Below are 55874 nucleotides of genomic sequence, written 5' to 3' on the forward strand. Positions count from 1 at the left end.
AGCGCATGCGGATCGTGGCCGGGCGCGGCCAATACCTGCCAGCGCAGGCCGCCCAGCCACAATACGTCGCCCGGCGCCAGCACGCCGTCGAAGCCGAAACGCGGACATTGCTGGCCGGTGGCGCGAAAGCTCAGCGCTGCTTCGTCCCAGCGCGCGACCTTGTCGGCATCGAGTGCGGGAATCGCCGTGTGACAGCCGTAGGCGGCCTGGAGGGCGGCATTGCCGCCGCAGTGGTCGGAGTGCAGGTGGGTGTTGAGCAGGCGGTCTAGCGGACGATCGCGCAGCAGGTGACGCACCAGTGCCAGCGTCTGCGTTGCGTGGGTGACGTAGCCGCTGTCGATCAGGGCCGTGTCGTCAGGCCCGATCAAGAGGACATTATTCGACGACAGCCAGTTGCGCTCGAGCACATGAACCGACGACGGCAAATGCAGGTCCATGGCGCGCCCTCAGTCGCCGAACAGCGTGGCTTCGCGGCGCCGGATCTCGCCCCAGATCGCGCGCTTCTCGTCCTCGCTGGCATTGCGCCAGGCCCGGATCTCGTCGATCGTGCGCATGCAGCCCTGGCACAGGCCGGTTTCCGGGACCATCTTGCAGATATTGATGCAGGGAGAAGGGACGGGAGTTTGCAGTTCTGGAGCCATTGCCTGGAGCCTGACGTCGATGTGTCGGAGGCGGCATTATCGCGCGTCCGGCAGTCCAGCGCCGTTTTTGCTTGTGAGTCACTATACTCGTCAATACGCACTGTCCCTGGAACAGTGCCGCATCGATTAACCTGCTGCATGAGGTAAGCCATGAACATTCGTTTCATCGTCCTGACCGCCCTGCTGGGCGTTTCCGCCACGGCATCGAGCCAGGTGCTGTCGCCCGATGGCTACGGCAAGATCCAGTTCGGCCAGCGGCTCGACCAGGTCGAACGCAAGCTGGGCCAGCGCGCCACGCCGCGGCCGCTGGATCCATCCTGCCCCATCGTCCGCTTCAAGCGTTATCCACAGGTGAGCTTCATGGTCGAGAACGGCGTGATCGTGCGCGCCGATGCCAAAACGGTGGTGCGCAACAGCGCCGGCATCACGGCGCGCATGTCGGCAACGGACGCCCTGCGCCACCAGCCCGCGCTGCGCAGCGAACGCCACAAATACGACGAGCAAGGCCAGGTCCTGGTCCTGCCCAAAGGCGAGACCAAAGCGTTGATCTTCGAAGCCAGCAAGGGAAAACTGACGACCATGCGCGCCGGCATCAAGCCGGCGGTCGACTATGTGGAAGGGTGTGGGTAATCCGTCGCATAAATACTGCAGCAACAGCCGTTCGGCAACGTTTGACTGGTTGGTGTAAGCTCATGGCCTGAAATTGTGCACTGCACAAAAGGAATGTCATGAAACTCAACCGACTACTGCTGGCGCAAATGCGCGCCGCTACCCGCTCGCTATGGCGCACGGGACCGGCGGCGCCTGCCGCTGCGATGCAGCAAGCCCTCAAGAATGCGGCGGCCATGCAGCGCGTCGCCCAGCGCCAGATGCGCGACTTCGCCGTGCCCGCCGCCGCGCCGTCGACGGCGGTGCAGCCGCCGCGCGAACACCGGCCCGGCATCTTCGTCGACGGCCATCATGTGAACGCCGCCGGCCGCCGCGACTACAAACTGTATGTGCCTGGCAGTTATACCGGCACGGCAGCGCCGCTGCTGGTGATGCTGCACGGCTGCACCCAGGATCCGGACGACTTCGCCACCGGCACCCGGATGAACGTGCTGGCCGAAGAGATCGGCTGCCTGGTGCTGTATCCGGCGCAGAGCAAGGGCGCGAACCCCTCGCGCTGCTGGAACTGGTTCAATGCGGTCGACCAGCGCCGCGACGAAGGCGAACCCTCGATCATCGCCGGCATGACGCGCGCGATCATGGAAACCCATGCGGTCGATCCGGATCAGGTGTATGTCGCCGGCCTGTCGGCCGGCGGCGCGATGGCGACCATCATGGGCACCTTGTATCCGGACCTGTATGCGGCGGTGGGCGTGCACTCCGGCCTGCCCTTTGCCTCGGCCAACGACCTGTCGTCGGCGCTGGCGGCGATGAAGGGCGATTTCCGCCGCAGCACAACGAGCGGGCAGCCCTTGCCGATCATCGTCTTCCACGGCGACCGCGACACCACCGTGCATCCGGCCAATGGCGAGGAACTGGTCGCCCAAGGCGCGCGCCACCTGGCCAGTCCCGGCATGGCCGAACCCGGCCACGTGCCGGACGGCCATGCCTACACGCGCACCCTGTATCCGGACGACGACGGCACGGTGCAGGCGGAACACTGGGTGGTGCATGGCGCCGGCCATGCCTGGTTCGGCGGCAATGCGCGCGGCAGCTATACGGACGGCAAGGGCCCGGATGCCAGCCGCGAGATGATGCGCTTCTTTCGCACGCGGCGCTGAGGTGTCAGCCGGCCTTTGGCGCTGTCGGCACGGGCTGCGCGGCAATATGCGCGCGCAGGCAATCCGGACACCAGCACCCGAGCGCCTCTTGCGGCACGGCCACCGCTGGCGGCAGGGCCGTGCACCAGCACGGTTCCTGTGCGCCATCCGTCATCGCGCATCCAAATTCGGCGCCGCAGCGCGTACAAATACTCATACCTGATAAAGTAACGATTGCTGCCATAAAATACAACAGGACGCCGCCCTTTCCCCGCAAGGTTTACGCTGCCTTTACGACATTGGCTGTAAAATCTCGCGACATTTATTTCGGACCCTCCATGAACGCTCAAGTGACCAGCCTGAACACCGACGACCAACCTGACGACTTGACCGCCGTTTCGACGGCGCTGAAAGCACAGATCCTGGCCGAAGCGCTTCCCTACATCCGCAACTTCCACGGCAAGACCATCGTTATCAAATACGGCGGCAATGCCATGACCGAAGAACGCCTGAAACACGGCTTCGCGCGCGACGTCATCCTGCTCAAGCTGGTGGGCATGAACCCGGTCGTGGTCCACGGCGGCGGCCCGCAGATTGACAATGCGCTGAAGAAAATCGGCAAGCAGGGCACCTTCGTGCAAGGCATGCGCATCACCGACGAAGAAACCATGGAAGTGGTGGAGTGGGTGCTGGGCGGCGAAGTTCAGCAAGACATCGTGATGCTGATCAACCACTACGGTGGCCAGGCAGTCGGCCTGACCGGCAAGGATGGCGGCCTGATCCGCGCACGCCGCATGGCGATGCCCGACAAGGAAAAGCCGGGCGAGTTCCTCGACATCGGTTTCGTCGGCGATATCGAGGCCATCAACCCGGCCGTCGTGAAAGCGCTGCAAGACGACGCCTTCATCCCGATCATCTCGCCGATCGGTTTCGGCCAGGACGGCCAGGCCTACAACATCAATGCCGACGTCGTCGCCGGCAAGATCGCAGAAATCCTGAAAGCCGAAAAGTTGATCATGATGACCAACATCGCCGGCGTGCAAGATAAAGCGGGCAATCTGGTGACCGACCTGTCGGCGCGTGAGATCGACGAGATGTTCGCGGACGGCACGATCTCGGGCGGCATGCTGCCGAAAATCTCGTCGGCGCTGGACGCCGCGAAATCGGGCGTGAACACCGTGCACATCATCGACGGCCGCATCGAGCACTCATTGTTGCTCGAAGTCTTGACCGAACAGGCTTTTGGCACTATGATCCGGTCTCACTAAATTTTTTGTGGCAGAAACAAGCCACGAAAAGTCTTAGTCACGGCGGGCCCTGCTCGCCGCGAATCTACCAGCCCTTGTAGCTCAGTGGTAGAGCACTCCCTTGGTAAGGGAGAGGCCACGTGTTCAATCCACGTCAAGGGCACCATCTCCCCTCCCCTGTTTTATCCCGCTCCATGACGTCGTCATGCGCCACTGGCATAATCGCGTGTTGCATCCTTTGCGAGCCGATTACCCGTGTCCACTTCTTCCCTCCAAGCTCCGGTCTGGCTGTTCGATCTCGATAACACCCTGCACGACGCTTCGCACGCGATCTTCCCGGCGATCAGCGCCAATATGAACACGTATATCGCGCGCGTGCTGAGCATCGATGGCGTAGCGGCCACGCAAGAGATGATCGACGCCGCGCGCCTGGGCTACTGGAAGCGCTACGGCGCCACCCTGCTCGGCATGATGCGCCACCACCAGGTGTGCGCAAAAGATTTCCTGCACCAGACCCACGACATCGGCCCGCTCGAGGCCCTACTGCGCGCCGAGCGCGGCCTGGCGCGCCTGCTGCGCCGCCTGCCGGGCCGCAAGATCTTGCTGACCAATGCGCCGAACAGCTATTCGACCGAGATCGTGCGCCGCCTGAAGCTGCACAACCATTTTTCGAATCACGTGGCGATCGAGCACATGCACGTGCATGGGCAGTTGCGGCCGAAACCGTCGAAGCTGATGCTGCGCCGCCTGTTGCGCAAACACGGCATCGCGGCCCAGCGTTGCATCCTGGTCGAAGACACGCTGGCCAACCTGCGCACCGCGCGCCAGCTGGGCTTGCGTACCGTCTGGGTCACACAATACCTCCGGATGAGCGATCCGATTGGAAAAGCACCCCTGCCAAGGACCTTGAAATGCCCCGGTTACGTCAATGTCAAAGTAAAATCCGTGCGGCAACTTCCGACGCGGCTCTCCGGGCTGCGCCGCTCCAATAACAATTCCTAGGGATCCCATGGCAAGCACGAAGCCAGGCCAGCGCAAGCTGCAAATCCTCCAGGCCCTGGCCTCGATGCTCGAGCAGCCCAAGGGCGAGAAAATCACGACCGCCGCGCTCGCGGCGCGCCTGTCGGTGTCCGAAGCGGCGCTGTACCGCCACTTCGCCAGCAAGGCGCAGATGTACGAGGGACTGATCGAGTTCATCGAGTCGTCGGTATTCGGCGTCATCAACCAGATCACCGAGAAAGAAGAAAGCGGCCTGTCGCAGGCGCACGCGATGCTGCAGATGCTGCTCGGCTTCGCGGCCAACAACCCCGGCATGACGCGCGTGCTGATCGGCGATGCGCTGGTCAATGAAGACGAACGCCTGCAGCACCGCATGAATCAGTTCTACGACAAGGTCGAACTGGCCTTCAAGGGAGCGCTGCGCCTGGCCGTCACGCAGGGACACGGCCAGGAAGCCGACGTCGCCGCGCGCGCCAGCCTGCTGGTGAACTACGTCACCGGCCGCTGGCACCGCTTCGCAAAGACAGGCTTCAAGCTCAATCCAATGGAAGGCACCTCGCTCCAGCTGTCCCTGCTGCTGGCAGCGTAAAATCCGAAGGATGGATACCGGCGAAGTCTTCGCGCTGCTGGACGATGCCCGCGCCACGCAGGAGGCACGCTCGCGCCTGTACAGCGGCCATGCGGGCACGCTGAGGTGCGAGGACGCGGCCGCATGGCCGCAGCTGGTGGCGGCGCTGTCGCAGGCGCTGCAGGACGGCCTGCATGCCGTGCCGCTGCTGAGCTATGAACTGGGTGCGCACCTGGAGGGCTTGCCGGCCCGGCCGCTCGCCGGCCCGCTGGCGCAGGTGCTGCTGTTCAGCCACTGCGAGCCCATGACGGGCGAGCAGGTGGCGTCGTGGCTGGCAACGCGCAGCATGGACGCAGAACAGGCCGGCGTCGCCGGCATGTCCGCGAATGTCGATGAAGCGCGGTTCACCGAGGCGATCGGCCGCATCCGCGACTACATCGCGGCCGGCGACACCTACCAGGTCAACTACACCTGGCGCCTGCGCTTCGACGCCTTCGGTTCGCTGCTCGCCCTGTACACGCGCCTGCGTGCGCGCCAGCCGGTGCCGTATGGCGCGCTGGTGACGCTACCTGGCGGCGGCGCCGTGCTGTCGTTCTCGCCCGAGCTGTTCGTGCGCCATGAAGCGGGCATGCTGGTGGCGCGGCCGATGAAGGGTACGGCGCCGGCCAGCGGCGACCCTGACGTTGACGCCGTGCGCGCGCAGGCCCTCGCGCAAGACACCAAGAACCGCGCCGAAAATCTGATGATCGTCGACCTGCTGCGCAACGACCTGGGTCGCGTGGCGCAGACCGGCAGTGTCGAAGTGCCGGCCCTGTTCGAGGTGCAGCGCTATGGCGCCGTGCTGCAGATGACGTCGACCGTGCAGGCGCGCCTGCGCTTTGACGCGGGCCTGGAAGAGATCTTCAAGGCCTTGTACCCATGCGGCTCGATTACCGGCGCGCCGAAGCGACGCACGATGGAGATCATCCACGAACTCGAACCCGATGCGCGCGGCATCTATACCGGCGCGATCGGCTGGTTCGATCCGGCGCCACCGGGCCGCGCCTATGGCGACTTCTGCCTGTCGGTGCCGATCCGCACGTTGGCGCTCGGAGCATCGGCGGACGGTATCCGGCGTGGAGAACTGGGCGTCGGCGCCGGCATCGTGTACGACAGCGATGCGCAGTCCGAATACGCCGAGTGCCAGCTGAAGGCGCGCTTTCTCACGGGCCTGCACAACGAGTTCACCATCTTCGAGACCATCCGCGCCTCGCGCGAGCATGGCTGCCGGCATCTGGAGCAGCATCTCGACCGCCTCGGCGCATCGTGCGCCTATTTCGGTTTCGCCTTCGACCGCGGCGCAGCGCAGGTGGCGCTGCTGGAAGCCAGCCAGGCCCTGTCCTCCGATGCGCTGCACCGCCTGCGCCTGGCGGTGGACCATGCCGGCGCGCTGACGCTCACGTCGGGTGAGCTGGCGCCCTTGCACGAGCCGGTGAGCTTGCTGCTGGCCCAGGAGCCGACGCATAGCGGCGACGTCTTCCTGCGCCACAAGACGAGCATCCGCAGCCGCTACGACGCGGCCTGGAAGGCGGCCGAGGCGCAAGACGCCTTCGATATGCTGTTCTTCAACGAGCGTGACGAATTGACGGAAGGAGGACGCAGCAGCGTGTTCCTGCGCTTCGGCGAAGAGTGGCTCACGCCGCCGCTGTCGGCCGGCGTGCTGCCGGGTGTGATGCGCGGCGTGATGCTGGCCGCGCCCGCGTGGCATGCGCGCGAAGCCGTGATCACGCGCGCGATGCTGGCGCAGGCTGACGACATCGTCGTCTGCAACGCGCTACGCGGGCCGCTGCGCGCCGTGCTCGCAGCGTAACGCAGCACATTCGGCCGCGCTGAATATAAGGCGTGGGTCGCGCCCCGCCCGATCCCATGTTCGATACTTTTGCTGGAAGCTCGCCCATGGAAGACGGGCAGGACGCGATCACGCGCAAGAGGTGGAGAGGCTCATACTGCTTGACGGCATTTGCATGGTCCTCTCCGCGCCGGCCCGCGTGACGCGGACCGGCGTGAGCTGAAGCTTAGAAGCGGTAACCGACACCGAGGCCGAACAGCACTGGATCGACCTTCAGGTGGCTGGCCTTGGCGCCGCCCACGTACACGTCGCTGCGCAGGTTGACCTTCTTGACGTCGGCATTGATCGACCAGTGTTCGTTCAGGCGGAAGTCGACGCCGGCCTGCAGCGACAGGCCCCAGCTATCGTTTTCCAGGTCGCCGGCGCCATCGAGCAGCTTGACGCTCGACATGCGGGTGTAGTTCACACCGGCGCCGATATAGGGGCTGATGGCCGCGCCTGGGGTGAAGTGGTATTGCAGGTTGAGGGTCGGCGGCAGGTGCTTGAAGGTGCCGATCTCGGCGCCGTCCAGGCGGGCCTTGTGCTTCTGTGGATAAGTCAGGATCAGTTCGGCCGCGATGTGCGGGGTGAAGAAATAGCTGATGTCCAGTTCGGGAATGGTCTTGCTGCTCACCTCGAGGCGGTCCGCCGCGCCGACGCCGCCGACGGGCGTCGATTTGTTGTCCGGGTCGACGTGCACGGCGCGGGCGCGCACCAGCCATGGGGATTCCTGGGCCATCGCTTGCGAAGCGGTCACGGCAATCAGGGCCACCAGCACGGTTTTCATCGTCGTTTTCATCTTTTTCTTACCTTTCTTCGTTTTATGTCATCTGCGACGAAGGTAAGCTTATTGATGTAGGGAAAAACAAACTATGATGTACATCAAAATGACCATGCTATTAGTGTGGTTTATAAAACACCTATCTCCTAGGTTATATCTCTGAGACGAAAGAATTATTCGGAAAGGAACCACCATGCGAAGCATCACCATCGCCGCGAACGCCGATCTCCCGCGCTTGTTCGACATCTGGGAAGCGTCCGTGCAGGCGACCCACGACTTCCTGCATCCGGACGATTTCCTGCTGCTGGTGCCGATCGTGGAGCGCACCTTGCGCGAGTTCACGCCACTGCACTGCGTGCGCGACGAGGCTGGCCAGCCCTGCGCCTTCATCGGCGTAAGCGAAGGCATGATCGAGATGCTGTTCGTGGATCCGCGCCACCGCGGCCAGGGCGCCGGACGGGCCCTGATGGAATTTGCGATCGCGCAGCTGGGCGCTACGCTGGTGGACGTCTATGAGCAGAACCGGCAGGCGCTCGGCTTCTACGAGCGCCTGGGCTTCGCGGTGGCAGGACGGTCCGAGCAGGACCCATTCGGCAAGCCCTACCCCATCCTGCACTTGGAACTTACAGCGCCGCTTCGATCTTCCCGGTCAGCTGCGGATCTTCCGGCGTGACCTTGCTCGGGAAGTAGTCGAGCACCTTGCCGTCACGACCGATCAGGTATTTGGTGAAGTTCCACTTCGGTTCCTGGCCGGTGGCCTTGATCAGCTGCGCATGCAGCGGATTGGCTTGCGGGCCCTTCACCGAGCTCTTGGCGAACATCGGGAACTTGACGCCATAGGTGTTGAAGCACAGGTCGGCGATTTCCTTGGCGCTGCCCGGTTCCTGCTGGCCGAAGTCGTTCGACGGGAAGCCCAGGATCACGAGGCCGCGGCCGCCATACTTGGCGTAGATTTTTTCCAGGCCTTCGTACTGCTTGGTGAAGCCGCAGTAGCTGGCCGTGTTCACCACCAGTACCACCTTGCCGGCGTACTGGCAAAGGTCTTGCGGCGCTTCGTCCTGCAGGCGCTTGAAGCTGTGCTTGAGCACGGCCGGGCAGGCGGCCGGGCTCTTGGTCAGGGCGGCGACCGGCGCGGCCTGGGCGCGTGCCGGCTGGGTGACACTGACAGCGGCCGTGGCGGCGAGCAGCAGGACGATGGTCTTGATCATGGCGTGGTATTGACGGGGTTGAGGTGCGTCGATTGTAGCGCAAGCCAAGCCACCGTAGACCGCGCCGTTCACCCTTCCAGGCCGCGGTGCTCGATCTTGATGCAGTGGTTCATGACCACGTCGAGCCCGGCGGCGCGCGCCAGGTCGGCGGCGGCCTGGTTCTCGATATCGAGCTGCATCCACAGGCAACCGGCACGCACGGCGATCGCGTCGCGTGCGATCGGCCCGATGTCCTCGGATTTGCGGAAGCAATCGACGATGTCGATGCGCTGGCCGCTGCTGGCCAGGGCGTCGGCGGCCTCTTGCAAAGTGGCGTAGACGGTCTCGCCGTGGATGGTCTGGCCGGCGTAGCTCGGATTGACGGGCAGGATGCGGTAGCCATTGTGCTGCAAGTAGGCGCCCACTTCGTTGCTGGCGCGGTCTTCTTTATTCGACATGCCGACGATGGCGATGGTCTTGCTGTCGCGGAGGATCTGGGCGATAGTTCTCATGCTGTCTCAGGACGTTGTTATCATTGGGATCAGCTTATCAGGTTTGTATGCTCTGGCGTTGCACGGTCAAACGTGGAAAGATGGCGGCTCATCCATCCTGAATATGTGCCCATGAACCTCGGACCTGTTTCGCGTCTCGGCGCCTTGCTTGCGCTGGCCCTCTCGATAGGCAGTGCACACGGCGCCGAATCCCTGCCGGACGTCGAACGCGCCATCGTGCCGGTCGCCAGCTGGGGCGGCACGCCGTCCATTGATGCGAAGGCGCGCCGCCACCGCATCACCCACATCACCTTGCACCACCAGGGCGAGCCGTTCAAGCCGGGGACCGATCCGCAAGCCTACCTGCGCCGGCTGCAGTCCTGGTCGCGCGCCGAGAAGGGCTGGCTCGACATCCCCTACCACTACGTGATCGACCTGGATGGCCGTATCTACGGCGCGCGCGACATCGCGTATGCCGGCGACACCAATACCGAATACGATCCGAAGGGACATGCGCTGATCGAGGTGGTCGGCAATTTCGAGGAAGTGGAGCCGAACCAGCAGCAGCTCGATGCGGTGGTGAGCTTGATGGCCATGCTGGCCGCGAAGCACCAGGTCTCGCTCGACGACATCCAGAGCCACCGCGATTATTCGGACAAGACCGTGTGCCCGGGCGAGAACCTGTACCGCTATGTGAAGGACGATTATTTCAGGCACAAGGTGGCCTTGCGCCTCGCGCAGGAGCAGGCCGCGAAATAAGCCGCGGCCTGCTCAGTTAGTGCTTACTGCAGCCGCGTGCCGGGCGTGGCCTGGCCGTTCTGGTGCAATACGACCACCGGCGCGCCATCGGCGGCTTTCTCGAAGCGGAGTTCGGCATTCACGTCGCGCGAGAAGAACACGTCCGCGCTGGCCGGAAAGATCTCGATCTTCCGCTGCCCGGTCGCCTGCGCGTAATAGCGCTCGCCCTCGCGGCTGACCGTGATCGTGAACTGCGGCGCAAGCTGGTAGGCGCCGGCGCGCGCATCGAAGCCGGCGTTGTCGATCTTGACCGCTTCCCGTTCGGCCGGCGCATCGCCAACGCGTTCGTTGCGCGTCCGCTCGCCCGCGTTGTCGACCGTGACGTGGCTGACCTTGCCCTGCGCATCGCGCCCGAACTCGAAGCGTGCCAGCGTCCCCGGGAAGAAGAAGCCGTCCTTCGAATAGGGAGTCAGGGCGGCCGGCGAGCGGTCGCCGCGCGCCATCATGAGCTTGCCGTCGCGGCTGGTGAAGGCGCGCTGTTCCTTGCCGTCGATGTCGTAAACACCCGTGAATGCATCGAGGGCCTTGGCATCGAGCTTGAATTCCTTCAGTTCCATGAACGGCTTGCCGATTGCCAGCGCCGCCGCCTTCTTGGCCAGCACTTCGGGATTGGCATTGCCGCTGTCGGCATTGCTCAGCACCGCCACGAACACCTTCTGCTCCGGCAAGCGCAGCGCATGGGTGCGGAAGCCATTGATGCCGCCACCGTGGTCGACCACCGGCACGCCTTGCAGGGTGCCCACGCCCCAGCCGTAACCGTAGCCGGTCGACTTCTCCGGGTTCAACTTGTAGGGCGTGAAGGCCATCTTCCAGCTGGCCGGCTTGAGCAGCTTGCCGGACGAGATGGCGGCATCCCACTTCGCCAGGTCGTCCACGGTCGACACCAGTGCACCGGCCGCATACGGCTGGCTCATGGACAGGGGCTGCGCAGGCGCGAAGCCCTTCTCCTGCGCGCTGTAGCCAACCGCGCGCGGCGCGCTCGAACGCTCGACGCCTTCATATGCGGTGTCCTTCATGCCCAGCGGCGTAAAGATGCGCTGCTCGAGGAAGCTGGCGTAGCTCGTGCCCGACACCCGCTCGATGATCGCGCCAAGCAGGAAGTAGCCGCTATTGTTGTAGCGGAACTGGGTGCCAGGTTCGAATTCGAGCGGATCGTTCCTGAAGCCGTCGATCATCTGGGCGACAGTCAGGTCTTTCGCCATCGTTGACACATAGCCCGACTTGCCGGTGTAGCTGACGATGCCCGAGGTATGGGTCAGCAGGTGCTCGACGGTGATGACCTTGCCCTGGGTCGGATAATCGGGGAAGAAACGCGTGATCGGATCGTTCAGGGCCAGCTTGCCCTCCTCGGCCAGCATCAGGATCGCCACCGCGGTGAACTGCTTGGTGATCGAACCGAGGCGCAGCACGGTGCCGGGTGTCAGCGGCGTCTTCGCGGCCACGTCGGCAGCGCCATAAGCCTTCCTGAACACCGTCTTGCCGTTTTTGACCACGATGACCGTGGCGCCGGGATCGTCCGCCTTGTACTGGGGCTTGAACAGCGCGTCGAGCCTGGCGGCCAGGGGCTGCGCCGCGGAAGCCTTGGTGGCCGGTTGCTGCGCTTGCGCGAGCATGGGATTCGACAGCAGGATGACAGCAACAGCGACGGCGGAGAGTTTCAGCATGATCGACTACCCTTCTTGGCGAGTTGTGTTCTTGATACTGTAACTCTGCCTTATGGGTAGCGGTGAAAAATCCGACGAACTGTAATTCGGTCCCGATGAATCGCTAAAAAATCGGGATATAAAAAAAGGCAGCCTGCAGGCTGCCCCCTTTCGATGCCGAGCTTATTCAGCTCAACGGCCTTTCGACCGCAGCTTCTGGATCGCCGCCAGCTGCGCGACCGCCGCGGCCATTTCGGCCTGGGCTTTCGCGTAGTCGATGTTCGAATCCTTGTTCAGCATCAGCTCTTCAGCCTGTTTCTTGGCTGCGGTTGCTTTCGCTTCGTCCAGGTCGCCACCGCGGATCGCGGTGTCGGCCAGCACGGTCACGCCGTTCGGCTGCACTTCGAGGATACCGCCGGCTACGAAGACGAACTCTTCGCCGCCGCCGGCCACCTGGATGCGCACGGCGCCCGGGCGGATGCGCGTGATCAGCGGGGTGTGCTTGGGGTAGATACCCAGCTCACCCGCTTCACCCGGCAACGCGACGAATTCGGCCTGGCCGGAGAAGATCTGCTCTTCGGCCGAGACTACGTCAACGAGAAATGTGTTTGCCATGTGTGTCCTTCAGTTAGACGAAGAAGCCGACTTAGGCAGCCAGTTTCTTGGCTTTCTCGATAGCCTCTTCGATCGTGCCGACCATGTAGAACGCTTGCTCCGGCAGGTGATCCAGTTCGCCCGATGCGATCATCTTGAAGCCCTTGATCGTGTCTTTCAGCGAAACGTATTTGCCTGGTGCGCCGGTGAAGACTTCAGCGACGTGGAACGGCTGCGACAGGAAACGCTGCATCTTACGTGCACGAGCGACGACCAGCTTGTCTTCTGGCGCCAGTTCGTCCATGCCCAGAATCGCGATGATGTCACGCAGTTCCTTGTAGCGCTGCAGGGTGTTCTGCACGGCGCGCGCGGTGGCGTAGTGCTCTTCACCAACGACCAGCGGATCCAGCTGGCGCGAGGTCGAATCGAGTGGGTCGACCGCAGGGTAGATACCCAGCGAAGCGATGTCACGCGACAGAACGACGGTCGAGTCCAAGTGGGCGAAGGTGGTTGCAGGCGACGGGTCGGTCAAGTCATCCGCAGGGACGTAGACGGCCTGGATCGAGGTGATCGAACCGGTCTTGGTCGAGGTGATGCGCTCTTGCAGGCGGCCCATCTCTTCGGCCAGGGTAGGCTGGTAGCCCACTGCCGATGGCATACGGCCCAGCAGTGCCGAGACTTCGGTACCGGCCAGGGTGTAGCGGTAGATGTTGTCGACGAAGAACAGGACGTCCTTGCCTTCATCACGGAACGCTTCCGCCATGGTCAGGCCGGTCAGCGCGACGCGCAGACGGTTGCCTGGTGGTTCGTTCATCTGACCGTAGACCATTGCCACTTTCGAGTTGGCAGGGTTTTCCAGGTCGACGACTTTTGCATCGGCCATCTCGTGGTAGAAGTCGTTACCTTCACGGGTACGCTCACCCACGCCGGCGAACACGGACAGACCCGAGTGTGCCTTGGCGATGTTGTTGATCAGTTCCATCATGTTGACGGTCTTGCCGACGCCGGCGCCGCCGAACAGGCCGACTTTACCGCCTTTGGCGAACGGGCAGACCAGGTCGATGACCTTGATGCCGGTTTCCAGCAGGTCGGTCGATGGCGACAGTTCGTCGTAGGCCGGCGCGTCACGGTGGATCGACGCCATGCGCTCGTGGCTGACCGGACCGCATTCGTCGATCGGGTTGCCCAGCACGTCCATGATGCGGCCCAGGGTCGGGGTGCCGACCGGGACCATGATTGGATTGCCGGTGTTCTGGATGATCATGCCACGACGCATGCCGTCCGAGCTGCCCAGCGCAATGGTACGGACAATGCCGTCGCCCAGCTGCTGTTGCACTTCCAGGGTCAGGTCGGAGCCTTCCATTTTCAGTGCGTCGTACACTTTCGGCATGGCGTTACGTGGGAATTCCACGTCAACCACTGCGCCGATACACTGAACGATTTTGCCATCAGCCATGTTCGTTCCTTCAGATATATAGTTAGATTCTTTTACTTGATCGTTAGACGGCTGCTGCGCCGGACACGATCTCGGAGAGTTCTTTGGTAATCGCAGCCTGGCGGGTCTTGTTGTAGACCAGTTTCAGGTCGCTGATGACACTGCCGGCGTTATCGCTCGCGGCCTTCATCGCGACCATGCGTGCCGATTGCTCGGACGCCAGGTTTTCTGCCACCGCCTGGTACACCAGCGCTTCCACGTAACGCACCAGCAGCTCGTCGATGACGACCTGTGCTTCCGGTTCGTAGATGTAGTCCCAGCCGTGGGCGCCTGCGTCGGCCACCAAAGCTTTTGCTGGGAGCGGGAGCAACTGCTCGACCATTGCTTCCTGCTTCATCGTGTTGATGAACTTGGTGTAGCACAGGTAGACAGCATCGAGCTTGCCTTCCTGGTACGCGTCCAGCATCACTTTGACCGGTCCGATCAGCTTGTCCAGTTGCGGGGCATCGCCCAGCTGGGTCGCTTGCGACACCAGCTTCATGCCGACGCGGTTCAGGAAGCCCAGGCCCTTGTTGCCGATGGCGACTGCCTCGACACGGTTGCCCGCTTGTTCCTGCTCACGCGCCTTCTGCGTTACCTGGCGCAGGATGTTGGTGTTCATGCCGCCGCACAGACCCTTGTCGGTCGTGATGACGATGAAACCCACTGCCTTTGCCGACACGCCCTTGGCTTGCGCCATGAATGCGTGCGTGTACTCCGGGTTTGCGCCCGCCAGGTTGGCGGTGATATTACGAACCTTGTCACTGTAGGGACGGGCGGCGCGCATGCGATCCTGCGCCTTGCGCATTTTCGATGCGGCGACCATTTCCATCGCCTTGGTGATCTTCTTCGTATTCTCTACGCTCTTGATCTTGCCACGAATCTCTTTGCCTGCTGCCATGAGTCCTTACTCCTTCCGGGCACCGGCGCCGCCCGCGGGCGGCGCCGGTCCATCAATTAATATGCGCCGGATTTCTTGAAATCAGCAACAGCGGCGGCCAGCAGTGCTTCGCTGTCCTTGTCCAGTTGCTTGGTTTCGTCGATCTTCGACAGCAGGGACGCATGACCCGACTTCAGGAAGGCGTGCAGGCCGTGTTCGAATGGCAGCACTTTCTTGACTTCGATATCGTCCAGGTAGCCCTTGTTGACGGCGAACAGCGATGCGGCCATCAGCGAGGTCGACAGTGGCGAGAACTGCGGCTGCTTCAGCAGTTCAGTCACGCGCGCGCCGCGGTCCAGCTGCTTGCGGGTCGATTCGTCCAGGTCCGATGCGAACTGCGCGAACGCAGCCAGTTCACGGTACTGCGCCAGGTCGGTACGGATACCGCCCGACAGGCCTTTGATGACCTTGGTCTGGGCAGCACCACCGACGCGCGACACCGAGATACCGGCGTTGATCGCAGGACGGATACCGGCGTTGAACAGCGAGGTCTCCAGGAAGATCTGGCCGTCGGTAATCGAAATCACGTTGGTCGGCACGAAGGCCGAGACGTCGCCAGCTTGCGTTTCGATGATCGGCAGTGCGGTCAGCGAACCGGTCTTGCCGGTGACGGCGCCGTTGGTGAACTTCTCGACGTAGTCGGCGTTCACGCGGGCTGCGCGCTCGAGCAGACGGCTGTGCAGGTAGAACACGTCGCCTGGATACGCTTCGCGGCCTGGTGGGCGGCGCAGCAGCAGGGAAATCTGACGGTAGGCAACTGCTTGCTTCGACAGGTCATCGTACACGATCAGTGCGTCTTCGCCGCGGTCGCGGAAGTATTCGCCCATCGCGCAGCCCGAGTAGGCCGAGATGTACTGCATGGCGGCCGATTCCGACGCCGATGCTGCCACGACGATGGTGTATTCCATCGCGCCGTGGGTTTCCAGCGAGCGCACGATGTTCTTGATGGTCGATGCTTTTTGACCGATCGCGACGTACACGCAGGTGACGCCTTGACCTTTCTGGTTGATGATCGCGTCGACAGCGACAGCCGATTTACCGGTCTGGCGGTCGCCAATGATCAGCTCACGCTGGCCACGGCCGATCGGCACCATCGCGTCGATCGACTTGATGCCGGTCTGCATAGGCTGCGACACCGATTCGCGGGCGATGACGCCTGGCGCGATCTTTTCGATCGGGGCGGTCAGCTTGGCGTCGATCGGACCTTTGCCGTCGATCGGCTGGCCCAGGGCGTTGACCACGCGGCCACGCAGTTCAGGACCGATCGGCACTTCCAGGATGCGGCCGGTGGTCTTGACGATGTCGCCTTCCGAGATGTGCTCGTAAGCACCCAGGATGACCGAACCGACCGAGTCGCGCTCGAGGTTCATCGCCAGGCCAAAGGTGTTGCCTGGGAATTCAAGCATCTCGCCCTGCATCACGTCCGACAGACCGTGGATGCGGCAGATACCGTCGGCGACCGAGATGACGGTGCCCTGGTTGCGGACGTCGGCAGTGGCTTCGAGGCCCTGGATCCGGCTCTTGATCAGCTCGCTGATTTCAGATGGGTTAAGTTGCATGCTAGCTAACTCCAATTATAGTTTCTTGATGCGTAGGGCAAGGGTGAGTCGTCGGCGGTGCGATTGACTCAGGACGCGAGCGCAACGTGCATCCGTTGCAGCTTGGCGCGTACCGAGGTATCGAGCACTTCGTCACCAACGACCACGCGCACACCACCGATCAGCGAGGGATCCACTGTTACCGTTGGGTTCAGCTTGCGGCCAAATTTCTTTTCCAGCGTGGCGGCCAGCTGCGACAGCTGGTCGGCCGAAAGCTCGAACGCGCTGAAGATCGTCGCGTCGGCTGCGCCTTCGCTGGCGTTCTTCAGGAGCGCGAACTGGGCGCTGATTTCCGGCAGCAGGTTGATGCGGCCGTTTTCTGCCAGCATTGCGATGAAATTCTTCGCTTCTGCAGTCAGCGGAGCCTTGACCAGCGACGCAATCGTGTCCGCCAGTTGTGCATGCGTAACGTGCGGGTTGCTGGCGAAGGCCTGCACATCGGAGTTGGCGCCGATCTGGCCCAGTTCCGACGCGATGGCCGACCACGCGTTCAGGTCGCCGGTTTGGGCGACACGGAACAACGCTTCGGCGTAAGGGCGGGCGACGGTTGCGAGTTCTGCCATGATCAGAGCTCGGTCGACAGTTGCGACAGCAGGTCGGCGTGGGCCGCTGCGTTCACTTCACGCTTGAGGATCTGCTCGGCGCCGGCAACCGCGAGGGCTGCAACCTGGCCACGCAGTTCTTCGCGCGCGCGCGTCACTTGCTGCTCGGCGTCTGCCTTGGCGGCAGCGACGATGCGTGCGCCTTCTTCGACGGCGGTTTTCTTCGCTTCTTCGATGATCGCAGCAGCGCGCTTTTCAGCGTCGTTGATGCGCTTCTGGACTTCGTCACGGGCGCCAGCCAGTTCGGTCTGGACGCGCTTTTCGGCGGCAGCCAGGTCAGCCTTGCCGCGGTCGGCAGCGGCCAGGCCACTCGCGATCTTCGCAGCGCGCTCGTCGAGCGCTTTCATCAGCGGCGGCCACACGAATTTCATCGTGAACAGCGCCAGGATGAAGAACACCACGAGCTGTGCAAGCAGGGTTGCATTAAGGTTCACGGTTTTATCCTTCTTACAGAAACACGGATGCCGAACCAGAAACTGGTTCGGCCCTTCAAGACCTCGAGACGCGAGTCTTAGACTGGAACGAACGGGTTAGCGAACGCGAACAGCATTGCGATACCAACGCCGATCAGGAATGCCGCGTCGATCAGACCAGCCAGCAGGAACATCTTGGTCTGCAGGGTGTTCATCAGTTCTGGCTGACGTGCAGAAGCTTCCAGGTATTTACCGCCCATCAGAGCGATACCGATACAAGCGCCGATTGCGCCCAGACCGATGATCAAACCGCAAGCCAGTGCAACAAAAGAAAGGTCAGTCATGTAAAACTCCAAAAGTTAAATTAAAAACTAAATTAAAAACTACAACTTCTTTACAACCACATTCACTCGATGCTTGCGGCTTCGATCAGTGGCCTTCGTGAGCCTGACCGAGGTAAACCAGCGTCAGCATCATGAAAATGAATGCCTGCAGGAGAACGATCAGGATGTGGAAGATCGCCCAGATGGAACCGGCAATCACGTGGCCGATGAAACCGAACATCGTCGCGGTCCCGCCCAGCAGTGCGATCAAGAGGAACAGCAGTTCGCCGGCAAACATGTTACCGAACAGTCGCATACCGAGCGACACCATTTTTGCTGCGTATTCGATGACGTTCAGGAGCAGGTTGAACGGCGCCATCCAGATGCCGAACGGTGCCGAGAACAGCTCGTGGAGCCAGCCGCCGAAGCCCTTGATCTTGATGCCGTAGTAGATCATCAGCAGCAGCACGCCCAGCGACATGCCGATCGGACCGTTCAGGTCGGCGGTCGGAACGACACGGTGATACGGGAAGATGTGCTCGACGCCGAAGGCGGCGAACAGCCATGCCCACATGTCGACCGGCAGCAAGTCCAGCGCGTTCATCAGGACGATCCAGACGAACACGGTCAGTGCCAGCGGAGCGATGAAGCTGCGGTCGCCGTGCACGATGGTCTTGGCCTGGTCGTCGACCATTTCGAACATCATTTCGACGAATGCCTGGAAACGGCCAGGAACGCCGGCAGTCGCGTTGCGCGCCGCGGCCCACATCAACAGGCAGGCGGTCAGGCCCATCGCGATCGACCAGAACATCGTGTCGTAGTGGATGACCGAGAAATCGACCGGCCCCACCTGGTACTGGTTCTTCAGGTGGCCCAGGTGGTGAATGATGTATTCTGATGCGGTGGGCGCGTGCGCTGCGCCGTCTACTGGAGTCGCCATGTCGTCATTGCCTAAATAATAAGATGATGTAACTTTTCAGTGCCACGATGATTCCGGCGACCAGTGCCAGCCAGTTTAGATCGTGATACAGCCACGCAGTTGCGCCTAAAAGCGCCAGCGTTAATGCAATCTTTACAAATTCCCAGATGAAAAATGTCGCGGGACTCGCCGTACCCGAAGCGGATGCGGCGAACAAGCGCACTGCCATGATCCCGTTGGGCACGACACAACACAAACCGCCCAGTACCGCCGAAAACATCGCAGCCCATCCCCCCAGTAGTGCGGCGATGAGGCCGACGACGACTGTTGCGATCAACTGCAGGGAAACGATGCGTAGCATATTCTTTTAGCTCTTGCGCTAGCGCATTTTAGACGTACTACGAGGTGATAATTACAAGAATCGCCGGAATTATAAGTGGTTATACGGACGTGAGTCAAACGATTCCACACTTATAACTGGGACGAATATATGGCGAAAATGTGACACGATGCCGGCGGATAGCGCAATATTTTCAGCTACTTAGCTTCAGATCGTGTATATGGCGTGATGTGACAATTGCGCTGCAGTAGGTCACTACTGGGCTCGCCCGGTCGGGGCGAAAGTTGGTAGCGCTAACGCGTCGGGGTGGCCGGCAAGATAGCCGGCTCCCCCCCTGCGACGCTACCCCATGCGACCGGGTGGCGTCCCTGTTTTTTACGCGCGCAGACGCGCGAGCACACCCTCGAGGATGTCCAGGTCGGCAAAGTCGATGATCATCTGGCCCTTGCCCTTCGTGCCCATCTTGAACAGCACCGGCGTCGCCAGCTTGTCGGACAGTTCTTCTTCCAGCCTGACGATGTCGCCCGGTTTGTCCTTGGCGCGCGCCGACTGGGCCGGAGCGGCCTGCTCTTCGAGCGCGCGTGCGACCAGCTTCTCGGTCTCGCGCACCGACAGGCGACGGGCGACGACATGGTTGGCCAGCGCGATCTGGTTCGCACTGTCGACCGCCAGCAAGGCGCGGGCGTGGCCCATGTCGATATCCCCTGCCATCAGCATGGTCTGCACCGGCTGCGCGAGGTTAATCAGGCGCAGCAGGTTCGACACAGCGCTGCGCGAGCGGCCGACCGCGCCGGCCGCCTGCTCGTGCGTGAAATTGAAATCCGAGATCAGGCGCTGGATGCCCTGCGCTTCCTCCAGCGGATTCAGGTCTTCGCGCTGCATGTTCTCGATCAAGGCCATGGCGGCCGCGGCCTGGTCGTCGACGTCGCGCACCAGCACCGGGATTTCTTCCAGTCCCGCCATCTGCGCCGCGCGGAAGCGCCGCTCGCCGGCGATGATTTCGTACGGCGTGCCCGATCCCGCCGGCAGCGGGCGCACCAGCACCGGCTGCATGATGCCCTGGGTCTTGATCGAGGCGGCCAGCTCGGACAGGCTCACTTCGTCCATGCGGGTACGCGGTTGATACTTGCCGGCCTGGATCTGGGTGACGGCCAGGACCGAAGGCAGATTGCTTGCGGCGGGTGCGGCGTCCATGTCGCCGCCGAGCAGGGCGTCGAGCCCGCGGCCAAGTCCCTTGAGTTTTTTGGTTGCCATTCTTTGTCAGCTCTCTTGGTGATTACATGGTCTTGATGCGCTGGACCATTTCCGCGCCGAAGGCGATGTACGCCTGCGCGCCTTTCGAAGAAGGATCGAAGGTCACGCCCGGGATGCCGTAGGACGGCGCTTCGGCCAGGCGGACGTTGCGCGGGATGATGGTCTTGAACACCTTGTCGCCGAAGTGCTGCTCGAGCTGGTTCGAGACCTGCTGCGACAAGGTCATGCGCGGGTCGAACATCACGCGCAACAGGCCGATGATCTTGAGGTCGGTGTTCAGGTTGGCGTGTACCTTCTTGATCGTGTTGACCAGGTCGGACAAACCTTCCAGCGCGTAGTACTCGCACTGCATCGGGATGATCACGCCATGCGCGGCGCACAGGCCGTTGAGCGTGAGCAGCGACAGCGCGGGCGGGCAGTCGACCAGGATGAAGTCGTAGTCGGCATCGACCGCGGCCAATGCATCCTTCAGGCGGCGCTCGCGGTTCTCGAGCGACACCATCTCGACTTCGGCGCCGGCCAGCTCGCGGTTGGCGGGCAGCACGTCGAAGCGCCCCGCCTCGGAGCGCACGCGCGCACCGGCCACGTCCGACTCGCCCAGCAGCACCTGGTAGATCGACGACTCGAGCTCGGCCTTGTTGATGCCGGCGCCCATGGTCGCATTGCCCTGCGGGTCGAGGTCGACCAGCAGCACGCGCTGGTCCAGTTTAGCCAGGCCCGCCGCCAGGTTGACGGAGGTGGTGGTCTTGCCTACCCCACCCTTCTGGTTCGCTACGCAAAATATCTTCGCCATCTATTCTCTTTCTCGAAAGCGGCTACAAGACGCCATACCGTTCATATCGTAAAAACCATTTGAATGATTAATACTGTATAAACGATATAAACGGTTTATACGGTTTGTACTATTAATACTGTTTAGCTGGTTCTCTGGATGAAGACTAGGTGCCGCTCTGCACCCAGTCTTGGCACCTGCAATGGCTGCAAACCGCTTACTTTCCACTCTTGCGGCAGCCGTTCTCGTTCCTCGCTTGGCGCCACCCCTTTCAGGGCGATGAATTTACCGCCCTCTTGCAGCAGGTGTCCCGACCAGTTGACGAAATCGGACAGGTCGGCGAAAGCGCGTGAGGTGATGACGTCGAATTTGTCGCTCACCGCCAGGTCTTGCACCTTCATCGTGTACACGGTGACGTTCGTGAGTCCCAGTTCTGCCTTTACTTGTGTGAGGAAGGCGGTTTTCTTGTGCACGGTGTCGATCATCGCCACTTTCATGTCGGGCCGGGTGATCGCCAGCACGGTGCCTGGCAATCCGCCCCCTGCTCCCACGTCCAGCACATTGCGGGCATCGATGAACGCCGGCACCGCAGCCAGTGAGTCGAGCAGGTGATGGGTCACCATCTGCATCGGGTCGCGCAGCGAAGTCAGGTTGTACACCGCATTCCACTTGTGCATCAGCTGCAGGTAGGCCATCAGCTTGCCCTGCTGTTCCGGACTTACATCCAGGCCCATTTCGGCGATACCATCGGCCAGCACCTTGGCCAGCGCATCGCGGTCGAACGCATATTTCATTGCGCCGCCTCCGACGTAGTCGGGGCAAAGCCCGGGACGCCACGTTTCTTCAGATGTACCAGCAACAAGGAGATCGCCGCCGGGGTCACGCCCGAAATGCGCGAAGCCTGGCCCAGGGTTTCGGGACGCTGCTTGTCCAGCTTCTGGCGCACCTCGAACGACAGGGCTGCGATCTCGAGATAATTCAGATTTTCTGGCAGCTTCAGGTTTTCATAGTGGTCGTGACGCTCGACTTCGCGCGCCTGGCGATCGATATAGCCGGAATACTTGAGCTGGATTTCCACCTGCTCCTTCACGGCCGGATCTTCGACGCCGGGGCCGGCCAGCAACTGGCCTTCAATACCTTGCATCGTCATCAGGGTGTCGTACTCGACGCCCGGTCTTCTCAGCAGGTCGGCCAGGTTGTACTCGCGTTCGAGCGCCTGCCCCACCACGCGTTCCGATTCGGCGGCAGCCAGAATGCGTGGGTTGACCCAGGTCGCTTTCAGTCGTTCCAGTTCGCGGGCGACGGATTCGCGCTTGGTCTCGAAGGCCTGCCAGCGCGCGTCATCGACGATGCCCAGCTGGCGGCCGATCTCCGTCAGGCGCATGTCGGCGTTATCTTCGCGCAGCGACAGGCGGTACTCGGCGCGGCTTGTGAACATGCGGTATGGCTCGGCCACGCCTTGCGTGGTGAGGTCGTCGACCAGCACGCCGAGGTAGGCTTCGGAGCGGCCCGGGGTCCAGGTGTCCTTGCCCTGGGTTTGCAGCGCGGCGTTCAACCCGGCCAGCAGACCCTGGGCTGCGGCCTCTTCGTAGCCGGTGGTGCCGTTTATCTGGCCCGCGAAGAACAGACCCTTGATCGACTTGGTCTCGAGCGAGGCCTTCAGGCCGCGCGGGTCGAAGTAATCGTATTCGATCGCGTAGCCGGGACGCAGGATGAAGGCGTTTTCCATGCCGCGCATCGAGCGCACCAGCTCCAGCTGGACGTCGAACGGCAGGCTGGTCGATATCCCGTTCGGATAAAACTCGTTGGTGGTCAGGCCTTCCGGCTCGAGGAAGATCTGGTGCGATTCCTTCGAGGCGAAGCGGTGGATCTTGTCTTCGATCGACGGGCAGTAGCGCGGGCCGACGCCTTCGATCACGCCGGTGTACATCGGGCTGCGATCCAGGCCGGCGCGGATGATGTCGTGGGTGCGCTCATTGGTATGCGTCACCCAGCACGGCACCTGGCGCGGATGCATCGCCACATTACCCATATACGAGAAGACCGGCACGGGATCGAGGTCACCCGGCTGTTCGGCCAGCACCGAGAAGTCGATGCTGCGGCCATCGATGCGCGGCGGCGTACCCGTCTTGAGGCGGCCCTGCGGCAGCTTGAGTTCCTTCAGGCGCGCCGACAGCGAGGTCGCCGGCGGATCGCCCGCGCGGCCGCCCGAATAGTTCTGCAAGCCGACGTGGATCTTCCCGTCCAGGAAAGTACCGGCGGTGAGCACCACGGCGCGGGCACGGAACTTCAGGCCGACCTGGGTGACGGCGCCAACCACGCGGTCGCCCTCCACCATCAAGTCATCGACCGCCTGCTGGAACAGCCACAGGTTCGGCTGGTTTTCCAGGCGCGAGCGGATCGCCGCCTTGTACAGGACGCGGTCGGCCTGGGCTCGGGTGGCGCGCACGGCCGGGCCCTTGGACGAATTCAGGATGCGGAACTGGATGCCAGCCTCGTCGGTGGCGATGGCCATGGCGCCACCGAGGGCGTCGACTTCCTTGACCAAGTGACCCTTGCCGATGCCGCCAATCGACGGATTGCAAGACATGGCGCCGAGGGTTTCGATATTGTGGGTCAGCAGTAGGGTCTTCTGACCGGTGCGTGCGGACGCGAGTGCGGCTTCGGTTCCGGCATGGCCGCCGCCGACGACGATGACGTCGAATTCAGTAGGAAATAGCATGATGGGGTGTGGAGCGAGGGGACTAATGCGCGATTATAGATTCTTTTTTCCTGCTGGACTCTCCGGGAGTCCGAAAACGACAGATTTTGTTTCACGTGAAACCTTAATCTTCTGTTCTTATTGGCGTGTTTCACGTGGAACAATGGGCAATAAAAAAGCCGGGTTGCGGACACGGCTCTATGTTTCACGTGGAACAGACTCACCAGCCCAGCTTTGTGAACGAGTCGTAAGCTGTCTTTACAATTAGCGCCGAGACGACAAACAGGAATAGTTTGCGCACAAAACCACTGCCATGCTTCAACGCCAGTCTGGTGCCGATCACCGCGCCGACGATCTGGCATCCGGCCATCAGCAAGCCCAGCTGCCACAGCAAATGACCGCTGTAGCCGAACCACATCAGCGCCGACAGATTACAGGCGACGTTGACGACCTTTGCGGCGGCCGAGGCGCTCAAGAAATCAAAACCGAAAAAGCGCACGAACAGGAATAGCAAAAAGCTGCCGGTACCCGGTCCAAAGAAGCCATCGTAAAAACCAATGGCGGCGCCGATGCCGATGGCCCAGTAGCGCTCGGCCATCCCGCTGTGCAGTGGGGCGTGTACCGCGCCGAGATCCTTTTTCATGAACGTATAGACGGCAACCGCGACCAGGACAAACGGGAGCAGCGCGCGCACGAAATCGGCCGGCACCTGGGTCACGGTCCAGGCACCGACGAAAGACAAGGCAAACGCAGCGATGGCGGCCGGCGCCGCCGTGCTCCACGCGACCCGCACCCGGCGCGCGTAACTGACGGCGGCCGAACCGGTCCCGAAGATCGCTGCGAGTTTATTGGTGCCGAGGATGGTTGCCGGCGCTTCTCTCGGCAACAGGGAGAACATCGCAGGAAGCTGGATCAGGCCGCCGCCACCGACAACGGCGTCGACCAGGCCGGCGGCAAAAGCGGCGCCGCCGAGCCACACTACATCGATCATGGGAGACTTTCAGGGGAAGTGCAGAGCCGATATTTTACGGCAAGCAAGCCGTACTGACACGGCGCCAGCCTACCCTTCCCCGTGGAACTTATTCCGGTGTGACGGCCGCCGGCGATCGTGCGAAATCGATGAGCAAGCCATTGAGCCGCTCGGCGCCCGACAGCTGCAGCCAATGGCCGACGCCATCGATACGGGCATACTCGAAACCGGCGCGGCATTGTTCGCGCGAGTCCAGCATCTGTTGTTCGCGCAGCGCAGGATCGTGATCGCTCCAGACGCCCAGCACCGGCACGTCGACCGGCTTCCACCGCTTGCCGCGTGAACCCTTGAGATTGGCGCGGTAGTAATTCAGGGCTGCGGTCAGCCGGCCCTGCGGCGCCAGCGCATCGATCCAGAGTTGCTGCTGTTCGCGGCTGCGATTCATCGCACGCAGAGCCGCCCAATTATCTGCCTTCAACAGCGTTTCGGCCAGGACTGGCGTCATGAACACGGCCATGTACCAGAAGCGCAGTTTTTGCGTGAGACCTGACTTGGCCAGCGCCTTCGGGTGGCCCACCGACAGCGCCGCGTAACGGCTAACGCGTTGAGGCGCATGCATGGCCAGATTCCAACCGACCTGCGCACCCCAATCGTGGCCGACCACCGTCGCCTCGGCGATGCCCAGTGCATCCATGAGCTGCAGCACGTCATCGGCCACGAAGTCGATTGCGTATGCGCTGACGTCGGACGGCATATCGGTCTTGCCGTAGCCGCGCAGATCGGGAGCGATGACCTGGAAACCAGCTGCCGCCAGGGCCGGAATCTGCCGCCGCCATATCGCATGGGTATCCGGAAAGCCATGCAAGAGCACGACTGGCGGGCCCTCACCGGCAGTCACGTAGTGCATGTTCAAACCATTGACCCTGGCGTACCGCGACACGACATCCATGCGTTTCCCTGTACCTCAGTTCGATGGGAAACAGCTTACCAGAACGTAAACGCCTGTCCAGACCCCCTCTGTGGATAAGCTACTTGATATCCACAGGTATCGTTTGTGCAGAACTCGGCTTTTTTGCACAAGCAAAAATCTTGTCCAGATTTGCCACCAAGCAGTCTGCTTAGCAGTGCACCGACTTATCCGTCACATAAACGCCTGATTTCGTGTCCTTTAATCGGGTTGTCCACAGAAACCAGCTACCGTTAACCACTACTATCAATGTTGTATACAGATCTTGGTTGTAAACCTGGCGAGCTCGCGAAAAAAAAAATTTTCTTCCACGTGTGGCAAATCGGAGAAGGCAAATCGCAAGCCGATGTTGTCAGCCATCTCGACCGCTTGCTCGCACATCGTGTTCACCAAGGCTTGCCAGGCTGGGAAAGGAACGGCGTCTGTGGATAAGCGCATGAATATTCACAGGACGGAATGTGCAGAAACCACCGACTTGTCCAGTTGAGAAATTTCTATTCAACTTTCCTACAGCGCCGGAACAGGCGTTTTCCAGCGGGTTAACGCGACCGTAAACCATTGATGTTGTGGAGAAAACCGTCTTTATCCACAAAGAAGCCCGCGTTTACTATTACTATCATTTTGTATACAAGCCTTTAACTAAAACAAATACGAGAAATGCCGCTGCCGCTGACTCCGGACCAGCCCGAGGTTGAAAACGACGAAGGCGTGCAGAAAAGATCAGTCACACGCACGAGTCCCTGGTCAGGGCGATCGCGCTAGACCTCTCGAACTGCAGGTCTGGTAGCAATGACACGCAAGCGCCTGTGGAAAAGCCACTGCATATCCACAGCACCGGATGTGCAGAACAGGCCCTTTTTCTGTGAGCCAATTTGTTGTCCAAGAACCGTGCAAGCCGAACGCAAGCTTTTTCCCGCGCGTAAACGACGTCGTAAACCGTTGATACTGTGGAGTAAACTCGCCTTATCCACAGAGATCATCGCGTTTACCTACTACTATCAACCTTGTATACATATCTCTTAATTAAATAAGCAAACACAGCGCAAGCAAAAAAAAGCGTCTTCCAGAACAGGCCATTCACTTCCTGCAACCAGAACCAGAATCGTTGCAATTCAAGGACTGAATGCGATGGAAGCTGTGTACAATCCGTCCCTTATGCACAGTTGCCGATCTGAATTGCCAACAAGGTGCAAATCGTCTCTACACACTTACCCAGCAAGAAAACATGCGTCTAGGGATCATCAGCGCTTTGCACGAAGAACAGGCAGGGCTCGTGGAAGCCATGGGAGGGGCCGCCAAGCTCATCCATGGCAAACGGGAGTACTGGGTCGGAAAGCTGTGGGAAATCGACGCTGTGTGCGTTTTATCGCGTATTGGCAAGGTTGCCGCTGCGATGACTGCGACAACGCTTGTGGAAAAGTTCGGAGTTACGCACATCCTCTTCACGGGCGTTGCCGGCGCCGGGGATAAAACGATCCGTGTGGGCGACATCGTGGTGGCCGAATCGCTGGTCCAGCACGATATGGATGCCAGCCCTTTGTTCCCGCGTTTCGAAGTGCCGCTCACGGGCCAGACGCATTTCCAGCCAGACCAGCAGCTGTCGCTACGCTTGTCCAGTGCCGCCCACGCCTTCCTGGAATGCGACTTCCTGGAGACGATCTCCGAGACCGAGAGACAGGCGTTTGGCCTCGCACAGCCGCGCGTACATCGTGGCCTGATCGCCAGCGGCGACCAGTTCGTCAACGACCGCCAGCGCATCGATGCGCTCAATGGCGCCCTGCCCGGGCTGGTGGCGGTGGAGATGGAAGGCGCCGCGGTGGCGCAGGTGTGTCAGGAACTGGACGTGCCGTTTGCCGTCATCCGCGCGGTATCGGACAATGCCAATGAAGACGCGGCCCACGACTTCATGCGCTTCGTGAAGTCGGTGGCTGCGCAATATGCTTTCCATATCACCCGGCGCCTGTGCCGGCAGCTGGTGGAAGCGCCGCTTCAGCCCAGGAGCGAATCGGCGGGGATGTAGTCGTAGCCCAGGGCCTGGGCTACCGCCTCGAAGGTGACCTTGCCCTGGCAGACGTTCAGGCCATGACGCAGGTGGACATCGTCCGCCAGCGCGCGCCGCCAGCCCTTGTTCGCCAGCGCCAGAGCATGGCCGATGGTGGCGTTATTCAGCGCGAAGGTCGAGGTGCGCGCCACCGCGCCCGGCATGTTCGCAACGCAGTAGTGGACCACGCCATCGACCAGGAAGGTCGGATCGGCGTGCGTCGTTGGGTGTGAGGTCTCGAAACAGCCACCCTGGTCGATCGCCACGTCGACGACCACCGCGCCCTTTTTCATGCGTGAGACCATGTCACGCGTGACGAGTTTCGGCGCCGCCGCGCCAGGCACCAGCACGCCGCCGATCACCAGGTCGGCACTCACGACCGCTTCCTCGAGCGCGTGAGCATTGGAATACAGGGTCGAGATGCGGTTGCCGAACACCAGGTCGAGCTGGCGTAGCCGGTCGACGTTCTTGTCGAGCACCGTGACGCGGGCGCCGGTGCCGACCGCCATCTGCAGCGCATTGGCGCCGACCACGCCGGCGCCGATGATGACGACGTGGCCGGCCGCCACTCCAGGCACGCCGCCCAGCAGCAGCCCCATGCCGCCCCGGGATTTCTCCAGATGGGCGGCGCCGGCCTGGATCGCCATGCGGCCCGCGACTTCGCTCATCGGCGCAAGCAGGGGCAGGCCGCCGCCCGGGCCGGTGATCGTTTCGTAGGCAATGCAGATGGCGCCCGATTTGACCAGGGCCGCGGTTTGCTCCGGATCGGGAGCCAGGTGGAGGTAGGTGTAGAGGATCTGGCCTTCGCGCAGCATCGCGCATTCAGCTGGTTGCGGCTCCTTGACCTTGACGATCATGTCGGCGCGCGAGAAGACTTCGTGGGCGCTGTCGGCGATGGTGGCGCCGGCCGCGGTGTAGTGGGCGTCGTCGATGCCGATTTCATGGCCTGCGCCCTGCTGGATGATGACCTGGTGGCCGCGTGCCATCAGTTCGCGTACCGATGGCGGCGTGAGGCCGACGCGGTATTCGTTGTTCTTGATTTCCTTTGGAACGCCTACAAGCATGGTTGTCTCCTGTTGTGGGTTGTTCTCGCTGGTGCTTCTCCTGCTGGTTTTCTGTTTGTTGGACGCGTGGGCGGCAAAGCCGCCCACCCTACGATGATTCTTACAGGCCCAAGGTCATCAGGCTTGCGTTGCCGCCAGCGGCCGTCGTGTTGACGCAGACCGCACGCTCGGCGACCAGGCGCCACAGGTCCACCGGGACCAGGGCATCGGTGTCGACGATACCGACGATCGCACCCGGACGCGCCGCCAGCTGCGTGCGCAGCAGGCCGGCCAGGCCTGTTTCGACCAGCGCGATCGCGACCTCGGCCGCATCGATCTCTTCCTTACCGACGAAGCGCACACGTTCCTTCACCGCCGCCGGCAGGTTGGCCGGAATCGATTCAGGCGTCGGCGCCAGCACCAGCGCGCGGTTGCCGGTGGCGAGGGCCGCTGCCAGTTGGTTGAGCAGGCCGGCCGAGGTGGCGGGCGCGCACAGCACGGCGCCGCGCGGCGTGAACGACAGGCGGTTGCTTTCGCCGGTCGGGCCGGGCAGGTCCATCGACACGCCATTGAGCGAGGTGCGCGCGTAACCCTCGGCCAGCGCGGCCACCGGTTGCTGGCCATTCGTGCGCAGCCAGCCGATCAAGGCTTCCAGCGCCGCTTCTGGCTGGCGCACGTGTTCCATCAGGGGAGCCGCGCCGCGCTGCAGGCGTTTCAGGTACAGCGGGCCGCCGGCCTTGGGACCGGTGCCCGACTTGCCTTCGCCGCCGAACGGCTGCACGCCGACCACTGCGCCGACGATGTTGCGGTTGACGTAGATATTGCCGACGTGGGCGCGGTTGACGATGTGGTCGATGGTTTCATCGATGCGCGAATGCACGCCCAGGGTCAGGCCATAGCCGGTGGCGTTGATCGCATCGATCACCGATGGCAGCTCGGCGCGGCGGTAGCGCACAATGTGCAGCACCGGGCCGAAGACTTCCTGTTTGAGTTCCGCCAGCGAGGCGATTTCGAGCACGGTCGGCGGCACGAAGGTGCCGGCAGCGAGGACCGACGCCGGCAGCTCGAGCGCGAAGTGGCTGCGCGCGGTGGCCTTGGTGCGCTCGATGTGGGCCAGCAGGTTGCGCTGGGCTTCGGCATCGATCACCGGGCCGATGTCGGTCGCCAGGCGGTCCGGGCAGCCCACGCGCAGTTCCTGCATCGCGCCCTTGAGCATCTTGATGGTCTTGTCGGCGATGTCCTCTTGCAGGAACAGCACGCGCAGCGCCGAGCAGCGCTGGCCGGCCGAGTCGAAGGCCGAACTGAGGACGTCCTGCACCACCTGCTCCGGCAGTGCCGAGGAGTCGACGATCAGCGCGTTCTGGCCGCCGGTTTCCGCCACCAGCGGGATGTCGATGCCTTCCTGTTGCGCGCGCTTGGCCAGCGTGCGGTTGATCAGCTGGGCGACTTCGGTCGAACCGGTGAAGATCACGCCCTTGATGCGGCTGTCCGCCGTCAGGGCAGCGCCCACCACTTCGCCGCGGCCCGGCAGCAGCTGCAGCGCGGCGCGTGGGGTGCCCGCCTCGAGGAACAGTTCCACCGCGCGGTAGGCGATCAATGGGGTCTGTTCGGCCGGCTTGGCCAGCACCACGTTGCCGGCCGCGAGGGCGGCCGCCACCTGGCCGGTGAAGATCGCCAGCGGGAAGTTCCAGGGGCTGATGCAGCTGACCGGTCCCAGTGCCTCGGCCTTGGCCGAGCCGCGGATCTGCACCGCATAGTAGCGCAGGAAGTCGACCGCTTCGCGCAGTTCGGCGATCGCGTTCGGCAGCGATTTGCCGGCTTCGCGCACGGCCAGGGCCATCAGCTCGACACCGTTCTGTTCGAACAGGTCGGCGGTGCGCTCCAGGATCGCAGCGCGTTCATGGGTGGCGGTGGCGGCCCATTCGCCGGCGAAGGCGCTGGCCGCGGCCAGGGCGGTCTCGACGTCGGTGCGCGAGGCCTCGCTCACGTGGCCGACGATATCGCTCGACATCGCGGGATTGACCACGTTGGCGGGCACGCCGGCGTCGCTTGACCCGGCGATCAGCGGGCCGGCGACGTGCTGGCGCTGCTGCGCAAGGCCAATCGCGACCTTGGCCAGGACGTCTTCGTTGACCAGGTCCATACCCGCCGAATTCTTGCGCTCATCGCCGAACATGTCGACCGGCAGTGCGATCGCCGGATGCGGCTTGCCGCCGCTGGCGCGCGCGACGTCGAAGGGATCGGTGAGCAGCGTGTCGATCGCCACGTTCTCGTCGACGATCTGGTTCACGAACGAGGAGTTGGCGCCGTTTTCCAGCAGGCGGCGCACCAGGTAGGCCAGCAGGGTTTCGTGCGAACCGACCGGCGCGTAGATGCGGCAAGCCTTGTCCAGGTTCTTGCTGCCCACGACCTGGTCGTACAGGGTTTCGCCCATGCCGTGCAGGCACTGGAACTCGTAGTTGCTAACGTTATCCTCTTTGGCCCAGGTGTAGATCACCGACAGCGTATGGGCGTTGTGGGTGGCGAACTGCGGATACAGCACGTCGGCCGCCGCCAGCAGCTTGCGCGCGCAAGTCAGGTAGGAGACGTCGGTGTACACCTTGCGCGTATAGACCGGATAGCCGGGCATGCCGTCGACCTGGGCGCGCTTGATCTCGGCATCCCAGTAGGCGCCCTTCACCAGGCGCACCATGAACTTACGGCCGCTGCGCTTGGCCAGGTCAACCAGGTAGTCGATCACGAACGGGCAGCGCTTTTGATAGGCCTGCACCACCAGGCCGATGCCTTCGAAGCCGGCCAGGTCGGCGTCAAAAGCGAGTGCTTCGAGCATGTCGAGCGAGATCTCGAGGCGGTCGGCTTCCTCGGCGTCGATATTAATGCCGATGTTATAGGTCTTGGCCAGCAGGACCAGGCTGCGCACGCGCGGCAGCAGCTCGCCGATCACGCGCGCGTATTGCGCACGGCTGTAGCGCGGATGCAGCGCCGAAAGCTTGATCGAGATGCCCGGACCGTCCTTGATGCCGCGGCCATTGGAGGCCTTGCCGATCGCGTGGATGGCCGCTTCGTACGAGGCGTAGTAGTTCTTCGCATCGCTTTCGGTCAGCGCCGCCTCGCCCAGCATGTCGTAAGAGTAGCGATAACCGCGGGTTTCGTTGTCGCGGCTGTTCTTCAGCGCTTCGTCGATCGTCTGGCCGGTGACGAACTGGTTGCCCAGCATGCGCATCGCCATGTCGACGCCCTTGCGGATCAGCGGTTCGCCGCCCTTCGCGATCAGGCGCGTGAGCGCCGAACCGAGACCCTGCTCGCTATTGGTCGAGACCAGCTTGCCGGTGATGAGCAGGCCCCAGGTCGCTGCATTGACGAACAGCGATGGCGATTCGCCCAGGTGCTTGCGCCAGTCGCCGCGGCTGATCTTGTCGGCGATGAGGCGGTCGGCGGTTTCGCTGTCCGGGATGCGCAGCAGCGCTTCGGCCAGGCACATCAGCGCGACGCCTTCTTCCGACGACAGCGAGAATTCGTGCATCAGCGCGTCCACGCCCGAAGCGCGGGTGCGCTTTTCGCGCACTGCCGAGACCAGGCGATGCGCCAGCGGCTGGGCGTCGGCGCCCGGTGTGGCGCCCTGGGCCAGCAGCCATTGCACGGCCTCGGATTCATCGCGGCGGTAGGCGGCGGTGATGGCGGCGCGCAGGGGAGTCTGCTCGCGCCTGGTTTCAGCGTGGAGGGCGTCGAAGGGAACGAAGGTGGAGGCCGGGGAAGCAGCGATCTGCATGGCTATCTAGTCAAAAGAAAAATACACAACGAGGGCCACCGCACAGCAAAAGCGCCGTACCACATCACGTGGCCGGCGCAGTTTGGAACTCGGTGGAAATGATTCGATTGTAGAAGGATTTCTTCTGGATTAATTCTGCTTTTAATCGTTACTAGCAATAGATAGTTTTTGATGCGACAATCTGACCGAATAAAATTAACGGGAGACACCCGATGTTGGACAAGATCAGCAAGAAGATTCTCGCCGAGCTGCAGAATGACGGCCGCATCAGCAATGTGGAACTGGCGGCGCGCGTCAACCTGTCGCCGGCGGCCTGCCTCGAGCGCGTGCGCAAACTGCATGAATCGGGCTATATCATGGGCTACACGGCCCAGCTCAATCCTCAATTGCTCGACGTATCGCTGCTGGTCTTTATCGAAGTCGTGCTCGATCGCACCACGCCCGAGGTGTTCGATGCGTTCAAGCAGAGCGTGCAGATGATTCCCGAGGTGCTGGAATGCCATATGGTGGCCGGCGGCTTCGACTACCTCGTCAAGGCGCGCGTGAAGGACATGGCGGCCTACCGCGAGTTCCTGGGCAAGACGCTGTTGCAGAAAGGCGTGCGCGAAACCCATACCTATGCGGTGATGGAAGAAGTCAAGAATACGACCAAGCTGCCGATCCGCTGATCGTCAGACCGTGCTTTAGAGGAAAAACGGCCAGGCATTTGCCTGGCCGTTTTGTTTCACGTGAAACATTTTGCTGGGTGACACCAGCGCTGGCGCTGTCAGACGATCTTGCGCACGCCGCTCTTCGAGGCGCTTTCTGCCATCGATTCCAGGTTCTTGCGCAGCCAGCGGTGGGCCGGACTGCGGCCATCGCGTTCATGCCACAGCATGTCCAGGTGGACGGCCGGCAGCTGCAAGGGCAATTCCTTCCAGATCAGCACGTCGGTCATGCCGGTCGAGACCATCAAGTGCTTCGGCAACACGGTGATCAGATCGGAGTTCGCCACCACCCTGCCCGCCGTGAAGAACTGGTTCACCGTCAAGAGGATGCGGCGTTCGCGGCCGAGCTGAGCCAGCGCCTCGTCGACCAGGCCGTGGGCACGGCCCGAGAAGCTCACCAGCAGGTGATTGGCCTTGCAATAGGTGTCGAGATCGAGCTTTTCCTTGGCCAGCGGGTGATCCTTGCGCATCACGCACACATAGACGCCGGAATACAGGCGCTCGTGGCGGATCGGCGAACCGGTCTCGTACGAGAGCTGGGCGGCGACGCCGGGGAAGAAGCCGACCGCCAGGTCGATATCGCCGCGCAACAACATCGGACGCGGTTCGCGCGTCGTCAGCGGCACCATGCGGATGTTCACGCCCGGCGCCTCGCTTTCGATCGAGCGCATCAGGGAAGGCAGCCACAGAGCGGCGGTGGCGTCGGCCATCGCCATGCGGAAGGTGGCTTGCGCCTTGGAAACGTCGAAGGTCTCCGGCATCACCGCCGCTTCCAGCGCCGCCAGGGCCTGGCGCACGGCCGGCCACAGGGCTTCGGCGCGCGGGGTCGGCTTGACGCCGTAGGCGGTGCGGATCAGGAGTTCGTCGCCCAGGCTCTCCCGTAGTCGCTTGATTGCATTCGACACTGCGGGCTGGGTCATGGCCAGGTGGCCGGCGGCACGGGTCAGGTTTTGCTCGGTCATCACCGCGTCGAATACGCGCAGCAGATTCAGGTCAAGCGTCAGAAAGCTCATGGGATTCAGGAGAAAACTGTTGTGAATACAGGAGTACGGGTAGTGTACTCCAAATCATTCACAAACTGTATAAGGGCCATCAGGGAACAAAATTAGATTTATATGTTGCGACGCACTATAGTTCTCAACAATAACAGAACGAGCCTATCATGTCTTCCACCGCCTCCCTAGTCCAAGCTGCCGCTGCCGTGCCCTACGGCCAGGTGTTCAGCACCACCGTGTATCTTGCCTTGCTGGCTGGCTTTGTCCTGTTCTTCCGCCCGCTGCTGGTCGGCATTGGCCGCGCCTTGTATTTGACCGTGCGTCCACGCCGCAGCAAGGCCGAGCTGGCCGCGCGCCGCGCCCTGGACGAAGCGCTGGCGCTCAAGCGTAAGCTGGCCAGCCTGGATCCGGTGGACGCCGCTGAAGTGCGTGCAATGGGCATCCGCCACTGATTATTACCGAATTCTCCCCTGACGCGGTCTCCGGCAACGGACACCGCGTTTTTTTTCGTCCCTGCCTTCTGTAGCACGCCGCCAAGGCTGCAATCTCTTTTCCCCCTGAAAACGCCCGGATGTCGCTTTATGCCTGGTGACTTTACGTTACCGGGATTTTCTCGCCATTTTTATTTAACAAAGTTCACAAAGAGTTAAAATTATGATCTATCGAAAAAAACGTTAAGGCGTTACTTGTCATACTGATGAGTATATTTTGCGTGGAGTTGAAGCAAATTTAGGAGAATATGGATGAGCTATGTCTTTGCCTTGATTTGGCCTGAAATTATAGACGATAGCAATAACTTAATAGCAAATTCTGATGTGTTCGGTAGTCAATGAAAGAGGTTCAACAAAGTTCACATTCTAGATTACATAAAAATATACTTACGGTAACCGTGCGAACAAGCGAAACCAGCAGACCAATAAGCGCCAAAAAGCGCCGGTCAACGTTAACCGGGAGTAGCATGCCAGGACGAATGAATCGGGCTGGATGAAAGAATGGCGTTCAGGGACGTGCGGACGCCGCATGCGGGGCGAGCCAGTACGCGGTCAGGAAAGCTGGGAGTGGAAACAAAAAAGCCGGCAGGGTTGCCGGCTTGGGGAGCAGATCAGGCTGGGGCCTTGTCGGCCGTTAGCCGCTCGTACTTGATGAGGAGTTCTTCGCGCGATTCGCGCCATTCCGGATTGAGCGGAATGCAGGCAACCGGGCACAGTTGCACGCATTGCGGCTCATCGAAATGGCCGACGCACTCGGTGCACTTGTGTGGATCGATCTGGTAATACTCTTCGCCCATCGAAATAGCATCGTTGGGGCATTCGGGTTCGCAGACGTCGCAGTTGATGCAGTCGTCGGTAATCAATAAAGCCATGATACGTCCTGGAGAATCAGGCCTTCGGCGCTTGCGCCATGCTGGCGATTTTCTGCTGCAGCCAGCGGTCGACCGAAGGGAATACGAATTTGGAGACGTCGCCGCCCAGCATGGCGATCTCGCGCACGATGGTGCCCGAAATGAACTGGTACTGGTCGGACGGGGTCAGGAACATGGTTTCGACGTCGGGCAGCAGGTAGCGGTTCATGCCCGCCATCTGGAACTCGTATTCGAAATCGGACACCGCGCGCAGGCCGCGCACGATCACGCGGGCGTCGTGCTTGCGCACGAAGTCCTTGAGCAGGCCCGAGAAGCTCTCGACCTGCACATTGGGGTAATGGCCAAGCACTTCGTTGGCGATATCCAGGCGTTCTTCGAGCGTAAAGAATGGACGTTTGTTGCGGCTGTCGGCGACGCCGACCACCAGTCGGTCGAACAGCCCGGATGCGCGGCGTACCAAATCCTCGTGGCCGCGAGTCAGCGGATCGAACGTACCTGGATAAACGGCTACAACCATTGCGGCTCCCTGAAAATTAACACCCTATTAGAACGCGCATTATGCCTGAAAACACGGCATCCGCCCCAGGCCGGGGCATGGTTTGCCCAATGGTTGTGCAGTTTCCCGGCCCTTGGCGGACTCAGGCCGCCTTTTCTTGCAGCTTCAGCAAATGGTAGTAGACCATGCCCGCCTTGTCGGCGCGCACCACTTCCCATCCGTCCAGCCAGTCCGGGAGGTCATCGCCCTCGGTCGGCAACGGCGCCTCGGCTTCGGCATATACCATGCCGCCATCAAGCAGCAGCGCCGCGCACAGCGGCAGGGTCTTGGCCAGCAGATCCTGTTGATAAGGCGGGTCGAGGAAGATCACGTCGAAGCGCTGGCCGCGGGTGGCCAGGTCTTGCGCCAGGGTCAGGGCGTCGGCGCGCAGCACGGTGATGTTGTCGGCCTTGAGCTTGTCGCGGTTGGCCTCAAGCTGGCGCACGGCCGGAGCGTGGTTGTCGACCATCGTCACCTTCGCCGCGCCGCGGCTGGCAGCCTCGAAGCCGAGCACGCCGGAACCCGCGTACAGGTCGAGAAAAGTAGCTTGCTCCCAGTCGCTGCCGAGCTGGTGGTTGATCCAGTTGAACACGGTTTCGCGCACGCGGTCTGGCGTGGGACGCAGGCCGAGGGCGTCGACCACGGGTAGCAGGGTGCGTTTCCAGGCGCCGCCGATGATGCGGACCTGGTGCTGGGCCATGCGCGGCGCGCCATGGGGTTTGGCGGCCTGGGGCCTTGATTTCATGGACTTTCTTTGCATGGGCGGCACTATAGCATGCGGTTTTCCGTGCCTGCGGGGCCGCCCTTTCCTGCTTATTTACCTGCCGCCAGTGCCCCGAAATCATTAATCCAGCCTTGCATGCGCTGCTGCGCATGGGCCTTCTGCTCCGGCGTCGCCAGTTTGATCGCCGTCAGGATGTATTTCGTCGTGTGGTCGATGCTGGCGTCATAGAAGGCCTTGCGCTCGGGCGACTCCATGCGTGTGAACAACTCGCGCATCAGGCCTTGCACCTTGGCCGTGGTCTGCTCGCGGTTGAGCTTTTTCTGCTGTACTTCTTGCAGCAGCGCCAGGATGCGGCGCTGGCGGTACTGGCGCTCCTCTAACCACTGCTGGTTATCGAGCGGACGCAGGTCGGAGGCGCGGCGCAGGGCGGCCTCCTGCTCGCTGCTGAAGCGGCCGAACCACAGTTCCATCTGCTCCATCGATTTCTTGAAGCGCGCGCGCTGGCGTTTCTCGACGCTGCCGCTCATGAACTTGCGGCGGTATTCTTCGTTCTTGTCCTTGAACTTCTTGTCGATATTGGCGATTTGCGCAGGGGTGATCGACATGGCCAGCGTCGTCAGTTCCGGCACCGCGCGCTGGGACAGGCGTTCGCCGCGCACGCGGATCTCGCGGTAGGCCTGCAATAGGTCGGCCTGGCTCGGGTTGCCAGCCATTCTTTGCTGGAATGTGCCTAATAAAGCGGCATAGTCGCGCAACTGGGTCTGGCGATGCCATTGGAACAGGCCATTGATGTCGCGCTTGGCGATGTCGGCCTGTTGACCTTCGAAATCGACATAGGAATTCATCCACCAGTACAGTAAGGTGTCGCCCTGGTTGTACGAAAAGCGAATCGTGCTGCAACCGGCGGCCAGCGCCATCACGGCAATCGCGAATAGCGCTAAGGTGCGCCGGAACAAGGTATCTCGCATGCTAGAATTTTTCATATTTTCAACTTTTTGAGAACGGCTTATGAACGTTGTGATCCTCGCCGCCGGCATGGGAAAGCGCATGCAATCCGCCCTGCCGAAAGTCCTGCATCCATTGGCTGGTAAGCCGCTGTTGCGCCACGTTATCGATACGGCACGTAGCCTGAGTCCGCAGAAATTATGTGTGATTTACGGGCACGGCGGCGCAGCGGTGCCCGAGATGGTGTCCGCGCTAGCGCAAGAGACCGGCATTACGATCGATACCGCCCTGCAGCAGCCGCAGCTGGGCACTGGCCATGCAGTGATGCAGGCGGTGCCGCAACTGGACGATGGCAGCGCCACCCTGGTGCTGTATGGCGACGTGCCGCTGACCACGGTGGACTCGCTGCGCCGCCTGGTCGAGGCCGCAGGAAGCGACAAGCTGGGCATCCTGACGGTCGAACAGGCCAACCCTTTCGGCCTGGGCCGCATCGTGCGCGAGAACGGCAAGATCGTGCGCATCGTCGAAGAAAAAGATGCCAGCGAGGCCGAGCGCGCCATCCGCGAAATCAATAGCGGCATCATGGCGATCCCCACCCGCCATCTCAAGAAGTGGCTGGCGGCGCTGTCCAACAACAATGCCCAGGGCGAGTACTACCTCACCGATATCGTGGCCCAGGCCGTGGCAGATGGTGTGCCGGTCGTGTCGGCGCACCCGTCGGGCGAATGGGAAGTGGCTGGCGTGAACAGCAAGGTGCAGTTGGCCGAGCTGGAGCGTCGTCATCAATTGAACATCGCCCATGCCCTGCTGGAAAAAGGCGTGACCTTGATGGATCCGGCACGTATCGATGTGCGCGGTGAACTGATTTGCGGCCGCGATGTCACTATCGACGTCGGCTGCGTGTTCGAAGGCCGTGTCGAGCTGGCTGACGGCGTAAAGGTCGGCGCCAACTGCGTGCTGGTCGGCGCCACGGTCGGCGCTGGCGCCAACATCAAGCCGTTCTGCCATATCGAAGGCGCCGTCATTGGCGCCGCCTCGCAGATCGGACCGTATGCGCGCCTGCGTCCGGGCACCGAGCTGGGCGAGGACGTCCATGTGGGTAACTTCGTCGAGGTCAAGAACAGCACCGTGGCGGCGCACAGCAAGGCCAACCACCTGGCCTATATCGGCGATGCCACCGTCGGCTCGCGCGTGAACATCGGCGCCGGCGTCATCACCTGCAACTACGACGGCGCCAACAAGTTCCGTACCGTGATCGAGGACGAGGTGTTCGTGGGCAGCGACAGCCAGCTGGTGGCGCCGGTGACGATCGGCAAGGGCGCGACCCTGGGCGCCGGGACCACGCTCACCAAGGATGCGCCGGCCGGCAAGCTGACCATTTCGCGGCCCAAGCAAATCACCATCGAAGGATGGAAGCGTCCGGTGAAAGTGAAGAAGTAATCCACCGGCTGTCGACAGGGTAATCACAGGAAATAAACAAGATAAACACAGGGTTTTACCGTGCTTACCCCCTGTCCATCCACCTGGTCTTCCACAATATTATCCACAGGCTGCGGCCTGTGATCTAGACGGCGATCCGGGTGTCGAACTTGCTGCGGTGGGTCGAAAAATAGGCTTTGACGTTGCGCACATTGGCGTGCGAGGTGAACAACCGGTGCGCTAGCGCATGATAGGCCGGCATGTCGGCAACCTGCACGACCAGCACGAAATCGGGTCCTGGCGATACCCGGTAGCACTGCAGCACGGCCGCTTCCCTGGCGGCCAGCTTCTCGAACTCTTCCATGCGCTCGGCGGCCTGCACGTCGAGCGTGATCTCGACGATGGCGGACAGGCAGCTGCCGACCTTGTCGGGCGCCACGATCGCCACCTGACGCTCGATGACGCCACTTTCCGTCAGCTGCTTTACGCGGCGCAGACAAGTCGGTGGCGACACGTGCACAAGGGCCGCCAGTTCGGCGTTCGTATGCGATGCGTCAGTTTGCAAAATATTCAGAATGCGACGATCGAGGTCGTCGAGGGCAGGTAGTTCTGTCATCTTGATGAAATATTCAGTAAATTTTATGATTTTTATGAAACAAGATTTCTTGCTTATGCAGGCATGAAATAATCTAACAAAAATAGCCTCGCACTGTAAGCTTATTTCATTCGGATTGCTCTACGATAAGACTCAACAGTTTTTCTATTCGAGAGGTTAGCCATGTGCGGTATCGTCGGAGCAGTCGCCAAGCGTAATATCACCCCCGTCCTGATCGAGGGCCTGAAACGCCTCGAATACCGGGGTTACGACTCCTGTGGCGTCGCCATCCACCTCGATGGCCGCCTGACCCGCTCGCGCTCCACCTCGCGCGTGGCCGACCTCGAATCGCAGGTCAAAGAGGCCAGCCTCGATGGCTTCACCGGCATCGCCCACACGCGCTGGGCCACCCACGGCGCCCCGGCGTCGCACAATGCCCACCCGCACTTCTCGCCGACCGAAGACAATGCGCGCATCGCACTTGTCCACAACGGCATTATCGAAAACCACGACGAGCTGCGCGACGAACTCACCAAGCTGGGCTACAAGTTCACGAGCCAGACCGACACCGAGGTCATCGCCCACCTGGTCGACCACCTGTACACCGGCGACCTGTTCGAGACCGTGCAGCAAGCCGTCAAGCGCCTGCAGGGCGCCTACGCCATCGCCGTGTTCTGCCGCGAAGAACCGCACCGCGTGATCGCCGCGCGCCAGGGCTCGCCGCTGATCGTCGGCGTGGGCAAGGACGAGAACTTCGTCGCTTCCGACGCGATGGCGCTGGCCGGCACCACCGACCAGATCATCTATCTGGAAGAAGGCGACGTGGTCGACCTGCAACTGGCCCGCTACTGGATCGTCGACGTCGATGGCCGCCCGGTCGAGCGCGAAGTGAAAACCGTGCACGCCCACACCGGCGCGGCCGAGCTCGGCCCATACCGCCACTATATGCAGAAAGAGATCTTCGAGCAGCCGCGCGTCATCGGCGACACCCTCGAAGGCGTGACCGGCGTGATGCCGGAACTGTTCGGCGACGGCGCCTACGCCGTGTTCAAGAAGATCGACCGCGTGCTGATCCTGGCCTGCGGTACCAGCTACTACGCCGGTCTGACCGCCAAGTACTGGATCGAATCGGTGGCCAAGGTGCCGGTCAACGTCGAAATCGCCAGTGAATACCGCTACCGCGACAGCGTGCCGCACCCCGACACCCTGGTGGTGACCATCTCGCAGAGCGGCGAAACGGCCGACACCCTGGCCGCACTCAAGCACGCACGCAGCCTCGGCATGAACCACACGCTGACCATCTGCAACGTCTCGACCAGCGCCATGGTGCGCGAGTGCCAGCTGGCCTACATCACCCGCGCCGGCGTTGAAGTCGGCGTGGCCTCGACCAAGGCCTTCACTACCCAACTGGCGGCCCTGTTCCTGTTGACCCTGACCCTGGCGCAAGTCAACGGCCGTCTGACCGACGCCGAGGAAGCCGAGCACCTCAAGATGATGCGCCACCTGCCGGTCGCCCTGTCGTCGGTGCTGGCGCTCGAGCCGCAGATCATCGCCTGGGCCGAGGAATTCGCGCGCAAGGAGAACGCCCTGTTCCTGGGCCGCGGCATCCACTACCCGATCGCCCTGGAAGGCGCGCTGAAGCTCAAGGAAATCTCGTACATCCACGCCGAGGCCTACCCGGCCGGCGAACTGAAGCACGGCCCGCTGGCGCTGGTGACCGAAGAGATGCCGGTGGTAACGATCGCGCCGAACGATGCACTGCTGGAAAAACTGAAATCGAATATGCAGGAAGTGCGCGCGCGTGGCGGCCAGCTGTACGTGTTCGCCGACGTCGATTCGCGCATCACCTCGGGCGATGGGCTGCACGTGATCCGCCTGCCGGAACACTATGGCCTGCTGTCGCCGATCCTGCACGTGGCGGCGCTGCAGCTGCTGGCGTATCACACGGCGCTGGCGCGCGGTACCGATGTGGATAAGCCGCGTAATCTGGCGAAGTCGGTGACGGTCGAGTAAAGACTGGCGGCGCAAGTCCTGCCAAAACAAAAGCCCATGACCTTCCGGTCCATGGGCTTTTTGCTGTCGAGTTCACGCGTTGCCTGGTCAGCTGTCGTCAACTTGTGCGCCACGCTTGCCCCAGAAGCTGCTCGTCGCGTGCATCGACCGCCCAATCTCCCAAGCCCGTCCCGTTCGCCGCCAGCATGGAGGCGCCAAGCGTGTCTCCGCTCAGCTTCAGAATACCGATCCCCCACGGACTGGTCACCAGGATTTCATCGCGGCCGTCCCCATCATAATCCGCTGCCAGACCAAATTGGTTGCAGGAACTGTCGAGCAGCCAAGCCCCGAGTTGGGTACCGTTGGGCGCCAGCATGGACGACGTCATCGTATTGCCCGCCTGTTTCAGTATGCCGATGCCCCAGGCACTGGTGACGAGCAGTTCGACCTTGCCATCCCCATCGTAATCCGCCGCCGGCCCGAAACGATTGGCCCCACCATCGACGAGCCAGCCACCGAAGCGCGTGCCGGTAGGCTGCATCATCGGCGCATCCAGCGTTCCTCCCGTCAGCTTCAATAGAGCCAGGCCCCACGCACTGGTGACCAGGGTTTCGGCACGCCCGTCCCCATCGTAGTCGCCTGCTAGCCCGAACCGGTTGAGCGAGGTGTCGAGCACCCAGCCACCGAAGCGCGTCCCGTTGGGCGCCATCATGCACGTCTGGAGCGTTCCACCTGCCAGCTTCAGGATGCCGACGCCCCAGGCACTGGAAACCAGGATTTCGTCGCTGCCGTCCCCGTCATAATCCGCGTGTTCGCAATCTGGAAGGAGTCGAAAGAGAAATCGTATATGGCTGAACTCATGATTTTCCCCCATAGCATTTATAGACGAACCAGCCGGATAAACAGCGTCGTGTTAATTGTTCGACCAGCGTAGGCGAGGGAGGTTTTCAGGCTGAACCGGCACAGAATCGGTTTTTGTCGCCAGCGCCATCGCCATCCCAGACTGACGATGCCGATTTCCATCAGCGCATGCCCCCCGAACCCAGGATGATCTCGCCCGTCACCCACCCGGCGTCGTCGGACGCAAGAAAGGCAACGATCGGCGCGATGTCCTGCACCTGGCCAACGCGGCCGAGCGGTGTGCGTTCCTCGTTCCAGGCCTGGAAGTCGGATCCGATCGCCCCTGCGGCATGGGTGCCTTCGGTGTCGACCAGGCCGGGATTCACGGCATTGACCCGGATGCCGCGCGGACCGAGTTCGCGCGCGAGCACACCGGTGATGGTGTCGATCGCACCCTTTGTGCCGCTGTAGATGGCGCTCTCGGCCGGGAGAACGCTCGTGACGTTCGAACTGATATTGATGATGCTGGCGCCCTCGCCCAGATGCGGCGCGGCGGCGGCGGCGACCAGCAGCGGGCCGAGAACGTTGATATCGAACTGCTTGCGATAGAGTTCTTCGGTGGTCTCTTCGATCCTGGCGAACTGGTAGATGCCGGAGTTGTTCACCACAATGTCCAGGCGCCCGAAATGGTCGATCGCCGCCTTCACCAGCGCTTCGACCTCCGTCTTCCTGGTGACGTCCGCGCCCACCGCGATGGCTTGCCCGCCAGCGGCTTCGATGTCGGCGACCACCTTGTCCGCGCCGTTCCTGCTCGAGGCGTAATTGACGACGACCTTCGCGCCGTCGGCCGCGAGCCGGCGGGCGATGCCCGCGCCAATTCCTTTTGAAGCGCCCGTCACGATGGCGACCTTGTCTTTCAACTTGTTCATGTTTTGATATCCCAATAAGGCTGGCCTGGACCAGCAAGGTTGAGACGCCATGGTGACCCCTACAATATTGTTTGAGAACTGCCATCCATGTATATTCCAAGTACATTTTTGAACGGGTAGCCACGACATGGAATGGAACGACGTCCGCATCTTCCTGGCGGTAGTACGCAGCGGCTCGTTCGGCGAAGCCGCCCGCACGCTGGGCGTGAGCCATCCGACCGTCGGTCGCCGGATCAAGGCGCTCGAAGACGAGGCCGAGCAGGCGCTGTTTCGCCGCACCAGGGATGGACTGGTTCTCACGGATGCCGGGGATGGCGTGCTGGCGCTGGCGGAATCCATGGAAAATTCCGCGCTGGCCATGGAAAGACGTTTGGCGGGCAATCACGAACGCCTCGAGGGCATTCTGCGGATATCTTCGGCAGAGTGGTTTGCAGGCTATGTCCTGGCACCTGTCCTGGCCGAACTGACGCACCGCCATCCGGCCGTCGTGCCGGAAGTCATTGCCAGCTACCGCTTGCTCGATCTGTCGCGGCGCGAGGCCGATGTGGCGTTTCGCCTCGTTCCTTTCAGCGAACCGGACATCGTCCAGCGCCGTCTGATGAGCATCCCATACGGTCTGTATGGCTCGGCCGATACCGCATCCGCACTGCAGGCCGATCCGGCGTCGGTGGGGCTGATCCTGATGAATACGGCGCAGTCGCACTTTCCGGATGTCGCCTGGCTGCTCGACAGGTTTCCTTCATCGCGGCGCGTGTTCACCAGCACGAGCCGGGCCGTCCAGGCACAGATGTGCCTGCAAGGCATGGGTATTGCAGTGCTGCCAAGGCCGCTTGGCGATGCGCTATCTGGATTGCAGCGCATCGACATGCCGGATCAGCCCCCGAGCCGGGATATCTGGGTGGGCTACCACCACGACCTGCGGCATATGGATCGCCTGCGGGCGATGCTGGATATCGCCGATACCATGCTGTCGAATGCCGCGACCGTAACGACATGATCGGATCGTGCTGCAAACAGCAAGAATGGTCAGTGACCGTGCTGGACCGTATCGGTAACCTCTCCTCATTCAATGTACTTTCAATCCATCGAATGGGGAGCAGCAGTGAAGTCAATTTTATTCATCGGTCTCATGGTATTAAGTGGCTTGAACAACGCCCTCGCGCAAGCCAGCCAGGAAACGCCAGGCGCCGACCTGATCGTCCATAACGCCAGGATCCACACCGGCAATCCGGCCCAACCTGCCGCCTCCGCCGTCGCCGTCAAGAACGGCCGCATCTACTCGGTCGGCACCGATGCCGAAGTGCTGGGCCTCAAAAACGCCAACACGAAGATCATCGACTCGCGCGGTCGCCGCCTCATCCCGGGCATCATCGATGCCCACACCCACGTGCTCAACGAACTCGGCTACAACTACACCCTGCGTTGGGATGGCGTGCCGACGCTGCGCCGGGCCCTGCAAATGCTGAGCGAGCAGGCCAAGCGCACCCCGAAAGGCCAATGGGTAAAAGTGGTCGGCGGCTGGTCGCCCTACCAGTTCGAGGAGAATCGCTTCCCCACCATGGACGAACTGCGCAAGGCCGTCCCCAACCACCCTTTGATCGTGCAGTACGCCTACAACCGCGGCTTCATGAACCAGCTGGCGATGGATGCCTTCGGCGTGGGTACCGACAAGTTCCCCAACCTGCCCGGCACCGAGCTGGAAAAGGATGCGCAAGGCCGCTACACCGGTGTGGTCCACGGCTACACCTTCACCTTCATCGCCATGGAAACCATGGTCCCCCAGCTCACCCCGGACGAGGAAGTGAGCTCGCTGGTCCAGATTGTCCATAGTCTCAACCGCGTCGGGGTCACGTCCATCGTCGATGCGGGCACGGGCTTCCGTGGCTATCCCAAGGCCGTGCGCACCGTGGACGCCCTCGCGCGCGACAACCGCCTCAACATCCGCATGCCCTTCATGGACATCCAGTTCGGCGATGGCGCTGACTTCAACGTGGTCGATGCGCAGATCACGGCGATCACGAAGACGGCGCCGATCGCTCCCGGCCACAACCTGCACCCGCACCTGGCCCATGGCCACTCCTACCAGGGCGCCGGCGAGCTGCTGTCGGTGGAAGTGCACGACCACGAGAACTTCGACCGTCCAACGCTCATCATCGAGCCGGCCAAGATGCATCAACTGGTCGAGCGCGATATCTCCAAGCTGGTCCAGCGACGCATTCCCTTCCGCGAGCACATCACCTACGACGAGAACATCACGCCCTTCCTCGATGCGCTCGAAAAGCTCAACCAGAAGATGCCGCTCGACGGCCTGCGCTGGAGCCTCGAACACGCCGAGACCATCAGCCCGGCCAATATCGCACGGGTGAAGGCACTGGGCGGCGGCATCGCCCTGGACACCAAGATGGCGCTGCACGGCGACAGCTTCGTCAAGACCCACGGCCGCGACAAGGCATTGCAGACCCCGCGCCTGCGCCATCTCGTCGACAGCGGGATCCCGCTGGCCATGACCACCGACGCCTTCCGCGCCGCCTCGTTCAATCCGTGGATCGGCATCAGCTGGATGGTGTCCGGGAAGTCGATCTCCGGCGCCGAAATCCTGGCCAAGGACAACCGCCTCACACGTGAAGAAGCCTTGAGGCTGTTCACGCGGAATGCGGCGTGGTTCATCAGCACCGAATCCGAGATGGGCATGATCGCCCCCGGCCACCTCGCCGACTTCGCGCTGCTGGACCGGGATTACTTTGCGGTGCCGGAAGCCCAGATCAAGTCCATTTCCTCGGTCCTGACCGTGATGGATGGCCGGGTGGTGTACGGCGCCCAGGATTACGGGTCGCTGACGCCGGTACTGCCCGAGATCCTGCCTGCCTGGTCACCGATCAAGCACTTCGGCGGCTACTACCAGGCTCGGTGAGGTGAACCTGCGCGCGGCGTGGCTCGGTCTCCCCCTGCTGCTGGCGGCAGACGCCGCGCTGGCGCAGTTCCGGCCATTGCGCTTCGACGACGACGTCAGGGCCCAGCGCCAGGGATGCGCCGAGGGCGGCAGCCGCGCCGCATGCTGGAAAGACCGTCCGCTCGCGGATCACGTGCGTTTGACCATTGGCGGCGACCTGCGCCTGCGCTACGAGCACACCGGCAATCCGCGCTACGGGCTGCAACCCCAGGACCGCTGGGGTGTGCTGATGCATCGCAGTTCCGTCTTCACCGACCTGCGCCTGGGCGAACACTGGCGCGGCTTCGCCCAGCTGTCCAGCTCGACCACCAACGGCCGCGCCGCAGGCCCGTCTCCGGTGGACGAGAACCGGCTCGACCCGACCAATCTGTTCGTCGAGTGGCAGTCGAGCGAAGAAGGCGAAGGCCGCGTCGGCATCCGGGCCGGCATCCAGGAACTGCAGTTCGGCACCGGGCGCGTCATCGACGCCCGCGAGGGGCCCAATGTGCGGCGCAGCTTCGAAGCCGTCCGCGCCTATGCGGTGGGCGGCGCCTGGCGCGTGGATGCCTTCGCCGCGGCGCCGCGCCAGAACCTTCCGGGCAGCTTCGACGACACGCGCTCGCCGAAGCAGAAGCTGCGCGGCGTCTACGCGACCCGCATCGGCGGCATCACTTCCTGGGACCTCTACGCCCTGCATTATGAAGACACCTCTGCCCGCTACGTCCAGGGCGAGGCGCACGAACGCCGCTGGACGGTCGGCGCGCGCCTGTTCGGCAGTCGCGCAGCCTGGGACTGGAATTGGGAGTCCGCATTGCAGGGCGGGCGCTTCGGCGACGCCGAGATCCGCGCCTGGTCGCTCGCCACCGACACCGGCTACACCTTCGATGGCGTGGCCGGCCGGCCTCGAGCCGCGCTGCTCCTCGCCGTCGCCAGCGGCGACAAGAACCCCGACGACGACCGCCTCGGCACCCTCAATTCCATTTACCCGCGCGGGAATTATTTTGGCGACGAAGCGACGCTCGGCCCACGCAACTTCTTCAACATCCATCCGGCGCTGACGGTGCAACTGGCGCCACGGGTCCAATTGAACGCCAGTCTCGATTTCTTCTGGCGCCACAGCACCCGCGACGGCGTGTATGCGCCCAACGGCATGCTGATCCGGCCGGCCGGCGATAGCCGTGCGCGCTACGTGGCGACCATCGCATCGCTCGGCGCCACCTGGACGCCGGCCCCGGGCTGGTCGTCGACGGCGGTGCTCGCCTACGGACAGCCAGGCAGCTTCCTGCGCGAGACCGGCGCCGACGATGTGCTCAGCTTCGTCAGCATCGGCGTGCAATACCGGTTCTGACGTAATGACCCTGAACTACAAGGAGGATAGCCCAATGTTCGAACGAACGATCGATCGTGTCACCCGCATTCCCCCACTGGGCCCCGGCTTCGACGGCGAGCGGCACAAGGCCGCCCTGGTGGTGGCGCCCGGCGACCTGCCTGCCACCGATCCATTCTTCCTGATGGCCGATGACAACATCACACAGGGAGGAGCGTTCGGCGAGGCGCACCCGCATGCCGGCCTCGAGACCGTCACCTTCATGCTGAACGGCACGATGGAAGATACCGGCGGGCGGCTGGAGGAAGGCGACGTCGAATGGATGACGTCCGGCAGCGGCATCGTCCATGCGGAGAACACGATGGTGTCGACCGGCATGCGCCTGTTCCAGCTGTGGCTAATCCTGCCCGAGGCGCAGCGCAATATGCCGCCGCGGGTGCAGGTCCTGCGGCGCGCGGCGATGCCGGTGCACGCCGAGCCTGGCGTCGTGGCGACGGTCTACAGCGGCAAGTCGGGCGACGCGGCGGCGCCGACATTGAATGCGGTTCCCGTGACCCTGATCGATATCCGGCTGGCGCCGGGCGCGGTCTTCGCGGCCCATGTTCCCGCCTCGTATAACGCCTTCGTGGTGGCGCTCGAGGGAGAGTTCACAGCCGGAGCGACGTCCGAAAAACTCGCCGCGGGCACGGTCGGCTGGACGGGCCCGATGGGCGACGGCGACAGTGCGCTCCACTTGCGGGCCGGGGACGATGGCGCGCGCCTGCTGCTGTACGCGGGCCAGCCGCAGAACATCGCGGTGGTGGCGAAAGGCCCGTTCATCGCCGGCTCCAGCGAAGAACTGGCCGGCTATTATGCCGCTTACCGCCATGGCAAATTCCCTCATGCGGGGTCGATGCGGCCCATCGCACCTTAGGCATAGTTGCGCTTGATGCACAAACCTGGGTTTTTGCATTGCCCGTGCACCATGCATAGTTCTAGAAAGAACTAAATCCTGTATAGTCGGGTTCCTGACCGACCGCTTTCGTGCGTCCACGTCACCAGGGGCGCCACGCCGCGCCTGCCGGTGTCTGGATTGCCATTGTCACGCCATGAACATCCAGAACCCCGACCTGATGTACCGCCTGCTCGTCCAGGGGGTGGTCGACTACGCCATCTACATGCTCACGCCCGCCGGCGTCGTCTCCAGCTGGAACGCCGGCGCCCAGCGCGCCAAGGGCTATACCGCGGGCGAGATCGTCGGCCGCCACTACGCCTGCTTCTACGGTGCCGAGGACCGGGATGCCGGCCTGCCCGACACCAACCTCGAGATCGCCACCCGCACCGGCCGCTTCGAAGATCAAGGCTGGCGCGTGCGCAAGGATGGCAGCGCGTTCTGGGCCCACGTCGTGATCGACGCCATCCGCGGCGACGACGGCGTCCTGGTCGGCTTTGCCAAGATCACGCGCGACATCACCGAACGTTACCAGCAGCAGCGCAAGCTGGTCGAGGCCAAGGAGCTGGCCGAGGCCTATAGCCGCCAGATGGCCTCGCTGTCGGACTTCCTCGATTCGGTGATCGCCAACATCCCGGCCAGCGTGCTGGTGCTGGACGTGGCATCGCGCACCATCCTGCTGGCCAACCAGCAGGCGCAGCGCCTGTTCGCCCAGGCCTACGTCGATCTGAAGGGCCTGCCTGTCGGCGATTGCCTGAGCCCGAGCGTGGCCGAGTATGTCGAGCGCCAGACGGCGCATGCGGCGCCCACCAGGGTCGGGCTGGACGACGCCATGCTGGTGGAGACCTCGGTCGGCCCGCGCAGCCTGCGCAGCCGCACGGTGCCGGGCAAGCAGCCCAATGGCGAGGGCGAGTACGTGCTGATCATCACCGAAGACGTAACCGACGAGCTGGCCGCCTATGCGCAGATCCACCACATGGCGCAGCACGACGGCCTGACCAATCTGCCCAACCGCAACCTGTTCAACGAACGCCTCAACGACGCGCTCGCGTCCAGCGCGGAAGATGGCTCCGGCGTGGGCATCCTGTGCCTCGACCTGGACAATTTCAAGAACATCAACGACGCCTACGGCCATGGCTTCGGCGACAAGATCCTGCTGATGCTGGCCAGCCGCCTGCGCAAATGCCTGCGCGACCAGGACACGCTGGCGCGCCTGGGCGGCGACGAGTTCGCCGTGGTCCTGCCGCGCGTCAAGCGCCTGGAAGAGGCACAGCAGGCCGCGCAGCGCCTGATCGAGGCGGTGGCGCCGGCATTCTCGATCGACGGCCACAGCTTCGCGGTCGGCATCAGCGTTGGCATCGCCTTGTCCACACCCGCCGGCAACACGGCCGAGCAGTTGCTGCAGCACTCGGACATGGCCTTGTATGAAGCCAAGCGCAACGGCCGTAACCGGCATGAGGTGTTCCGGCCCGAGATGGAGGCGGCGGCGCGGGTGCGGCGCCAGATCGAGATCGACCTGCGCCGCGCGCTGCACCGCGGCGAGCTGCAGATGCATTATCAACCGATCGTCGAGAAGGCCGGCAACCGCATCTCGGGCTATGAGGCCCTGATCCGCTGGCGGCATCCGGAACGCGGATCGATTCCGCCGATCGACTTCATTCCGATCGCCGAAGAAACCGGCCTGATCCACGAGCTGGGCGCCCGCGCGCTCAACCTCGCTTGCCAAGAAGCGGCGACCTGGACCAATGGCGAAACGATCGCCGTCAACCTGTCGCCGGTGCAGTTCAAGAGCAGCGAACTGGTGAGCATGGTGGCGCTGGCGCTGGCCGATTCGGGCCTGGCGGCCGAGCGGCTGGAACTCGAGATCACCGAATCGGTGTTGCTCGACAATAGCGACGGCAATATCCGCACCCTGAAAGCCCTCAAGAAGCTGGGCGTGCGCATTTCGCTGGACGACTTCGGCACCGGCTATTCCTCGCTGAGCTATCTGCGCTCCTTCCCCTTCGACAAGATCAAGATCGACAAGTCGTTCGTGCAAGAGATCGGACAGAGCCGGGAAGCGATGGCGATCATCCGCGCCATCACGGGTCTTTCCAGCAGCCTGCTGATCGAGACCACGGCCGAGGGCGTGGAGACCGAGGAGCAGCTGCGGCGCCTGATGGAAGAAGGCTGCTCGCACTTCCAGGGCTATCTGTTCGGGCGGCCGGAAGCGGCCGAGAACCGGATGCAGCAGCTCGACTGGCCGGTGGTCTGACTGGACGGCGCGGGCCGGTTGCGCCCGTCATCACGCCATGCCGGCGCCGCATGATGCCGTTCCGCCAAGGCGGACTCGGTACTACTACTGAGTTCGCCACAGGTCGAATACTGAGAGGGCCACGTTTACCGACAGTGGCCCGCGCAAGCCTGATTTGTTTGGGCTATACTCCGCTCAGTCCTCTATAGGACTTCCCGCTCAATGGACGCCAGGGATATCGACTGGCCTGCCTGACAACCCATGTCAGCGCGTCATATCCGTGTTGCCTGCAAGGCCGGTCTGACTGTCATCCAGTTCACCGTTGCCTCGCCTTCGCACTGCGTCGGTTGCCGAGTTTTGTTGCTGTTCTCCAGGATCGCGACAGGTCCCGACAACCCGTTCCTTATCGGTGCATCGATACCGCCAGCAGGCGGTGTGCAGACGTTCCTTTACCGAGCCGTTGAACTTTTTAAATCTGATTGCATGCCAGGCCATCGCAAACATTTTTCAGGTGATACTCGTATGCGTACCTCGCTTCTAGTTGTCCTTTCTTGCTTCATCGTTGCATCTTGCAGCAAAGCACCCGCTCCTTCCAATGACAAGCCGGTCGACGTCGTCCTGATCGGCGCCGGCGTCATGAGCGCCACCCTCGGCACCATGCTCAAGGAACTCGATCCGGAACTGACGATCGAAATGTTCGAGCGCATGGATTCGGTCTCGGCCGAGAGTTCCGATGCGATGAACAATGCCGGCACCGGTCACTCCGGTTTCGCCGAGCTGAACTACACGCCCGAAATGCCGGACGGCACCATCGAGACCAAGAAGGCCGTCGACATCAACGAACAGTTCGAGATCTCGAAGCAGTTCTGGGCCTACCAGGTCAAGAAGGAATACCTGGGCGCGCCGAACACCTTCATCAACAATGTGCCGCACATGGCCTTTGTCTGGGGTGACGACAACATCAACTACCTGCGCAAGCGCTACGCTGCGCTGCAAAAGGAAAACCTGTTCAAGGGCATGCTGTTCAGCGAAGACCACGAGACGATCCGCAAATGGGCGCCGCTGGTCATGAACGGCCGTGATGCGAACCAGAAAGTGGCCGCGACCCGCATGGACATCGGTACCGACGTCAACTACGGCACTCTGACCCGCAGCATGGTCAAGCACCTGACCGGCACCCACGGCATGACCCTGAACCTGCGCAGCCAGGTCGAAGACATCAAGCGCGGCAAGGATGGCTTGTGGAATGTGACCGTCAAGAACCTGGCGGACAACCAGCTCAAGACCGTGAGCGCGAAGTTCGTGTTCATCGGCGCCGGCGGCGGCGCGCTGCCGCTGCTGGAAAAGACCGGCATTCCTGAAGCCAAGGGCTACGGCGGCGTCCCGGTCGGCGGCCAATGGCTGGTGACTACCAACCAGGCGCTGATCGAAGCGCACCACGCCAAGGTGTATGGCAAGGCTTCGGTCGGTTCGCCGCCGATGTCGGTGCCTCACCTCGACACCCGCATCATCGACGGCAAGAAAGCCCTGCTGTTCGGACCGTTCGCGACCTTCTCGACCAAGTTCCTCAAGAACGGTTCGTGGGTCGACCTGCCGGCCTCGATCGGCACCGGCAACGTGCGTCCGATGGTGCAGGCTGGCATCGACAACATCCCGCTGACCAAGTACCTGGTCGAGCAGGTGATGAACTCGCAGGAAGACCGCGTGGCCACCCTGCGTGAGTACCTGCCGGAAGCCAAGCTGGAAGACTGGGAACTGGTCAACGCCGGCCAGCGCGTCCAGATCGTCAAGGACGACCCGAAGAAGGGCGGCCTGCTGCAGTTCGGTACCGAAGTCGTTGCCTCGGCTGACGGCTCCGTGACCGCCCTGCTGGGTGCATCGCCAGGCGCCTCGACCGCCGCGCCGATCATGCTCAAGGTGCTCAAGGCATCGGCCTTCCGCGACAAGCTGGAAACGCCTGCATGGCAAGCGAAGATGCACGAAATGATTCCTTCGTACGGCCGTCACCTGAACGACGACCCGGCCTTCGCCAACCAGATCCGCCAGCAGAGCAGCGCTGCGCTGGGCCTGAAGGCGATTACGCTGGATGTGCCGGCGGCAACGCAGGAGTAATGTTGTAGGCAGCGACTGAGTTCGCTGCAAAAAGCCGTCGTCCCCGCGAAGGCGGGGACCCAAGTTCTGCAAGCGTTTCGACAGCTCTTGCAAACCTGGGTCCCCGCCTCCGCGGGGACGACTTTTTTATGCCAACTAGTTTTTCTTATTTGCGCGCGCGCAGGGTCTCGAGTTCGGCACGCAGATTGCTGCGTTCGCTGCGCGAGTTGTCGAGCGTGGTGCGCAGTTCCTTGATCTCGGCCGCCAGGTTGTCGCGCTCGGTCGTGACGCCGACCAGCTCCATCTGGGCGCGCAGGCGCGCATCCGACTCGGCCGCGGTGGCCGCGACATTGCGCTCGAGCTGCTGGCGCAGGTCGGCCAGCTGGGCATCCTTGCCGTCGATCGCCAGTTGATCCTTGGCCTTGCCGACCAGCGCGTCGGCCGCGATCTGGCGCGCATTGCGCAGCTCGGCCGTCAGGCGCTCGATCTCTTCGTTGCGCTCGTCCGCGATCAGCTGGGCCTGTTCGCGCGCGATCCGCGCATCGCCCAGTTCGGCGTTCAGGCCATCGCGTTCGGCTTCGAGTTCGTTACCGGCCGCGAGCAGCGCATCCATATCGCTCTCGGCGCGCGCCAGCGCATCGCGCATGCCGGCGCCGGCATCCTGCGCATACTGCCGGGCCCAGCGGCCCAGTTCGGCCAGCAGCTCGGGCGGCATCTCGGCCTTCGGCGCCTCGACCGGTTTCGCATGGCTGGCGCGCCAGGTGGCCAGGTGCTGGTGGATGGTCTTGGTCGAGCCGGCGCCGATCAGGCCGCGCACCGCCTCGATCGTAACCTGCTGCTTGTCGTTCTGGAGCGTGTCGGCCGCCTCGATGACGTCGCCGAGCGTCACGTCCAGGTGTGCCATATCCGTTTTCATACCGCGTCAGGATGTTCGTTGTAGGGCTGTCCATCATACGCTAGACGATGGTTTAGTTGCTCAAAAGCATCGCTGGATGCGGTCGAGTGTCGCGGATTTGCCGCTATCTCAGACCGAGGCAGGTGTGGCTAATGCCATGTTGGCAAAATTCTCGTCCAGCCAGGCGCCCAGTGTCTCGCTTCCCGGATCGTCGAGATGCGGCAGCATCGCGGCGTACCAGGCGCGCCCCTCCTCCTGGCCCAGCACGGCGCGCACGATGGGCAGGCTGTTCTGCAGGAAGGTGTCGAACAGCGGCACCCGGCGCGCGAACAGCAAGGTTGCGTCGGTGCAGCCCAGGCCCGTATAGAGCGCGCGCATCTGCTCCAGATACGGCATCGCCCGCGCCGCCTGGCCGGACTGGGTCAGGGCCGAGATGAAGCTGGTCACGATCTGCGGGTCCGGCATCTCGCGAGAGGTGGCGTTGCGTTCGCGCGCCCAGGCGATCCACTCTTCGCCGCGCGCCGTGTCGCCGGTCATGGCGCAGCAGCATCCGGTTTGCAGGGCATTGAAAACGCTCGGCTCTTCGGCGCACAAGGCATTCCAGTAGTGCAGCGATTCGGCCCAGCGCCCCAGGCGCGCGCTGGCCATCGCGCACAGGCGGATCGCATCGATGCGCAAGCCGTCCTGCGTGGCGGCGGCATGGGGCATGGCGCCGGCCAGCGCTTCTTCCAGGCGGCCGGCGCCGAGGTGGTCGATGGCGTCGACCAGTTCCGGCGGGTCAGCCGGCGCCTGTCCGGTTTCCATCGCGGTCGGTGCGCTGCATTCATCGATGATTCGTTCGGCATCCATGCCCGGCAGGCGCAGGTAGGCGATGACCGGTCGTGTGGTCTTCTTTTCCTTTTTTTCGCCACGTTCGACCTGCACATTGTCGATCGAGACGAACGGATCGCCTTCGGTGCGGTACAGCGTCACCGCGCTGTAGCGTGCGGCGTCCGCCTCGACGCCGGCGCCGAGGATCGAAAACAGTTCATGGGGTGCGGTTTCGAGCCGGTGCACGACGACGTGGGGTTCGTCGATCCAGGCGAATCTGCGCGGCAGCTCGAACGGCGTCGCCCAGTTGCCACTCAGCTCGCAGAACGGTTCTTCGGCCGCGCCGCGCGCCAGCGAGCGGGGCAAGGTGGTCAACAGGATGAATTCGACGATCCAGCCGGCGACGAGCGCGCTGCCCTCGATCCGCATCCCCGCGACGTGGCGCACTTCGTTCTCGGCCAGCAGCATCCCGAAGCGCCACATGTCCACGGGAGCCGCGAGCAGCGAAGCGAAGCTGCCCGCGTCGGCGATGGCGAGCCAGGCGGCCCAGTGTGCATACCAGCCCGCGACGCCGATCGCCAGGCCCAATCGGCCCATCCACATGGGGTTGCGCGCCTTGGCCTGGCGCGCCACCTGGCGCGCGGCCACGCCCATGACGACCGCGAAGACGCACATGGCGAACCAGTTGAGCAGGACGAGCGGCGAGTGGATCGTCAGCCAGGCAAACAGCCAGGCCGGGATGACGACCAACAGCGCGCAGGCCGCGGTCGAGACGATCGCCTGCGCAGGCAGGCGACCCGACGGCACGTAGTAGGCTGAGCTCATGGTGCCTCCTCTAGCTTGGGCGCGGGCCGGACCAGGGCCAGCGCGCGCAAGTCCGGCATGTCGTTGCCCACGCAGAGCAGCGGCGCATCGTGTTCGAGC

General features: G+C 62.6%; 54 protein-coding genes and 1 tRNA gene (2 of these 55 cut by a window edge). 20 read left to right on the top strand and 35 right to left on the bottom strand.

The window, feature by feature from the left end; translation table 11 throughout:
- Positions 1–437, bottom strand: partial view of an MBL fold metallo-hydrolase gene (locus FVD38_RS11475; RefSeq protein ID WP_147934936.1) — the start only. Its footprint begins 475 nt before the window's first position; the window shows 437 of its 912 coding nt (coding positions 1–437); its start codon is at positions 435–437; its stop codon lies beyond the left edge, outside the window.
- Positions 438–446: 9 nt separating this feature from the next.
- Positions 447–641, bottom strand: a complete 195-nt coding sequence (locus FVD38_RS11480) for a DUF1289 domain-containing protein (protein WP_147934937.1) — start codon at positions 639–641, stop codon at positions 447–449.
- Between the two features lie 150 nt (positions 642–791).
- Between FVD38_RS11480 and FVD38_RS11485 the strand changes: the two genes are divergently transcribed.
- The gene (locus FVD38_RS11485) at positions 792–1271 is read left to right on the top strand and encodes a hypothetical protein (protein ID WP_147934938.1); all 480 of its coding nucleotides are present in this window, start codon (positions 792–794) and stop codon (positions 1269–1271) included.
- Positions 1272–1369: 98 nt separating this feature from the next.
- Positions 1370–2410 carry an extracellular catalytic domain type 1 short-chain-length polyhydroxyalkanoate depolymerase gene (locus FVD38_RS11490; RefSeq protein ID WP_147934939.1) on the top strand — a complete coding sequence of 347 codons (1041 nt, stop codon included), beginning with the start codon at positions 1370–1372 and terminating at the stop codon, positions 2408–2410.
- A 4-nt stretch (positions 2411–2414) separates the two neighbouring features.
- On the opposite strand, the gene FVD38_RS11495 is transcribed toward FVD38_RS11490, so the two are convergent.
- Positions 2415–2633: a cysteine-rich CWC family protein gene (locus FVD38_RS11495; protein WP_308616807.1), complete on the bottom strand. Its 219-nt coding sequence runs from the start codon at positions 2631–2633 to the stop codon at positions 2415–2417.
- Positions 2634–2727: 94 nt separating this feature from the next.
- On the opposite strand from FVD38_RS11495, the gene argB reads away from it, so the two are divergent.
- From argB to pabB, 5 genes are all read left to right on the top strand, one after another.
- The gene (argB, locus tag FVD38_RS11500) at positions 2728–3657 is read left to right on the top strand and encodes an acetylglutamate kinase (protein ID WP_147934941.1); all 930 of its coding nucleotides are present in this window, start codon (positions 2728–2730) and stop codon (positions 3655–3657) included.
- A gap of 70 nt (positions 3658–3727) precedes the next feature.
- Positions 3728–3802 (top strand) — tRNA-Thr (locus FVD38_RS11505).
- Positions 3803–3891: 89 nt separating this feature from the next.
- A complete protein-coding gene (locus FVD38_RS11510) occupies positions 3892–4638 on the top strand; it encodes a pyrimidine 5'-nucleotidase (RefSeq protein ID WP_147934942.1) in 747 nt (248 codons plus the stop codon).
- Between the two features lie 7 nt (positions 4639–4645).
- On the top strand, positions 4646–5224 hold the full coding sequence (slmA, locus tag FVD38_RS11515) for a nucleoid occlusion factor SlmA (protein WP_123068522.1): 579 nt from the start codon (positions 4646–4648) through the stop codon (positions 5222–5224).
- A gap of 10 nt (positions 5225–5234) precedes the next feature.
- Entirely contained in the window at positions 5235–7052 is a 1818-nt protein-coding gene (gene pabB / locus FVD38_RS11520) for an aminodeoxychorismate synthase component I (RefSeq protein WP_147934943.1), read from the top strand.
- Between the two features lie 205 nt (positions 7053–7257).
- On the opposite strand, the gene FVD38_RS11525 is transcribed toward pabB, so the two are convergent.
- Positions 7258–7869 carry an OmpW/AlkL family protein gene (locus FVD38_RS11525; RefSeq protein ID WP_147934944.1) on the bottom strand — a complete coding sequence of 204 codons (612 nt, stop codon included), beginning with the start codon at positions 7867–7869 and terminating at the stop codon, positions 7258–7260.
- 175 nt (positions 7870–8044) lie between these two features.
- Between FVD38_RS11525 and FVD38_RS11530 the strand changes: the two genes are divergently transcribed.
- Positions 8045–8524 carry a GNAT family N-acetyltransferase gene (locus FVD38_RS11530; protein ID WP_147934945.1) on the top strand — a complete coding sequence of 160 codons (480 nt, stop codon included), beginning with the start codon at positions 8045–8047 and terminating at the stop codon, positions 8522–8524.
- Here the strand turns inward: FVD38_RS11530 and FVD38_RS11535 are convergent.
- Complete coding sequence (locus FVD38_RS11535) at positions 8475–9059, bottom strand: glutathione peroxidase (protein ID WP_147934946.1); 585 nt, start codon at positions 9057–9059, stop codon at positions 8475–8477. The genes FVD38_RS11530 and FVD38_RS11535 overlap by 50 nt on opposite strands.
- Before the next feature lie 68 nt (positions 9060–9127).
- Positions 9128–9550 (bottom strand): CoA-binding protein, encoded by a 423-nt coding sequence (locus tag FVD38_RS11540; RefSeq protein WP_147934947.1) that lies wholly within the window; start codon positions 9548–9550, stop codon positions 9128–9130.
- 111 nt (positions 9551–9661) lie between these two features.
- Here FVD38_RS11540 and FVD38_RS11545 point away from each other — a divergent pair, with 111 nt between their 5' ends.
- Entirely contained in the window at positions 9662–10288 is a 627-nt protein-coding gene (locus FVD38_RS11545) for a peptidoglycan recognition protein family protein (RefSeq protein ID WP_147934948.1), read from the top strand.
- 23 nt (positions 10289–10311) lie between these two features.
- Here FVD38_RS11545 and FVD38_RS11550 read toward each other — a convergent pair whose 3' ends face one another.
- From FVD38_RS11550 to FVD38_RS11625, 16 genes are all read right to left on the bottom strand, one after another.
- Complete coding sequence (locus FVD38_RS11550) at positions 10312–11991, bottom strand: serine hydrolase (RefSeq protein WP_147934949.1); 1680 nt, start codon at positions 11989–11991, stop codon at positions 10312–10314.
- 171 nt (positions 11992–12162) lie between these two features.
- Positions 12163–12585: a F0F1 ATP synthase subunit epsilon gene (locus tag FVD38_RS11555; RefSeq protein ID WP_005664028.1), complete on the bottom strand. Its 423-nt coding sequence runs from the start codon at positions 12583–12585 to the stop codon at positions 12163–12165.
- Positions 12586–12616: 31 nt separating this feature from the next.
- Entirely contained in the window at positions 12617–14020 is a 1404-nt protein-coding gene (gene atpD / locus FVD38_RS11560) for a F0F1 ATP synthase subunit beta (protein ID WP_123068513.1), read from the bottom strand.
- A gap of 43 nt (positions 14021–14063) precedes the next feature.
- Positions 14064–14939 (bottom strand): F0F1 ATP synthase subunit gamma, encoded by an 876-nt coding sequence (gene atpG / locus FVD38_RS11565; RefSeq protein ID WP_147934950.1) that lies wholly within the window; start codon positions 14937–14939, stop codon positions 14064–14066.
- Between the two features lie 56 nt (positions 14940–14995).
- Positions 14996–16537 carry a F0F1 ATP synthase subunit alpha gene (atpA, locus tag FVD38_RS11570; protein WP_123068511.1) on the bottom strand — a complete coding sequence of 514 codons (1542 nt, stop codon included), beginning with the start codon at positions 16535–16537 and terminating at the stop codon, positions 14996–14998.
- Positions 16538–16605: 68 nt separating this feature from the next.
- Positions 16606–17139 (bottom strand): F0F1 ATP synthase subunit delta, encoded by a 534-nt coding sequence (locus FVD38_RS11575; protein WP_123068510.1) that lies wholly within the window; start codon positions 17137–17139, stop codon positions 16606–16608.
- A gap of 2 nt (positions 17140–17141) precedes the next feature.
- Positions 17142–17612, bottom strand: a complete 471-nt coding sequence (locus FVD38_RS11580; RefSeq protein ID WP_123068509.1) for a F0F1 ATP synthase subunit B — start codon at positions 17610–17612, stop codon at positions 17142–17144.
- A 77-nt stretch (positions 17613–17689) separates the two neighbouring features.
- On the bottom strand, positions 17690–17935 hold the full coding sequence (gene atpE / locus FVD38_RS11585; protein WP_005664041.1) for a F0F1 ATP synthase subunit C: 246 nt from the start codon (positions 17933–17935) through the stop codon (positions 17690–17692).
- Between the two features lie 85 nt (positions 17936–18020).
- Positions 18021–18854 (bottom strand): F0F1 ATP synthase subunit A, encoded by an 834-nt coding sequence (atpB, locus tag FVD38_RS11590; RefSeq protein WP_123068508.1) that lies wholly within the window; start codon positions 18852–18854, stop codon positions 18021–18023.
- 4 nt (positions 18855–18858) lie between these two features.
- Positions 18859–19194 carry an ATP synthase subunit I gene (locus FVD38_RS11595; protein ID WP_123068507.1) on the bottom strand — a complete coding sequence of 112 codons (336 nt, stop codon included), beginning with the start codon at positions 19192–19194 and terminating at the stop codon, positions 18859–18861.
- A gap of 354 nt (positions 19195–19548) precedes the next feature.
- Positions 19549–20427, bottom strand: a complete 879-nt coding sequence (locus FVD38_RS11600) for a ParB/RepB/Spo0J family partition protein (RefSeq protein WP_147934951.1) — start codon at positions 20425–20427, stop codon at positions 19549–19551.
- Positions 20428–20449: 22 nt separating this feature from the next.
- A complete protein-coding gene (locus FVD38_RS11605; RefSeq protein ID WP_147934952.1) occupies positions 20450–21220 on the bottom strand; it encodes a ParA family protein in 771 nt (256 codons plus the stop codon).
- A gap of 122 nt (positions 21221–21342) precedes the next feature.
- A complete protein-coding gene (rsmG, locus tag FVD38_RS11610) occupies positions 21343–21993 on the bottom strand; it encodes a 16S rRNA (guanine(527)-N(7))-methyltransferase RsmG (protein WP_147934953.1) in 651 nt (216 codons plus the stop codon).
- On the bottom strand, positions 21990–23921 hold the full coding sequence (gene mnmG, locus FVD38_RS11615; RefSeq protein WP_147934954.1) for a tRNA uridine-5-carboxymethylaminomethyl(34) synthesis enzyme MnmG: 1932 nt from the start codon (positions 23919–23921) through the stop codon (positions 21990–21992). Before mnmG ends, rsmG begins: the two co-directional genes overlap by 4 nt.
- 199 nt (positions 23922–24120) lie before the next feature.
- The gene (locus FVD38_RS11620) at positions 24121–24891 is read right to left on the bottom strand and encodes a sulfite exporter TauE/SafE family protein (RefSeq protein ID WP_147934955.1); all 771 of its coding nucleotides are present in this window, start codon (positions 24889–24891) and stop codon (positions 24121–24123) included.
- 88 nt (positions 24892–24979) lie between these two features.
- On the bottom strand, positions 24980–25819 hold the full coding sequence (locus FVD38_RS11625) for an alpha/beta fold hydrolase (RefSeq protein WP_147934956.1): 840 nt from the start codon (positions 25817–25819) through the stop codon (positions 24980–24982).
- 1243 nt (positions 25820–27062) lie between these two features.
- Between FVD38_RS11625 and FVD38_RS11630 the strand changes: the two genes are divergently transcribed.
- Entirely contained in the window at positions 27063–27857 is a 795-nt protein-coding gene (locus FVD38_RS11630) for a 5'-methylthioadenosine/adenosylhomocysteine nucleosidase (protein ID WP_147934957.1), read from the top strand.
- Here FVD38_RS11630 and ald read toward each other — a convergent pair.
- Together ald and putA are read right to left on the bottom strand one after the other, a co-directional pair.
- Complete coding sequence (gene ald / locus FVD38_RS11635) at positions 27827–28942, bottom strand: alanine dehydrogenase (protein ID WP_147934958.1); 1116 nt, start codon at positions 28940–28942, stop codon at positions 27827–27829. The two genes, FVD38_RS11630 and ald, sit on opposite strands and share 31 nt — an antisense overlap.
- Before the next feature lie 100 nt (positions 28943–29042).
- Positions 29043–32690, bottom strand: a complete 3648-nt coding sequence (gene putA, locus FVD38_RS11640; RefSeq protein WP_147934959.1) for a trifunctional transcriptional regulator/proline dehydrogenase/L-glutamate gamma-semialdehyde dehydrogenase — start codon at positions 32688–32690, stop codon at positions 29043–29045.
- 212 nt (positions 32691–32902) lie between these two features.
- Between putA and FVD38_RS11645 the strand changes: the two genes are divergently transcribed.
- Entirely contained in the window at positions 32903–33358 is a 456-nt protein-coding gene (locus tag FVD38_RS11645) for an Lrp/AsnC ligand binding domain-containing protein (RefSeq protein ID WP_005664065.1), read from the top strand.
- Positions 33359–33456: 98 nt separating this feature from the next.
- On the opposite strand, the gene FVD38_RS11650 is transcribed toward FVD38_RS11645, so the two are convergent.
- Complete coding sequence (locus FVD38_RS11650) at positions 33457–34410, bottom strand: LysR family transcriptional regulator (RefSeq protein WP_123067680.1); 954 nt, start codon at positions 34408–34410, stop codon at positions 33457–33459.
- A 149-nt stretch (positions 34411–34559) separates the two neighbouring features.
- On the opposite strand from FVD38_RS11650, the gene FVD38_RS11655 reads away from it, so the two are divergent.
- Positions 34560–34844, top strand: coding sequence for a hypothetical protein (locus tag FVD38_RS11655; protein ID WP_123067681.1), 285 nt, complete (start codon positions 34560–34562; stop codon positions 34842–34844).
- 650 nt (positions 34845–35494) lie between these two features.
- Here the strand turns inward: FVD38_RS11655 and FVD38_RS11660 are convergent.
- The 4 genes from FVD38_RS11660 to FVD38_RS11675 form a co-directional block, all read right to left on the bottom strand.
- Positions 35495–35755 (bottom strand): YfhL family 4Fe-4S dicluster ferredoxin, encoded by a 261-nt coding sequence (locus FVD38_RS11660; RefSeq protein WP_123067682.1) that lies wholly within the window; start codon positions 35753–35755, stop codon positions 35495–35497.
- Positions 35756–35771: 16 nt separating this feature from the next.
- On the bottom strand, positions 35772–36272 hold the full coding sequence (coaD, locus tag FVD38_RS11665; protein WP_005664073.1) for a pantetheine-phosphate adenylyltransferase: 501 nt from the start codon (positions 36270–36272) through the stop codon (positions 35772–35774).
- Between the two features lie 121 nt (positions 36273–36393).
- Complete coding sequence (gene rsmD / locus FVD38_RS11670) at positions 36394–37035, bottom strand: 16S rRNA (guanine(966)-N(2))-methyltransferase RsmD (protein WP_229493596.1); 642 nt, start codon at positions 37033–37035, stop codon at positions 36394–36396.
- Positions 37036–37103: 68 nt separating this feature from the next.
- Entirely contained in the window at positions 37104–37982 is an 879-nt protein-coding gene (locus FVD38_RS11675; protein WP_147934960.1) for a DUF6279 family lipoprotein, read from the bottom strand.
- A 40-nt stretch (positions 37983–38022) separates the two neighbouring features.
- On the opposite strand from FVD38_RS11675, the gene glmU reads away from it, so the two are divergent.
- Positions 38023–39399, top strand: coding sequence for a bifunctional UDP-N-acetylglucosamine diphosphorylase/glucosamine-1-phosphate N-acetyltransferase GlmU (glmU, locus tag FVD38_RS11680; protein ID WP_147934961.1), 1377 nt, complete (start codon positions 38023–38025; stop codon positions 39397–39399).
- Positions 39400–39523: 124 nt separating this feature from the next.
- Here the strand turns inward: glmU and FVD38_RS11685 are convergent, their stop codons facing one another.
- Positions 39524–39994, bottom strand: coding sequence for an Lrp/AsnC family transcriptional regulator (locus FVD38_RS11685; RefSeq protein ID WP_147934962.1), 471 nt, complete (start codon positions 39992–39994; stop codon positions 39524–39526).
- Between the two features lie 162 nt (positions 39995–40156).
- Here FVD38_RS11685 and glmS point away from each other — a divergent pair, with 162 nt between their 5' ends.
- Positions 40157–41986 carry a glutamine--fructose-6-phosphate transaminase (isomerizing) gene (glmS, locus tag FVD38_RS11690; RefSeq protein WP_147934963.1) on the top strand — a complete coding sequence of 610 codons (1830 nt, stop codon included), beginning with the start codon at positions 40157–40159 and terminating at the stop codon, positions 41984–41986.
- 97 nt (positions 41987–42083) lie between these two features.
- Here glmS and FVD38_RS11695 read toward each other — a convergent pair whose 3' ends face one another.
- Both FVD38_RS11695 and FVD38_RS11700 read right to left on the bottom strand, forming a co-directional pair.
- A complete protein-coding gene (locus FVD38_RS11695) occupies positions 42084–42839 on the bottom strand; it encodes an FG-GAP repeat domain-containing protein (RefSeq protein ID WP_147934964.1) in 756 nt (251 codons plus the stop codon).
- 148 nt (positions 42840–42987) lie between these two features.
- Entirely contained in the window at positions 42988–43734 is a 747-nt protein-coding gene (locus tag FVD38_RS11700; protein WP_147934965.1) for a glucose 1-dehydrogenase, read from the bottom strand.
- A 127-nt stretch (positions 43735–43861) separates the two neighbouring features.
- Between FVD38_RS11700 and FVD38_RS11705 the strand changes: the two genes are divergently transcribed.
- From FVD38_RS11705 to mqo, 6 genes are all read left to right on the top strand, one after another.
- On the top strand, positions 43862–44731 hold the full coding sequence (locus FVD38_RS11705; RefSeq protein WP_147934966.1) for a LysR family transcriptional regulator: 870 nt from the start codon (positions 43862–43864) through the stop codon (positions 44729–44731).
- 147 nt (positions 44732–44878) lie between these two features.
- Complete coding sequence (locus FVD38_RS11710; protein ID WP_229493597.1) at positions 44879–46645, top strand: amidohydrolase; 1767 nt, start codon at positions 44879–44881, stop codon at positions 46643–46645.
- A gap of 1 nt (position 46646) precedes the next feature.
- Positions 46647–48011: an alginate export family protein gene (locus FVD38_RS11715; RefSeq protein WP_187271556.1), complete on the top strand. Its 1365-nt coding sequence runs from the start codon at positions 46647–46649 to the stop codon at positions 48009–48011.
- Between the two features lie 34 nt (positions 48012–48045).
- Positions 48046–48903, top strand: a complete 858-nt coding sequence (locus FVD38_RS11720) for a pirin family protein (protein ID WP_147934968.1) — start codon at positions 48046–48048, stop codon at positions 48901–48903.
- Between the two features lie 175 nt (positions 48904–49078).
- A complete protein-coding gene (locus tag FVD38_RS11725; RefSeq protein ID WP_147934969.1) occupies positions 49079–51175 on the top strand; it encodes a sensor domain-containing protein in 2097 nt (698 codons plus the stop codon).
- A gap of 501 nt (positions 51176–51676) precedes the next feature.
- Positions 51677–53266, top strand: coding sequence for a malate dehydrogenase (quinone) (gene mqo, locus FVD38_RS11730; RefSeq protein ID WP_147934970.1), 1590 nt, complete (start codon positions 51677–51679; stop codon positions 53264–53266).
- Between the two features lie 145 nt (positions 53267–53411).
- Here mqo and FVD38_RS11735 read toward each other — a convergent pair whose 3' ends face one another.
- From FVD38_RS11735 to FVD38_RS11745, 3 genes are all read right to left on the bottom strand, one after another.
- Entirely contained in the window at positions 53412–54149 is a 738-nt protein-coding gene (locus FVD38_RS11735; RefSeq protein WP_229493598.1) for a DNA-binding protein, read from the bottom strand.
- Between the two features lie 120 nt (positions 54150–54269).
- Entirely contained in the window at positions 54270–55775 is a 1506-nt protein-coding gene (locus FVD38_RS11740; protein ID WP_147934972.1) for a hypothetical protein, read from the bottom strand.
- Positions 55772–55874, bottom strand: the end of a protein-coding gene (locus FVD38_RS11745; RefSeq protein WP_147934973.1) for a hypothetical protein. 1139 nt of this gene lie beyond the right edge of the window; 103 of the gene's 1242 nt are visible here — the last part of the coding sequence; its start codon lies beyond the right edge, outside the window — the gene reads right to left on this strand; its stop codon occupies positions 55772–55774. The genes FVD38_RS11740 and FVD38_RS11745 overlap by 4 nt, the downstream gene beginning before the upstream one ends.

It is taken from the genome of Massilia arenae (genome assembly GCF_008014745.1).
In the GTDB taxonomy this organism is placed as follows: domain Bacteria; phylum Pseudomonadota; class Gammaproteobacteria; order Burkholderiales; family Burkholderiaceae_D; genus Telluria; species Telluria arenae.

What these genes read in the sequence shown, in the direction of transcription:
- mnmG (WP_147934954.1), bottom strand. Translation starts at nt 23,921, where the DNA reads ATGCTATTTCCTACTGAATTCGACGTCATCGTCGTCGGCGGCGGCCAT.
- atpG (WP_147934950.1), bottom strand. Translation starts at nt 14,939, where the DNA reads ATGGCAGCAGGCAAAGAGATTCGTGGCAAGATCAAGAGCGTAGAGAAT.
- FVD38_RS11625 (WP_147934956.1), bottom strand. Translation starts at nt 25,819, where the DNA reads ATGGATGTCGTGTCGCGGTACGCCAGGGTCAATGGTTTGAACATGCAC.
- atpB (WP_123068508.1), bottom strand. Translation starts at nt 18,854, where the DNA reads ATGGCGACTCCAGTAGACGGCGCAGCGCACGCGCCCACCGCATCAGAA.
- FVD38_RS11660 (WP_123067682.1), bottom strand. Translation starts at nt 35,755, where the DNA reads ATGGCTTTATTGATTACCGACGACTGCATCAACTGCGACGTCTGCGAA.
- atpA (WP_123068511.1), bottom strand. Translation starts at nt 16,537, where the DNA reads ATGCAACTTAACCCATCTGAAATCAGCGAGCTGATCAAGAGCCGGATC.
- FVD38_RS11540 (WP_147934947.1), bottom strand. Translation starts at nt 9,550, where the DNA reads ATGAGAACTATCGCCCAGATCCTCCGCGACAGCAAGACCATCGCCATC.
- FVD38_RS11575 (WP_123068510.1), bottom strand. Translation starts at nt 17,139, where the DNA reads ATGGCAGAACTCGCAACCGTCGCCCGCCCTTACGCCGAAGCGTTGTTC.
- atpE (WP_005664041.1), bottom strand. Translation starts at nt 17,935, where the DNA reads ATGACTGACCTTTCTTTTGTTGCACTGGCTTGCGGTTTGATCATCGGT.
- FVD38_RS11645 (WP_005664065.1), top strand. Translation starts at nt 32,903, where the DNA reads ATGTTGGACAAGATCAGCAAGAAGATTCTCGCCGAGCTGCAGAATGAC.
- FVD38_RS11490 (WP_147934939.1), top strand. Translation starts at nt 1,370, where the DNA reads ATGAAACTCAACCGACTACTGCTGGCGCAAATGCGCGCCGCTACCCGC.
- slmA (WP_123068522.1), top strand. Translation starts at nt 4,646, where the DNA reads ATGGCAAGCACGAAGCCAGGCCAGCGCAAGCTGCAAATCCTCCAGGCC.
- mqo (WP_147934970.1), top strand. Translation starts at nt 51,677, where the DNA reads ATGCGTACCTCGCTTCTAGTTGTCCTTTCTTGCTTCATCGTTGCATCT.
- FVD38_RS11650 (WP_123067680.1), bottom strand. Translation starts at nt 34,410, where the DNA reads ATGAGCTTTCTGACGCTTGACCTGAATCTGCTGCGCGTATTCGACGCG.
- glmS (WP_147934963.1), top strand. Translation starts at nt 40,157, where the DNA reads ATGTGCGGTATCGTCGGAGCAGTCGCCAAGCGTAATATCACCCCCGTC.
- FVD38_RS11695 (WP_147934964.1), bottom strand. Translation starts at nt 42,839, where the DNA reads ATGGGGGAAAATCATGAGTTCAGCCATATACGATTTCTCTTTCGACTC.
- FVD38_RS11725 (WP_147934969.1), top strand. Translation starts at nt 49,079, where the DNA reads ATGAACATCCAGAACCCCGACCTGATGTACCGCCTGCTCGTCCAGGGG.
- FVD38_RS11685 (WP_147934962.1), bottom strand. Translation starts at nt 39,994, where the DNA reads ATGACAGAACTACCTGCCCTCGACGACCTCGATCGTCGCATTCTGAAT.
- coaD (WP_005664073.1), bottom strand. Translation starts at nt 36,272, where the DNA reads ATGGTTGTAGCCGTTTATCCAGGTACGTTCGATCCGCTGACTCGCGGC.
- FVD38_RS11480 (WP_147934937.1), bottom strand. Translation starts at nt 641, where the DNA reads ATGGCTCCAGAACTGCAAACTCCCGTCCCTTCTCCCTGCATCAATATC.
- FVD38_RS11675 (WP_147934960.1), bottom strand. Translation starts at nt 37,982, where the DNA reads ATGCGAGATACCTTGTTCCGGCGCACCTTAGCGCTATTCGCGATTGCC.
- FVD38_RS11720 (WP_147934968.1), top strand. Translation starts at nt 48,046, where the DNA reads ATGTTCGAACGAACGATCGATCGTGTCACCCGCATTCCCCCACTGGGC.
- FVD38_RS11485 (WP_147934938.1), top strand. Translation starts at nt 792, where the DNA reads ATGAACATTCGTTTCATCGTCCTGACCGCCCTGCTGGGCGTTTCCGCC.
- FVD38_RS11735 (WP_229493598.1), bottom strand. Translation starts at nt 54,149, where the DNA reads ATGGCACACCTGGACGTGACGCTCGGCGACGTCATCGAGGCGGCCGAC.
- FVD38_RS11545 (WP_147934948.1), top strand. Translation starts at nt 9,662, where the DNA reads ATGAACCTCGGACCTGTTTCGCGTCTCGGCGCCTTGCTTGCGCTGGCC.
- FVD38_RS11495 (WP_308616807.1), bottom strand. Translation starts at nt 2,633, where the DNA reads ATGGCAGCAATCGTTACTTTATCAGGTATGAGTATTTGTACGCGCTGC.
- atpD (WP_123068513.1), bottom strand. Translation starts at nt 14,020, where the DNA reads ATGGCTGATGGCAAAATCGTTCAGTGTATCGGCGCAGTGGTTGACGTG.
- ald (WP_147934958.1), bottom strand. Translation starts at nt 28,942, where the DNA reads ATGCTTGTAGGCGTTCCAAAGGAAATCAAGAACAACGAATACCGCGTC.
- rsmD (WP_229493596.1), bottom strand. Translation starts at nt 37,035, where the DNA reads ATGAAATCAAGGCCCCAGGCCGCCAAACCCCATGGCGCGCCGCGCATG.
- putA (WP_147934959.1), bottom strand. Translation starts at nt 32,690, where the DNA reads ATGCAGATCGCTGCTTCCCCGGCCTCCACCTTCGTTCCCTTCGACGCC.
- FVD38_RS11620 (WP_147934955.1), bottom strand. Translation starts at nt 24,891, where the DNA reads ATGATCGATGTAGTGTGGCTCGGCGGCGCCGCTTTTGCCGCCGGCCTG.
- FVD38_RS11555 (WP_005664028.1), bottom strand. Translation starts at nt 12,585, where the DNA reads ATGGCAAACACATTTCTCGTTGACGTAGTCTCGGCCGAAGAGCAGATC.
- FVD38_RS11655 (WP_123067681.1), top strand. Translation starts at nt 34,560, where the DNA reads ATGTCTTCCACCGCCTCCCTAGTCCAAGCTGCCGCTGCCGTGCCCTAC.
- FVD38_RS11705 (WP_147934966.1), top strand. Translation starts at nt 43,862, where the DNA reads ATGGAATGGAACGACGTCCGCATCTTCCTGGCGGTAGTACGCAGCGGC.
- FVD38_RS11700 (WP_147934965.1), bottom strand. Translation starts at nt 43,734, where the DNA reads ATGAACAAGTTGAAAGACAAGGTCGCCATCGTGACGGGCGCTTCAAAA.
- argB (WP_147934941.1), top strand. Translation starts at nt 2,728, where the DNA reads ATGAACGCTCAAGTGACCAGCCTGAACACCGACGACCAACCTGACGAC.
- FVD38_RS11595 (WP_123068507.1), bottom strand. Translation starts at nt 19,194, where the DNA reads ATGCTACGCATCGTTTCCCTGCAGTTGATCGCAACAGTCGTCGTCGGC.
- FVD38_RS11630 (WP_147934957.1), top strand. Translation starts at nt 27,063, where the DNA reads ATGCGTCTAGGGATCATCAGCGCTTTGCACGAAGAACAGGCAGGGCTC.
- FVD38_RS11535 (WP_147934946.1), bottom strand. Translation starts at nt 9,059, where the DNA reads ATGATCAAGACCATCGTCCTGCTGCTCGCCGCCACGGCCGCTGTCAGT.
- FVD38_RS11525 (WP_147934944.1), bottom strand. Translation starts at nt 7,869, where the DNA reads ATGAAAACGACGATGAAAACCGTGCTGGTGGCCCTGATTGCCGTGACC.
- pabB (WP_147934943.1), top strand. Translation starts at nt 5,235, where the DNA reads ATGGATACCGGCGAAGTCTTCGCGCTGCTGGACGATGCCCGCGCCACG.
- FVD38_RS11550 (WP_147934949.1), bottom strand. Translation starts at nt 11,991, where the DNA reads ATGCTGAAACTCTCCGCCGTCGCTGTTGCTGTCATCCTGCTGTCGAAT.
- FVD38_RS11740 (WP_147934972.1), bottom strand. Translation starts at nt 55,775, where the DNA reads ATGAGCTCAGCCTACTACGTGCCGTCGGGTCGCCTGCCTGCGCAGGCG.
- glmU (WP_147934961.1), top strand. Translation starts at nt 38,023, where the DNA reads ATGAACGTTGTGATCCTCGCCGCCGGCATGGGAAAGCGCATGCAATCC.
- FVD38_RS11530 (WP_147934945.1), top strand. Translation starts at nt 8,045, where the DNA reads ATGCGAAGCATCACCATCGCCGCGAACGCCGATCTCCCGCGCTTGTTC.
- FVD38_RS11600 (WP_147934951.1), bottom strand. Translation starts at nt 20,427, where the DNA reads ATGGCAACCAAAAAACTCAAGGGACTTGGCCGCGGGCTCGACGCCCTG.
- rsmG (WP_147934953.1), bottom strand. Translation starts at nt 21,993, where the DNA reads ATGAAATATGCGTTCGACCGCGATGCGCTGGCCAAGGTGCTGGCCGAT.
- FVD38_RS11605 (WP_147934952.1), bottom strand. Translation starts at nt 21,220, where the DNA reads ATGGCGAAGATATTTTGCGTAGCGAACCAGAAGGGTGGGGTAGGCAAG.